At 64.1% G+C, this 46883-nt stretch carries 42 protein-coding genes and 2 pseudogenes; 27 read left to right on the top strand and 17 right to left on the bottom strand.

The genetic code is table 11. The annotated features are described in order from the left end of the window. Nucleotides 1-974 (top strand): MinD/ParA family ATP-binding protein (locus tag ACYQ8K_RS23220; RefSeq protein ID WP_459972676.1); only part of this gene is annotated, 974 nt, incomplete at its 5' end. A gap of 3 nt (nucleotides 975-977) precedes the next feature. Here ACYQ8K_RS23220 and sigI read toward each other — a convergent pair. After that, the gene (gene sigI / locus ACYQ8K_RS23215) at nucleotides 978-1835 is read right to left on the bottom strand and encodes an RNA polymerase sigma factor SigI (protein WP_459972674.1); all 858 of its coding nucleotides are present in this window, start codon (nucleotides 1833-1835) and stop codon (nucleotides 978-980) included. A gap of 112 nt (nucleotides 1836-1947) precedes the next feature. On the opposite strand from sigI, the gene ACYQ8K_RS23210 reads away from it, so the two are divergent. Both ACYQ8K_RS23210 and ACYQ8K_RS23205 read left to right on the top strand, forming a co-directional pair. Then, the gene (locus ACYQ8K_RS23210) at nucleotides 1948-2799 is read left to right on the top strand and encodes an NAD(P)H-binding protein (RefSeq protein ID WP_459972672.1); all 852 of its coding nucleotides are present in this window, start codon (nucleotides 1948-1950) and stop codon (nucleotides 2797-2799) included. A 1-nt stretch (nucleotide 2800) separates the two neighbouring features. Continuing rightward, nucleotides 2801-3250 carry a nitroreductase family deazaflavin-dependent oxidoreductase gene (locus ACYQ8K_RS23205; RefSeq protein WP_459972670.1) on the top strand — a complete coding sequence of 150 codons (450 nt, stop codon included), beginning with the start codon at nucleotides 2801-2803 and terminating at the stop codon, nucleotides 3248-3250. A gap of 372 nt (nucleotides 3251-3622) precedes the next feature. On the opposite strand, the gene ACYQ8K_RS23200 is transcribed toward ACYQ8K_RS23205, so the two are convergent. From ACYQ8K_RS23200 to ACYQ8K_RS23180, 5 genes are all read right to left on the bottom strand, one after another. Beyond that, on the bottom strand, nucleotides 3623-4009 hold the full coding sequence (locus ACYQ8K_RS23200) for a hypothetical protein (RefSeq protein ID WP_459972668.1): 387 nt from the start codon (nucleotides 4007-4009) through the stop codon (nucleotides 3623-3625). Between the two features lie 117 nt (nucleotides 4010-4126). Further along, entirely contained in the window at nucleotides 4127-4684 is a 558-nt protein-coding gene (locus tag ACYQ8K_RS23195; RefSeq protein ID WP_459972667.1) for a hypothetical protein, read from the bottom strand. Between the two features lie 6 nt (nucleotides 4685-4690). After that, entirely contained in the window at nucleotides 4691-5185 is a 495-nt protein-coding gene (locus ACYQ8K_RS23190; protein WP_459972665.1) for a hypothetical protein, read from the bottom strand. A gap of 158 nt (nucleotides 5186-5343) precedes the next feature. Further along, the gene (locus ACYQ8K_RS23185) at nucleotides 5344-7074 is read right to left on the bottom strand and encodes an alpha/beta hydrolase (RefSeq protein WP_459972663.1); all 1731 of its coding nucleotides are present in this window, start codon (nucleotides 7072-7074) and stop codon (nucleotides 5344-5346) included. 39 nt (nucleotides 7075-7113) lie between these two features. Then, the gene (locus tag ACYQ8K_RS23180) at nucleotides 7114-7491 is read right to left on the bottom strand and encodes a hypothetical protein (RefSeq protein ID WP_459972661.1); all 378 of its coding nucleotides are present in this window, start codon (nucleotides 7489-7491) and stop codon (nucleotides 7114-7116) included. A 572-nt stretch (nucleotides 7492-8063) separates the two neighbouring features. On the opposite strand from ACYQ8K_RS23180, the pseudogene ACYQ8K_RS23175 reads away from it, so the two are divergent. After that, nucleotides 8064-9378 (top strand): annotated as a pseudogene (locus ACYQ8K_RS23175) (IS256 family transposase). 41 nt (nucleotides 9379-9419) lie between these two features. Here ACYQ8K_RS23175 and ACYQ8K_RS23170 read toward each other — a convergent pair. After that, complete coding sequence (locus tag ACYQ8K_RS23170; protein ID WP_459972683.1) at nucleotides 9420-10157, bottom strand: class I SAM-dependent methyltransferase; 738 nt, start codon at nucleotides 10155-10157, stop codon at nucleotides 9420-9422. Between the two features lie 673 nt (nucleotides 10158-10830). Between ACYQ8K_RS23170 and ACYQ8K_RS23165 the strand changes: the two genes are divergently transcribed. Beyond that, nucleotides 10831-11910, top strand: coding sequence for an IS110 family RNA-guided transposase (locus ACYQ8K_RS23165; protein ID WP_459972659.1), 1080 nt, complete (start codon nucleotides 10831-10833; stop codon nucleotides 11908-11910). A gap of 114 nt (nucleotides 11911-12024) precedes the next feature. Here ACYQ8K_RS23165 and ACYQ8K_RS23160 read toward each other — a convergent pair whose 3' ends face one another. The 4 genes from ACYQ8K_RS23160 to ACYQ8K_RS23145 all read right to left on the bottom strand — a co-directional run bounded on the left by ACYQ8K_RS23160 (nucleotide 12025) and on the right by ACYQ8K_RS23145 (nucleotide 15308). After that, complete coding sequence (locus tag ACYQ8K_RS23160; RefSeq protein WP_459972657.1) at nucleotides 12025-12423, bottom strand: VOC family protein; 399 nt, start codon at nucleotides 12421-12423, stop codon at nucleotides 12025-12027. 50 nt (nucleotides 12424-12473) lie between these two features. Then, entirely contained in the window at nucleotides 12474-13070 is a 597-nt protein-coding gene (locus tag ACYQ8K_RS23155) for a TetR/AcrR family transcriptional regulator (RefSeq protein ID WP_459972655.1), read from the bottom strand. Beyond that, nucleotides 13067-13876 (bottom strand): enoyl-CoA hydratase/isomerase family protein, encoded by an 810-nt coding sequence (locus ACYQ8K_RS23150; protein ID WP_459972653.1) that lies wholly within the window; start codon nucleotides 13874-13876, stop codon nucleotides 13067-13069. The genes ACYQ8K_RS23155 and ACYQ8K_RS23150 overlap by 4 nt, the downstream gene beginning before the upstream one ends. Nucleotides 13877-13979: 103 nt before the next feature. Next, nucleotides 13980-15308, bottom strand: a complete 1329-nt coding sequence (locus ACYQ8K_RS23145; protein WP_459972651.1) for a sensor histidine kinase — start codon at nucleotides 15306-15308, stop codon at nucleotides 13980-13982. A gap of 225 nt (nucleotides 15309-15533) precedes the next feature. On the opposite strand from ACYQ8K_RS23145, the gene ACYQ8K_RS23140 reads away from it, so the two are divergent. From ACYQ8K_RS23140 to ACYQ8K_RS23100, 9 genes are all read left to right on the top strand, one after another. Then, a complete protein-coding gene (locus ACYQ8K_RS23140; RefSeq protein WP_459972682.1) occupies nucleotides 15534-16175 on the top strand; it encodes a TetR/AcrR family transcriptional regulator in 642 nt (213 codons plus the stop codon). Next, nucleotides 16172-17383 carry an acyl-CoA dehydrogenase family protein gene (locus ACYQ8K_RS23135; protein WP_459972649.1) on the top strand — a complete coding sequence of 404 codons (1212 nt, stop codon included), beginning with the start codon at nucleotides 16172-16174 and terminating at the stop codon, nucleotides 17381-17383. Before ACYQ8K_RS23140 ends, ACYQ8K_RS23135 begins: the two co-directional genes overlap by 4 nt. A gap of 60 nt (nucleotides 17384-17443) precedes the next feature. Further along, nucleotides 17444-17863: a hypothetical protein gene (locus tag ACYQ8K_RS23130; RefSeq protein ID WP_459972647.1), complete on the top strand. Its 420-nt coding sequence runs from the start codon at nucleotides 17444-17446 to the stop codon at nucleotides 17861-17863. A 30-nt stretch (nucleotides 17864-17893) separates the two neighbouring features. Beyond that, nucleotides 17894-19111, top strand: coding sequence for a GNAT family N-acetyltransferase (locus tag ACYQ8K_RS23125; RefSeq protein WP_459972645.1), 1218 nt, complete (start codon nucleotides 17894-17896; stop codon nucleotides 19109-19111). A gap of 320 nt (nucleotides 19112-19431) precedes the next feature. Continuing rightward, on the top strand, nucleotides 19432-19809 hold the full coding sequence (locus ACYQ8K_RS23120) for an SseB family protein (RefSeq protein ID WP_459972644.1): 378 nt from the start codon (nucleotides 19432-19434) through the stop codon (nucleotides 19807-19809). 21 nt (nucleotides 19810-19830) lie between these two features. Continuing rightward, nucleotides 19831-20466, top strand: a complete 636-nt coding sequence (locus ACYQ8K_RS23115) for a hypothetical protein (protein WP_459972642.1) — start codon at nucleotides 19831-19833, stop codon at nucleotides 20464-20466. A gap of 50 nt (nucleotides 20467-20516) precedes the next feature. Next, on the top strand, nucleotides 20517-23507 hold the full coding sequence (locus ACYQ8K_RS23110; RefSeq protein ID WP_459972640.1) for a WXG100 family type VII secretion target: 2991 nt from the start codon (nucleotides 20517-20519) through the stop codon (nucleotides 23505-23507). Then, on the top strand, nucleotides 23504-24037 hold the full coding sequence (locus tag ACYQ8K_RS23105; protein ID WP_459972638.1) for an Imm61 family immunity protein: 534 nt from the start codon (nucleotides 23504-23506) through the stop codon (nucleotides 24035-24037). The genes ACYQ8K_RS23110 and ACYQ8K_RS23105 overlap by 4 nt, the downstream gene beginning before the upstream one ends. 877 nt (nucleotides 24038-24914) lie before the next feature. Next, complete coding sequence (locus tag ACYQ8K_RS23100; protein WP_459972636.1) at nucleotides 24915-28358, top strand: DUF6531 domain-containing protein; 3444 nt, start codon at nucleotides 24915-24917, stop codon at nucleotides 28356-28358. Between the two features lie 619 nt (nucleotides 28359-28977). On the opposite strand, the pseudogene ACYQ8K_RS23095 reads toward ACYQ8K_RS23100, so the two are convergent. After that, nucleotides 28978-30216 (bottom strand): annotated as a pseudogene (locus tag ACYQ8K_RS23095) (MinD/ParA family ATP-binding protein); the annotation flags it as partial. 45 nt (nucleotides 30217-30261) lie between these two features. Continuing rightward, a complete protein-coding gene (gene eccA, locus ACYQ8K_RS23090) occupies nucleotides 30262-32079 on the bottom strand; it encodes a type VII secretion AAA-ATPase EccA (protein WP_459972634.1) in 1818 nt (605 codons plus the stop codon). A gap of 244 nt (nucleotides 32080-32323) precedes the next feature. On the opposite strand from eccA, the gene ACYQ8K_RS23085 reads away from it, so the two are divergent. The 7 genes from ACYQ8K_RS23085 (at nucleotide 32324) to ACYQ8K_RS23055 (ending at nucleotide 37117) form a co-directional block, all read left to right on the top strand. After that, on the top strand, nucleotides 32324-32605 hold the full coding sequence (locus tag ACYQ8K_RS23085; protein ID WP_459972680.1) for a hypothetical protein: 282 nt from the start codon (nucleotides 32324-32326) through the stop codon (nucleotides 32603-32605). Then, on the top strand, nucleotides 32602-32952 hold the full coding sequence (locus tag ACYQ8K_RS23080; protein WP_459972632.1) for a YbaB/EbfC family nucleoid-associated protein: 351 nt from the start codon (nucleotides 32602-32604) through the stop codon (nucleotides 32950-32952). Before ACYQ8K_RS23085 ends, ACYQ8K_RS23080 begins: the two co-directional genes overlap by 4 nt. A 160-nt stretch (nucleotides 32953-33112) precedes the next feature. Further along, nucleotides 33113-33397, top strand: coding sequence for a hypothetical protein (locus ACYQ8K_RS23075; RefSeq protein ID WP_459972631.1), 285 nt, complete (start codon nucleotides 33113-33115; stop codon nucleotides 33395-33397). Nucleotides 33398-33515: 118 nt separating this feature from the next. Continuing rightward, entirely contained in the window at nucleotides 33516-34850 is a 1335-nt protein-coding gene (locus ACYQ8K_RS23070; RefSeq protein WP_459972629.1) for a hypothetical protein, read from the top strand. A 26-nt stretch (nucleotides 34851-34876) separates the two neighbouring features. Then, a complete protein-coding gene (locus ACYQ8K_RS23065; protein ID WP_459972627.1) occupies nucleotides 34877-35164 on the top strand; it encodes a PE family protein in 288 nt (95 codons plus the stop codon). A gap of 61 nt (nucleotides 35165-35225) precedes the next feature. Continuing rightward, the gene (locus ACYQ8K_RS23060; RefSeq protein WP_459972625.1) at nucleotides 35226-36308 is read left to right on the top strand and encodes a PPE domain-containing protein; all 1083 of its coding nucleotides are present in this window, start codon (nucleotides 35226-35228) and stop codon (nucleotides 36306-36308) included. Next, the gene (locus ACYQ8K_RS23055) at nucleotides 36305-37117 is read left to right on the top strand and encodes an ESX secretion-associated protein EspG (RefSeq protein WP_459972624.1); all 813 of its coding nucleotides are present in this window, start codon (nucleotides 36305-36307) and stop codon (nucleotides 37115-37117) included. The genes ACYQ8K_RS23060 and ACYQ8K_RS23055 overlap by 4 nt, the downstream gene beginning before the upstream one ends. Nucleotides 37118-37379: 262 nt before the next feature. Here ACYQ8K_RS23055 and ACYQ8K_RS23050 read toward each other — a convergent pair whose 3' ends face one another. Beyond that, nucleotides 37380-37658 (bottom strand): WhiB family transcriptional regulator, encoded by a 279-nt coding sequence (locus ACYQ8K_RS23050; protein WP_459972678.1) that lies wholly within the window; start codon nucleotides 37656-37658, stop codon nucleotides 37380-37382. Between the two features lie 314 nt (nucleotides 37659-37972). Here ACYQ8K_RS23050 and ACYQ8K_RS23045 point away from each other — a divergent pair, with 314 nt between their 5' ends. From ACYQ8K_RS23045 to ACYQ8K_RS23020, 6 genes are all read left to right on the top strand, one after another. Then, on the top strand, nucleotides 37973-39160 hold the full coding sequence (locus ACYQ8K_RS23045) for an FHA domain-containing protein (protein WP_459972622.1): 1188 nt from the start codon (nucleotides 37973-37975) through the stop codon (nucleotides 39158-39160). Nucleotides 39161-39378: 218 nt separating this feature from the next. Beyond that, nucleotides 39379-39570 carry a hypothetical protein gene (locus tag ACYQ8K_RS23040; protein ID WP_459972620.1) on the top strand — a complete coding sequence of 64 codons (192 nt, stop codon included), beginning with the start codon at nucleotides 39379-39381 and terminating at the stop codon, nucleotides 39568-39570. Between the two features lie 297 nt (nucleotides 39571-39867). Further along, a complete protein-coding gene (locus ACYQ8K_RS23035; protein WP_459972619.1) occupies nucleotides 39868-40248 on the top strand; it encodes a hypothetical protein in 381 nt (126 codons plus the stop codon). Nucleotides 40249-40505: 257 nt separating this feature from the next. Then, nucleotides 40506-42461, top strand: a complete 1956-nt coding sequence (locus tag ACYQ8K_RS23030) for a protein kinase domain-containing protein (RefSeq protein ID WP_459972617.1) — start codon at nucleotides 40506-40508, stop codon at nucleotides 42459-42461. A gap of 61 nt (nucleotides 42462-42522) precedes the next feature. After that, on the top strand, nucleotides 42523-43638 hold the full coding sequence (locus ACYQ8K_RS23025) for a Gfo/Idh/MocA family protein (RefSeq protein ID WP_459972615.1): 1116 nt from the start codon (nucleotides 42523-42525) through the stop codon (nucleotides 43636-43638). Further along, nucleotides 43635-44636 carry a Gfo/Idh/MocA family protein gene (locus ACYQ8K_RS23020; protein ID WP_459972613.1) on the top strand — a complete coding sequence of 334 codons (1002 nt, stop codon included), beginning with the start codon at nucleotides 43635-43637 and terminating at the stop codon, nucleotides 44634-44636. The genes ACYQ8K_RS23025 and ACYQ8K_RS23020 overlap by 4 nt, the downstream gene beginning before the upstream one ends. 262 nt (nucleotides 44637-44898) lie before the next feature. On the opposite strand, the gene ACYQ8K_RS23015 is transcribed toward ACYQ8K_RS23020, so the two are convergent. The 3 genes from ACYQ8K_RS23015 to ACYQ8K_RS23005 all read right to left on the bottom strand — a co-directional run. Further along, nucleotides 44899-45114 (bottom strand): hypothetical protein, encoded by a 216-nt coding sequence (locus ACYQ8K_RS23015; protein WP_459972611.1) that lies wholly within the window; start codon nucleotides 45112-45114, stop codon nucleotides 44899-44901. A gap of 78 nt (nucleotides 45115-45192) precedes the next feature. Further along, nucleotides 45193-45471, bottom strand: coding sequence for a hypothetical protein (locus ACYQ8K_RS23010; protein ID WP_459972609.1), 279 nt, complete (start codon nucleotides 45469-45471; stop codon nucleotides 45193-45195). Nucleotides 45472-45701: 230 nt separating this feature from the next. Then, a partial coding sequence (locus ACYQ8K_RS23005) for a MinD/ParA family ATP-binding protein (protein ID WP_459972608.1) occupies nucleotides 45702-46883 on the bottom strand: 1182 nt, incomplete at its 5' end.

The raw sequence follows: 46883 nt of genomic DNA, 5'->3' as shown, positions 1-46883 counted from the left end.
CCGCCCCTCCCGCGCCGCCGCAGGCGCCCCACACCGGACCCCTCGGCGGTCTGCCCAAGGGCGATGAGTTACCCGACCGCGGCTGGCGCCGCGTCGTACGGCTGCTCACCTTCGGCCTGATCAACCTGGGCCCGTCGCCCGCCCAGCAGCAGGAGGCCCAGTTCGAGGCGGCCATCCGGACCCGCCTGTACGGCAACCGCAAGGTCGGCGTGTTGGGCAAGGGCGGCGTGGGAAAGACGTCGGTGGCCGCCAGCGTGGGCTCGTTGCTCGCCGGGCTGCGCAACCAGGACCACGTCGTGGCGATCGACGCCGATACCGCCTTCGGCCGGCTCAGCAGCCGCATCGATCCGGCCTCGACGGGCTCGTTCTGGGAACTCACCGCCGACAAAAACCTGCGGTCGTTCGACGACGTGGTGGCGCGGCTGGGCCGTAATGCCGCGGGCCTTCACGTGCTCGCCGGCGAACCGGCGTCGGGCCCGCGCCGGGTGCTCGACCCGGCGATCTACCGGGAGGCCGCGCTGCGGCTGGACCGCCATTTCACCATCTCGGTCGTCGACTGTGGCTCGTCGATGGACGCGCCGCTCACCCAGGAAGTCCTGCGCGACCTGGATGCGCTGATCGTGGTGTCCTCGCCCTGGGCCGACGGCGCGTCCGCCGCCGCGCGCACGATGGAGTGGCTGGCTGATCAGGGCTTGGACGCGCTGCTGCAGCACACGATCGTGGTGCTCAACGATTCCGACGGGCATGCCGACAAACGCACCCGGGCATTGCTGGCCCGTGAGTTCACCGATCACGGCCGGCCGGTCATCGAGGTGCCCTACGACCCCCACCTGCGGCCCGGCGGCGTCATCGACGTGAGCCACGAGATGGCCCCGGCCACGCGGCGCAAATTCCTCGAGATCACCGCGACCGTCGCCGGCTACTTCGCGGCGCGTCCCGACGGCGCGAAAGACCATCGGCCCAAGGACAACTGACGACTAGGCCCGCGCCGAGGGGTCGGCGATGGCCTCGATCTTGCACACCCGGGATCCGCGGATCGTCAGCACGATGACGGCGAACAGGCGGCGCTCGCTGAAGGCCAGCAGTACCGGTCCGCCGACCGGACCGCTGACCAGGGTCACGTCCGGCCACAGGTAGCGCAACAGGTTGGTCGCCACCGCATCCGGTCCGTGGTTGATCTGCGGTGGCGGGGCCGGATCCGCGAGGATCGTGCCCACGCCCCACACCGTCGGATCCAGGACGGCGGCCAACGCTTGCAGGTCACCGTTGGCGCACGCGGCGATGAACTTCTCGGTCACCAGCTGGTGTTCGGCGGGGGCGACGTCGGCCAGCTTCGGTTGCGCCGCTTCGAATTTGGATCGTGCGCGCCGTGCCAGCTGACGGCAGGTGCCGACCGGGCGGCCAACAGTCTGCGCGATCGACTCGAAGGGGACGCCGAACACGTCGTGCAGCACGAAGGCGACCCGTTCCCCCGGACTGAGCCTCCGCAAGACTTCGAGCAGCGCGGTGCGGATCTCGTCGTCGAGGGTGATTCGGTCGGCCGGGTCGACGCGGTGCGGCGCGGGTTGGTCTTCGATGTCGCCCGGGCGCTCGTATCTGGCGCGGGCCGAGCGCACCTGGTCGAGGCAGAGGCGGCTCGCCACCACCGTCAGCCACCCGCGGGTGTCCTCGATCTCGCCGATGTCGGCGCGCGAGAGTCGCAGAAAGGCCTCTTGCGCAATGTCTTCCGCCTCGCCGATGTCGCCCAGCATCTGGTAGGCGAGGTTGACCAGATACGGGCGGTGCCGACGCCAGGCCTCGCTGACCTGATCGCTGGCTGACGACGACTGGTTCATGTCTCTTCGACGATTCGCTGAGGCAAAAAGTTACACGTTCTCGCGATGTAACTTTCCCACCTTTTGCCCCGTCGTTTCAGCAGTGCAGGAAGTTCACCGAAGGAGCCCCATCATGACCATCGTCGTCACGGGCGCGACCGGCAACGTCGGGCGTCCACTCGTCACCGAACTGCTCGCCGCGGGAGCCCGCGTTCGGGCCGTCACCCGGCATCCGGCGCCTGCCGGCTTTCCCGCGGAGGTCGAGGTGTTCGGTTCGGCCGCCGACGCGCTGCCCGGCGCCGCCGCGGTGTTCCTGAACTCGCGGGCGCTGGCTGGGCAACTGGAAGACGTGGTGGCGCAATGCGCGCGGGACGGAGTCACCAAACTGGTCGCGCTGTCGGCGATCAATGCCGACGACGACGTCACCCGGCAACCGTCCCGCTTTCGCGGGGACCGCAACAGGGAGGTCGAACGCCTCGCGGTCGACTCCGGTCTGGCCTGGGTGAGCCTGCGGCCCACCGTGTTCGCGACCAATTTCGCCGGGATGTGGTCGGCGCAGATCCGCGCCGGCGACGTGGTCGCCGGGCCCTACCCCGCCGCATCGACGGCGCCCATCGTCGAGGCGGACATCGCGGGCGTCGCGGCCCACGCATTGCTCGCCGATGACCTTGTCGGGCAACGGATCCCACTGACCGGTCCCCGGTCTTTCACCAACTCCGAACTGGTCGAGGTGATCGGCGGCGTCCTGGGGCGGGCACTGCAGTATCGCGAGATCCCCGCCGATGCCGTGCGGCAACGGTTCGTCGAAATCGGATTCGGGCCCGGCTTCGCCGACGCCTACCTCGCCATGCTCGCCCAGACGCTCGACACCCCCGCCCTGGTGACCCACGACGTGGAGAAGATCCTCGGCCGCCCTCCAGTTCCCTTCGCGCACTGGGTTTCCGAACACCGCAGCAGGTTCGACAACGAGAAAGTAGGAATCTGAGATGACCGATCCGCGTCCCCCGCGCTACCTCAAGCCGATGAACAAGTTCATGATGGCTGTCCAGCGGCTCGGCATTCCGACCGGTCCCGCCATGGTGCTCACCGTGCCCGGCCGCAAGTCGGGTCAACCACGCAGCACCCCGATGACGCCGTTCAGCTTCCGGGACGGCCTCTATGTGGTGGCGGGCTATCCGGGCGCCGACTGGGCGGCCAACGCCCGGGCCGCGGGGACCGGCACGCTGCGCCGGGGCCGACGGTCACGCCGCGTCCGGATCGTCGAACTTTCCGCCAGTGAGGCCCGGCCGGTGCTGCGGGCGTTCCCCACCGAGGTTCCGGTCGGGGTGTCGTTTGCGAAGCGGTCGGGGATGGTGCGCGACGGAACGGCTGACGAATTCGAAGCGCTGGCAGGGCGACTCGCCGTCTTCCGCTTCGATCCGGCGGGCTCGGTCTAACGCGACGGAATCGCCGGCTTGCAGATGCAAGCTGCCGCCGTTTAGCCAAACGAATGCCGGGCGAGGTCATTCACCACAAGCAAATCAGATCGTCCGGCCGCCTTAACTCACCGCCTTGTCCGCCTTGTCATGGGCGACTGGAAGCACGTCTACACTGCCGCAGTCATCGCCGCTACCTCCCCCGTCCGCTACGCTGCCACCTCATCCGCCAGTGAACGGGGTTCGTTAACCTTTCGCCGATTCTCGGAGTCCCGGTCGAGGGGCGAGGCAAAGCAGCCCGACCCCTGACGACGACCGGCCGGAAGCTTACGCACTTGCCATAACGCGCCCGCAAGCTACTTGATGAGAACTGTCCCGCAACGGATCAATACCCTACGTATCGTTCCATTCGGTGAGCCGCTGCCGATGTATTTTCCATTGGTGTTGTATCTGGCTTCGGCAGTAGTCTTCGATGCGCTGTCGCTCTGATTGCGGGATGCTTCTTCTCCCCGCATGTGGGTTGTCGTCGTGCCACTCATCGATCATCTCGTGTAGGAGTTGATGGAACCGCTGGCGGAATATCTCTTCATCGTCGTCTTGTAATTCGGGCCCGGAGAAACTGTCGCGTAAATAGGTGGGCTCGGCCTCCACGCTCTGGCGCAAATGGCTTATCTCGCGGACGTTTTCACCGACTGCGCGGGCTATCTCTTCGTCGCTGGGAAGCTTGCCGGTGCGGAGAGCTTCTTGCACGAAGGGGTGGAAGTCGGAGATGTCAGGCATCGTGAGTCCTAACCGCGCGACGTCATCGGCGTTCGCAATCACCCACGCGGCAGCGACCAAGAACTGTGTGGCGGTGAAAGCACAAATTTTTGACCATGGCGGGGCTGAGCTGGTGGCTTAGAACGTGACGTTGCCCGAGGGCTTGAGCGCGAATCCGTGTTGTCCGAGGCTGGTATCCAGACAGGCGACCAGCCCGTCACCACCGACGGCGCAGGTGACGTTCTGATACGAGACTTTCTGTCCGGCGCCGAGCAGCGTGCCATGGTTGTACGAGCCGATTGGGCAGCCACTTAGCTCCTTGTCGATGCGAAATCCCGCTGCACCCCAGTCGCCTACGGTGCCGGCAGCATACGACTGAGTGGGCGTGGGACCTGATGCGACGCCGGGTATTTGGCCTTCACAGTGAATGCCCTGGGAAGAACCCGCTGGTTGCGGATTGACGGTAGCCGTGAAACCGCACTGAATGTTGTAGGGAGTCGAGAACGCCACGAAACGACCCGGTCCTTTGGGGCCGGTGCCGATGTAGTTGTCTGCTGGCGCAGCGACGAAGCTGTCGACGTTGGGGAAACCGGGCGGCAGCGCGTCAGCGTGGGGGCCGCATGCCAGCAAGGTCAGGGCAGCCGCGAAGATTCCAGTGCCCAGGTACCGCGTGGTGCGAACGGTGGCAGTGCTCATCCAGTCCTACGTGGTTGGGGGAGTCTGGTTTATCGCGGTGGGGACAGGTATCCCGTCCTTTCGCAGGCTGCCTGGGAAACATGGCGATGTTCCGATGATCGTCGGGGGCGAGCCGGGTGGATACGCGGCCTTGATTTGCACCACGTAACCGTCGGGGGCGTAGCCAAACCTATTGGGCTTCTCAAAACCTTGACGCTCAAGGACTTGCCAACCCCAGCGTTTCCAGATGCTTTCCACCTGACCGAAAACGGCATTGACGTCCGTACCTAGCGGAAGGTTCAAATCACCCCAGTACGCGTAGTTAACCGGAGCATTTTGGTCTTTTGGCTCGTCTTCGCAGTAGGCGATTCCGGACCCGACACCGCTATAACGAGTTCCATCCACGCTGGCGCCAGAGGGCAGTGCGTCCACCGTCTGCTGAATGTATTTGATTACCGTCTTCTGCGCTTCTTCTTGGGTCGCAGGTATTTTCGGTGAGGGAACGGCGGGTGTCGATTCCATCGGACCTCCTGGGATTACCGTTGCACCAGACGCATCGCGCGACGCAGGTTGTTTCGTGGACGTGGATGACGATCCCGATGAGCACGCAGCACATAGCCCCGCTGTGAGCAGCACAGCCAGCAAGCAAAGCACATTACGAGTTGAGGGCTTCATCAGGATTAGGGCGTGAAAGTGGGCGGGGTGACATCGACTCTTCCTGCGATAATACGGCCCATATTGTCAAGCGCCGGGTTGCCCGGATCCCAATAACTACTGTGGGCCGTAACCGTCGGCAAGCCGAGAGGCCAACCCGGTCCGGGCGCTGCTTCAAATGGGATACCACCAAACTTTGAACTCATTGGGTCGGGGCCCAGTGTCATGCCCGTGACCACACCGATAACATCGTTTTGCGCACGGGTCGCGAATACATGCGCCCCAGGATCGAGGTCGAGGTCGCTGGCATGTCCAGCCAATACGCCGGGGCTGCCCACCGCGACGACGTTGTTGGCGTCGAGGTGGTGACCGCCGAGTGCTGCTGCCCCGAGTTCGGTCGAACCGTAGGAGTGCCCAATGACGGTGTTCAGTGAGGGGCCCCCGGTAAGCGCATCGTTGTGGGAGGCCCGCAATCCGGCTTGGAAATCGTCAAGCGCGGCAGCCCCATTGTGCGCGTAGCTGGTCGACGCGGCATCAATAAGGTTCATTGGCCGGTCATAGCCCATCCACGTGGTTACCGAAACATCGCTGGGATGCAGGCTTTTGTCGGCAGCGAGCGTGGCGGACAACATCCGTTCTGATTTCAGGGCACTGGCATCAAAGCGCGTAAGGTCTTGCCCCGTGCCAGGAATGAAGGTGGCGTTACGTTTTGCCGTATCGGGATTGTTGATGGAGACCGCGGCGCGGCCCTGGTCGTCGATGAAGCCTAGGTACCTCGGCAGCTCGCCAGGCGGCATTTTGCCCGGTGGCGGGCCAAGATTGTCCTTTACCTTCGAGTATCCTTCCCGGGCTCGGTTGGCCGCATCCCACTGCGCTTTCCAGTTTCGATACTCCCTCGACGGCAGGAAGGGCTCTTTCCCGTTAGCCCAGTCTGGATGCTGAGTGCGGAGGCGATCCAGGTCGGCTTGGCTGGCATTTTGTAGCTCGGGGAGATGCAGCCTGTTGTAGTGGTCGCGGTCGGGGAATGGCATGCCCGGATGGTTGCCGATGAAATGGTTGCGGTTGTATTCCGCGTCTTTCTGCTCTTGGGTGAGCGAGTTCCATGCCTGCGTGAACTGGTTCGGATCGTCCGGCAGCGGGGATGCGGGTAGGTCTTGATCGACGAGCACCGTCGGTGGCGCGTTGGGGTTGGTGGTGTCGCTTAGCAGGTGTTTGGCGTCGTTGATCGCTCGGGCGGTCTCTGCGTCGGCAGCGCCGAGCTGACCGGCGAGGCGCTGCAGATTATTGGTTTCGGTGGCAGCTACGTTGGCGCGATGGGCTTGCAGCTGATCGACCTGCGACTGTAGACCGGCAGTATCGTCGGGGTCCATCAGTTTGGCCAGCGTGCGGGCCGCCGCGTAGTCGTAGGTGTCGGTGACTGCCCAATCTTCCGAAACGTTGAAGTGATCACCTTCTAGCCCCTGGGCGTTGGACTTCAGCGATTCGATCATCGGCTGCATCGCCTTGGCGCCGTTCTCGTAGGCGTCAGCCAGTTTGTCGTAAGCCGCAGCGACGGCCCGATCCTGCATGTATTCGCGCTCGGCCCGCTCGTCAACGGCGTCTTTCGTGTGGCCCTGCCAATCGAAGCCGAGAACTTGCTCGTGGACGCGCGCAGCGGATTCCAGCACCTTGTCTCCGGCGGTGCGCAGCGGCGGACCCATGTCACCTAGTGCGGTGGCGTTGGCCTTATACACATTGCTCTTCTGCGGGCGACCCACGTCGTTGTTCCTCGGATCAGATCGCGGGCACCGTGATAATCACCAGACCACGACCACGCGGTTGAGGTCACCCATCCCACCAAATCCGTCGCTGAGCATGCTCGGCAGCGACATCTGCCCGGGCATTATCAAGTCCGCGAGTTGGAACCTCTTGGTGCAGCCCCGGCATATCTGGGCCATGTTTTCGTATCGACCCCCGACTGCCTTCAAGGAAGCCTGCACTCGATCATGGGCGTCGGCCAACGTCGCTGCAGTGGCGAAGCCGGGCAGGCCAGCCATCGCGGCAGTCGCACCCGGCACAGAAATGCCGGTCAGCACACCGTTCTCCGCGCCTATCCGCTCGGCTCCGGCCAGCACGTTCGCCGGGATGATCGCAAATCCACCCATACAGCCCATTTCTCTCGCGATCAGTGCCACCTCAACGGCCTGGCCGCCCCGGGGAATTTTACCGCTCAACCGTGAGCAGTTCTGCCTCAATTAAGTGAACCGCCAACGACAGCTGGAAACACCACTGTGGCGCGCGCCGCCGTGGCGAGAGCAACGACTTAAACGACTACTGCTGGCACTCATTCCGTGAGGACATCCCAACCCATCCGACTACCGTGCCACCCAGTACCCCCAATTAACGATCTTCTCAGCCCTGGAGCGACTTGCGGGGTCCCGGGGCAACCCGAACCTTGTCCGCGTGGATCCGAAGCAGACAATCGGTTGGGGTTCCGCGAAATTTTGATAGACGGTGATCCTTCTGTCGTTACAGCATCAGGACCTCTATCGCCTCAACGGGCACCAAGGTTTCGGCCATTGCGCAAAAGCTCACATAACTGCCAAAGCGCTCCACAACCCACGAAATTTCGAGCAATGATCGAAACCTGTGGATGCGCCTCGGTGGGGTGGGCCTGAAGGTGGGCGCACCTTCCCGAGGATGATCATCACGGAATCAGGCATTCGATCAAGACCGGCGTTGGTGCGCTGGTTGGGAAGGCGCGCCCATGCTCACCGTAGTTCACGCCACCGATGGGACCAACGTTGACGACGTCAGTGGTCGATCTTTGCTTATGAGATTGTCCGCGATGGGGCCCGGCAGATGCTGACGGCATTGAAGGCCGAGGTCGCCGCCTACATCGACGCCCACTGCCACCTGGTGGATGAGGAGGGGCATCGGCTGGTGGTGCGCAACGGTTTTCACGATGAGCGCACCGTGCTCACCGCCGCTGGTGCAGTGGCGGTGCGTGCGCCGCGGGTCAACGACAAACGGACCGACCCCGACTCTGGTGAGCGCAAGCGGTTTTCCTCGGCGATCTTGCCGGCCTGGGCGCGCAAGTCACCGCAGGTCAACGAAGTCTTGCCATTGCTGTATCTGCGCGGGCTGTCCACCGGCGACTTCGCACCCGCCCTTGAGCAGTTCCTCGGCACCGGCTCGGGACTGTCGGCGGCCTCGATCAGCCGGCTGACCGCCCAATGGCAAGACGAAGCCACAGCGTTCGGGGCCCGGGACCTATCGGGCAGCGACTACGTCTATCTGTGGGTCGACGGGATCCACCTCACGGTACGCCTCGACCAGCAGAAACTGTGTTTGCTGGTGATGATCGGGGTGCGTACCGACGGACGCAAAGAAACTGGTCGCGATCACCGGCGGGTACCGCGAATCCACCGAATCGTGGGCCGATCTACTGCGTGATTGCCGCCGCCGCGGTATGAGAGCACCCGTGCTCGCGGTCGGCGACGGCGCACTCGGCTTCTGGTCGGCGCTGCGCGAGGTTTTCCCTGACACCCACGAGCAGCGCTGCTGGGTTCCACAAGCAGGCCAATGTCCTTTCCGCACTGCCCAAATCAGCACACCCAAGCGCGTTGGCCGCGCTCAAGGACATCTACAACGCCGAGGACATTGATGAGGCTCAGGTCGCGGCCAAGGCCTTCGAACTCGACTACGGCGCCAAGTATCCCAAGGCGGTCACCAAGATCACCGATGACCTCGACACCCTGCTGGAGTTCTACAAATACCCTGCGGAGCACTGGATCCACCTGCGCACCACCAACCCCATCGAATCCACCTTTGCCACCGTGCGATTGCGCCAGCGCGTCACCAAGGGCCCGGGATCGCGTGCCGCCGGAATCGCGATGGCCTATAAGCTCATTGAGTCCGCCGAAACTCGCTGGCGCAAAATCAACGCACCACACCTGTTCGTACTGGTTCGCGCCGGCGCCGTCTTCCATAAAGGCAAACTCCTCGAACGCCCCATCGACATCACCCCGCCCGAGCCAACCGACGACGCGGTGGCCGCGGTCGGAATCGATGTCGCCTAAACACCCGAATCCAGCGGTGGAGGGGTTTTTCGTTCGGTCGGTCATCGATCTGGGCCGTGGCGGGGCGTGGCAACGATCAACCAGGATGTGTAGTGCTCGACGACCTGTCCACCGAGCGCACGGCAAGCTGTCGAGGCTTCATCAACCTCTCGGGGTGTCCAATCACTAAACGTGCTAAAGAGGCAATGGATCTGCTTGGCGTCTAACTGGATGCTCCACCTGTAGGCACACACGTCGTCGACCGAGAACAGCCCGGTGTGCGTCAGCTTGTCGGCCATGACCGCAGCATCCTCGGGGTTATCGGCCCGCGCAGTCGGCCGCCGGCTGACAATCCGCTCCACTTCGGCCCGGAACGCCGTGGTGGCAACAGCAGGGTCCCCGAACACATTGCGCCACACCAGTAATCGACCCTCCGGCACCAGGGCGCGATGGACCTTTGGCAAGACCACATCGAGATTCATCCAGTGGATCGACGTCGCCGCCACCACAAGATCGAACGTTGATTCGGCGAACTCGACGTCCTCGGCCCGCGATAGCAGCAAATCAGCGGCCGGATACCTCGCCGTCAAGATGGCTGCCAGATCGCGGCCCGGCTCGACCGCAACGACGTCCATGCCCTCGCCCAGGAGCGGCCCGGTGGCCTCACCTGTCCCTGCCCCCAGATCAAGAGCGCGGCGACCCGGACCGACCAGCCCAGTCGCGCGCACACGGTGCCAAAGCTCCGGAGGATACGGCGGTCTCGACGTTCTGTACAAATCAGCGCGACGGTTGAAATGCATAGGGCCGGACATACATCCAGAGTATGTGGCGCCACGCTGAGCGATCACACGTTTAGTCGGCCCGACGGACTCGTCGCTGCCGATCCCCTCCCAGCCCACCGCAACGAACACCTGATGCCGCACTTTGCCGCTAGCCCATCAAAAGCCGCAATCCACAGGATTTGACAATATCTCCGAAATTTCTGGGCCAGGCCTCGGCGCGGTACTGGGTTGGACGGCGAAATCAAAGAACGGGGAGTATGAGCTGCGACTTCTCAGTCCGTCAACACCGTACCGAATACGGGCTGCCAACAGAAACGACCACGGCCTCCAAACTGGGGATAGCGCTATCATTGGGACCGTCCTAATCGCCGTGCGTTGCGCTTTGAAGTACGCTGCCGCCTCTTCTGGGTGTGCTTTACATGGACGTGCTGGCGTGCGGCGCGAAGGATGGACCGGCGTGACGAACGGCGCCAATACATCTGGGTATGAGGCGATGACGTTGCACGGGTCGAAGCCGTGGCGCTTGGGGCTTGGCTGAATCGTTATCTGCCGTTTCAGCTGGCTTTACCGGAGACATGCCGGCCTCAGGCGCCACGGCAAATATGTTTCGCGCCGGGTGGAAACTTTAACAGTGTCAGCATTAACTGCAGCCGCCACTTATTCGTCGCTATATAGAGTCAGGACAGGCACCATGATTGTCATCGGAATTGACACACATAAGGTTACACACACCCTCGTTGGTGCCGACGCGGTCGGGCGTATCGTCGGCGACCTGACGGTACGGGCTACCACCGATGGGGGCATGAAGGCGCTGGCTTGGGCGCGTACAAATTTCGGTACTGATTTGGTGTGGGGCATCGAAGATTGTCGCAACGTGTCATCGCGGATGGAGCGCGATTTACTCAGCGCGGGTCAGCGTGTGGTGCGGGTACCGCCACAGCTGATGGCTCGCAGCCGCGCCTCAGCCCGCACCAGAGGCAAGTCAGATCCGATAGACGCGCTGGCCGTCGCTAGGGCTGTCTTACGGGAACCGGATCTGCCGGTCGCCGAGCACGACGAGGTCTCCCGTGAATTTAAATTGTTGGTGGACCGCCGGGACGACCTAGTCGGCTACCGCACTGCTGTGATTAATCGACTGTTGTGGCGATTGCATGAACTCGACCCATCGCATGCGCCGAAGGGCACAGCACTTGCCCACTTTAAACAACAGCACGAGCTTAGAGACTGGCTGTCGGTACGTTCAGAGCTGGTTGCCGAACTAGCTCGCGAAGAGCTGACCGATGTCATGGGGTTGACCGAACAGATCAAAGACTTGGAGATCCGCATCGCTGCGCTCGTGCGCGCAAAGGCATCATCGTTGCTCACTATTTTCGGTTGCGCAGAGTTGACTGCGGCGAAAATCGTTGGAGAAGTTGCGGGGGTGTCACGGTTCCGGAGTGAAGCCGCATTCGCCCGTCACGCGGGCGTAGCGCCAATTCCCCATTGGTCAGGGTCGAGGCACGTGAGGTTCCGAACAATTCGCTCAGGCAATCGCCAGTTGAATATGGCCTTATATCGAATTGCAATAACCCAGATCCGACGCAATGGGCCTGGTGCAGCGTACTACAAGCGGCGCCGCGAGTCGGGGGATTCGCATGCCGAAGCCCTGCGCCGGGTCGAACGCCGGATTGCCCGCACCGTGTTTGGACGTCTACGCGCCGACCGTGTTGCCCAAGCCGCGTCGTCCGACTGCTCACCGTCATCTTGTAATCGATGGCTAGCGCTTTCCTGAGAACCTTCCGCCGCTACGCCGGGCCCTTCCCTCGGTGGCCAGGCACTACACAGCCGAGTACTACCAAAGTGACTGGGGATGCCGCTGTCCGTGAGCCGCATCATGGCCGTTCATCTAATCACGGTCGTGGTGGCACACGGCTTCGAGTTTGATGCCGAATTCGTCATACCAGAACGTAGCGTAATAATGCCCGGGATATTGCGGGAAATGGCGCGGCGGATGAATCACCGTACCGCCGATTCGAACGACATGATCGTGCACGGCGCGCACCGACGACCGGTGCCGCACAATGAATGCCAGGTGTTGCAGCCCCGCTTGCTGCGCGGAGTACTCGTGCGGCTCGAGCGCCGGATAAAAGAACAGGAACGTGCCCGGCTTGCCCTGGGCGGGCCGATAAGAAAACTCGTCGTCGGCATGAAAGAACGGCTCAAAACCGACAAGGGGCATCAGCGCGTCGTAGTACCGTTTTGCGGCTGACAGATCGGGGACGTTGATGCCGAGGTGGCCGAGCATCAGTCAACCTTCGTCGAGACGCGCGTTACGGTCCGTCAACGCCTGGCGGCTCATGAAATCGCCTGATTATCAGGGCGTTTCGTCGCCGCACAGAGGGTTTCGGCGACCACGTGGCCGGTGTCTTCCAGCGGACGGGTACACCGTTGCACGCGGGCGAGCATGATCGCCCCCTCCAGGCTGGCCACCGCGAACGTCGCCAAGCGGTGGGATTGGGCGACCGACACGCCGGCGCCGATCAGCTCGACAGCCACCCGTGATTCCCAGGAGTCGAACACGGCCTGGCTCGCTTCACGCAAGGCTTCGTTGCTGCTGGCGATCTCACACGCCACCGTGCCGATCGGGCACCCGTCGGCGAAGTCGGTTTCTTCCAGGGCGCGCGCAGCCCAGTCGAACCATGTGACCGCGGCCCGACCGACGTCGACAGACTCGGAGAACACCCTGTCCAGCAGTTGTTGGTAGCGCTCGGCGGTCTGGGAGATCGCCTGCACGGCCAGGTCTTGCTTGCCGCCGGGGAAGAAGTGATACAGCGAACCCAGCGGGGCCCCGCTTTCGGCGACGATCTGCTTGAGGCCGGTGCCCGAGTACCCCTGGCGCCGAAACAGGCCGATCGCCGCGGTCAGGAATCGATCACGGGTCGGCGTGGTCATGAGGACCGCGCGGGCGCCGTACCGCCGGCCGCGGAACCCAGCGGGAGACCATCCACGATTCGCTGGGCACGTTGGCGATCAATGGAATAGGCGCTCAGCGCCTCACGCTCGAGTTGATCGTCCAGTGGGCGCCCGAGCACGTCCAGCACCGTCTCCTTGGCCGACCGAACCGCGGATTGTTCGTGCCCGGCAATGCGACCGGCAAGGGCGTAGGCGGCACTCATCAACTCATCGTGCGCGACAACTCGGGTGACGAGATTGACCTGCAACGCACGTTGCGCGTCGATCGGTTCACCGCTGAGCTCCAGATCCAGCGCGACCGCCAGGCCGCAGGCATCGACAAGTCGGGAGATTCCGCCGTCACCGTGATGAAAGCCCAAGCCCACCAAGGGCGCGCCGAACATCGCCCGGTCGGAGGCGATGCGGATGTCGCAGGCCAGCGCCAGCTCTAATCCCGCACCCAGCGCCCAGCCGTTGACGGCCGCGATGACCGGCTTGGCGATGCGGAGACCGCGCGTGATCCCGCCGAAGCCAACGCCTTTGGCGTTGCGCCGCACCACGGCCGCGTCGGCATCGCGCCACCGGGTGAACCAGGTATTGCGGTCGGCGCCGGCGCAAAACGCATCACCGGCCCCCGTCAGGACCGCGACGTCGACATCGTCGTCGTCGCGGAACTCGGTCCAGATTTCGCGCAGCCGGTGATCCATCTCGGGATCGATCGCGTTGCGCGCGCTCGGGCGGTCCAGGGTGATCGTCAGCACCCGGCCCCGCGTCTCACATCGGACGTGCTCGGCGCCGTCGTACATGAAGCCTCCGCTCTACGCGACCCACCCCAGATTATATAGAGCGCTCTACTAAAGCAAGACCCCGACTTTCGGGCCCACCGCGACATGACAATGCGACCGGCAGCTACGCCGGGCCGCGCCCATCGCCGGCCAGCCTCAGCAGCAGCCGGGTGCCACCGAGCGGGCTGGTCTGCAATGCCGCTGTGCCTCCGTGCAATTCGGCTTGCTGGGCAACCAGCGCCAGGCCCAGCCCCGACCCGGACCGGGATGCCGTCGAACCGCGGGCGAAGCGTTCGAAGACGGTGGCGCGTTCCGACTCCGGGACGCCGTCGCCGTCGTCGTCGATCGCGATCTCCACGCCCTCACCGGAGCTGCCGACGGTCAGCAGGATCTTGCCGGCGTTGCCGTGCTTGACGGCGTTGGCGATGGCGTTGTCGATCACCAGCCGCAGACCCGTGGGCAGCCCGATCATCAGCACCGTCGGCGAGGGCACCAGCGACACCTCGACGTCGGGGTAGACGCGCAGCGCGTCGTGAGCGGCGCGATCCAACAGCTCGGTGATATCGAACGGGACGAAGTCGTCAACGGTGGTCAGCTCGCCCTGAGCGAGCCGCTCCAGCGCGGTCAGCGTCGCCTCGATGCGGCTCTGGGTGCGGATGACGTCACCGATGACCTCGTGGCGCTGCTCGGGCGGCAAGTCCAGCGTGGACAGCACCTCCAGGTTGGTACGCATCGCGGTCAACGGCGTGCGCAGCTCGTGGGAGGCGACCGCGGCGAAGTCGCGCGCCGATTCCAGCGCGGCCTTGGTGCGCTGCTGCTCCTTGCCGATGCGGGCCAGCATGCCCTCGACCGCTTCGGCGATCTCCACGGCCTCCCGCACGCCGCGCACCTGGACCTCATCGGGACTGGACTGCGCATTGATCGCCCGGGCCTGCTGCGCCAACAACAGGAACGGATTGACCATGATCAGCGAGATCACCCAGCCCACGACGACGGTGCCGCCGATCACGCTGGCGCAGATCAATAGCACCCGAAGGTGCAGTTCATTGATCCGATGCTGGGCTTCGGCCAGCGGTGCGGCCAGGGCTATCGAGGCGGGGCCCGCGGCGAAGGTGCGGACGCGGTACTGCACCCCGTTGATGGTCGTGTTCGCGTAGCCGTCGGGAAGCTGGGGCAACACGATGCTGCTGGGCACCGACACGGTCACCCCGCCGATGCGCGCGGTGCGCACCAGATTGCCGTCCGGCGCGGGCCGGTCCGGACTCGTGTGCTCCGCGTTATTGAGCAGGCTGCTGATGTCGCCCAGGCTGCTGACCGAATCGAGTCGCCGATCCAGCTGGTTGTACTGATCGTTGGTTACGCCCACCCACACCCAGGTGCCCAGCAGGACGACCAGGGTCATCACCGATATGGCGGCGACGATGACGATGGTGCGCAGCGACAGCACCCGCATCGGCAGCTGTACACGCGGTAGGACGCGAATGTCGGTCTCCTTCAGACGATCGCCGGTCCCTATCAACCAACCTGAGTACAACCCTCACAGCGGTACCGGTCCGGCGCGCTCAAGCGCGGTGGCGTTTCGCAAGAATTTAACGCTAGCCGCCTCGCCACCTCGTCCCTCACGTGCCAAAACCGGGCCGATTTTGGCCTGACCTCGGTGAGTGAGTACTCTCTCACCATGCTCGCCTCGGCACGCGACCGGCTGCTGTCGGCAGCCCTGCGGCTCTTCGCCGCCAAGGGCTACGCGGCGACATCCGTGGCCGACATTCAGCGGGAGTCCGGGCTGGCGCCCGGCTCCGGAGCGCTCTACAAGCACTTCGGCTCCAAGCGCGAGCTTCTCGAGGCGGCCGTCGCACACCGGATTGACAGCATCGTCGCCGCGCGAGAGCAATACGACGCGGGGCAACCGGGCAGCGTTGAGCGGGCGGTGCGCATCGCCGGCCAGCTGATCTGGAGCAATCTCAAGCAGAGCGAGGATCTGCTCAAGGTGATGCTGCGCGAACCCGACGAGCTCGGCGATCTCGACGAGAAGACGTGGCAGGTGATCACCGACAACGCCTACCAGCGCTTCGCCGACGAACTGGCCGCGTCGAATCGGTCCGGCCGCACCAGCATTCCCGATCCCGAAGCGGCCGCGGCCGTCGCGATCGGTTCGCTGTCCTACGCGGCGACGCTGCAGGCGCTGACCGGTCGCCTGCCCGGCAACACCGACGAAGAACGCTACTTCGAGGCGTGGGTCAACCAGACCGTCAGCGTCCTCGATCAATACGCGAATCCCCGAAATCCGTTGAACAACAATGATTCAGGAGCAGAGCTGTGACCTTTTCACTGCAACTGTCCGACGACGTGATCGAAGTTCGCGACTGGGTGCACCAGTTCGCGGCCGACGTGGTCCGCCCCGCCGCCGCGGAATGGGACGAACGAGAAGAAACGCCGTGGCCGGTGATCCAGGAGGCCGCGAAGGTGGGGCTCTACTCCCCCGACCTGTTCGCACAGCAGGCGGCCGAGCCCACCGGGCTGGGCATGCTGACGGTGTTCGAGGAGCTGTTCTGGGGTGACGCGGGTATCGCGCTGTCCATCATGGGCACCGGGCTGGCCGCGGCGGCGCTGGCCGGCAACGGCACCCCCGAGCAGCTGGGCCGCTGGCTGCCCGAAATGTTCGGCACCGCCGACGAACCCAAGCTCGGTGCGTTCTGCTCGTCCGAACCCGACGCGGGCTCCGACGTCGGCGCCATCCGCACCCGGGCCCGCTACGACGAGGCGACGAATGAATGGGTGCTCAACGGCACCAAGACCTGGGCCACCAACGGCGGTATCGCCAACGTGCACATCGTGGTGGCGTCGGTCTACCCCGAACTCGGCACCCGCGGCCAGGCGACCTTCATCATCCCGGCGGGCGTCAAAGGCCTGGCGCAGGGGCAGAAATTCAAGAAGCACGGAATCCGCGCCTCGCACACCGCCGAGGTGGTGCTCGACGACGTCCGCCTGCCCGAGGACCACATCCTCGGTGGCCGGGAGAAATTCGAAGCGCGGATCGCCCGCGTCAAATCTGGTGCCTCCGCGCGCGGGCAGGCCGCCATGAAGACCTTCGAGCGCACCCGACCGACGGTCGGCGCCATGGCGGTGGGCGTGGCCCGGGCCGCCTACGAGTATGCCCTCGACTATGCCTGCCAGCGTGAGCAATTCGGCCGCAAGATCGGTGAATTCCAGGCGGTGGCATTCAAGCTGGCCGATATGAAATGCCGGATCGACGCGGCCCGCCTGCTGGTGTGGCGGGCCGGATGGATGGCGCGCAACAACCAATCCTTCGACTCGGCCGAGGGATCGATGGCCAAGCTGGTGGCCAGCGAGACCGCGGTCTACGTCACCGACGAGGCCATTCAGATCTTGGGCGGCAACGGATACACGCGCGACTACCCGGTGGAGCGGATGCACCGCGATGCGAAGATCTTCACCATCTTCGAGGGCACCAGCGAGATTCAGCGCCTGGTTGTCTCCCGGGCGCTGACGGGCCTGCCCATCCGTTAGCCGGCCACAAATCGGTTGCGTCTGATAGCTTCTGCGGCACACCAACCGTAAGGGGCTGACGTGAAGCGTGCGGTCATCGCGGCACTCGGAGTCGTCGTCGTCGGCTGCTGGGTCGGGGCGCCCGCGGCGATCGCGGACAACCCCGTTTGCACGGCGTCGGTATGTGCCTTCTTGTCGCCGTCGCGCAACATCAGTTGCGAGGTCGACTACCAGCGCGATCCCGGCATCCCCGACCAGGCCTATTGCCAGACCAACGAGCCCCCCGCATCCGTGCGCCTGGCCACGACCGGTGCGGTCACGAATTGCACGGGTGTTTCGTGTCTCGGCAACGCGGGGATCGGCACGCCGGTCCTGCCCTACGGCCAGACCGCCGCGCTCGGGCCATTCGGCTGTGCGTCCAAGGCCGACGGCGTCACGTGCACCGTGACCTCGGGCCGTGGGTTCACGATTTCCAATGCGGGCATCACACCCATCGGGTGAGGCCGTGCGCGGGCGCGACATGATGGCGGGATGACCATCGAGATCCGGGTTCTCGACACCGAGGATGACCTCGTCGCCGCGGCGAGATTGTTTCGCACCGCGATGGTGGGCCTGCCGCCCATCTCGAACCTGCCGCCCGGCCAGATCACCAAGCTGCTCGACCCAGGCCGCACCATCGGCGCATTCATCGACGGAGAACTTGCCGGCACCGCGGACGCCGTAACGAACACCATGACCCTCCCCGGCGGAGCCGCCGTGGCCCACGCCGCCGTGACTCACATCGGGGTGCTGCCGTCGCACACCCGAAGGGGAGTCGCCACCGAGCTGATCCGGCACCAGCTGCACGACATCGCCGAGCGCGGTGAGGCGGTCGCGTCGTTGCGGGCATCGGAGGCCACCATCTATGAGCGATACGGCTACGGGGTAGCGAGTTGCTTTCAGAGCGTGGAGATTACGAGCGCGCGGGCGGCGTTTCGCCCCGAGGTCGGGTTGGGAGGCCCGGTGCGGTTGCTCGATGCCGCCGAGGTCTGGGAGACCTTGCCCCGCGTCTATGACACCCATCGTCCGTCCCGTCCCGGAACCATCGACCGCCCGCGCACATGGTGGGAGAGCGCACGGCGCCGCACCGAATCCTCGCCGGGGGCTTGGTATGTCGCTGTTCACGGCGAACCGGGCGCCGAGTCGGGGTTCGCCCGCTACCGGCCCGTCGACACCGAGAATTGGTTCGTCAGCGACCAGCGCAGCGTCGTGGTCGAGGATTTCTTCGCGCCGACCCCCGAGGCCTATCTCGGGCTGCTGCGATACCTGCTCGGCCTGGATCTCGTTCACCGGGTGAGGTTCTGGATGCTGCCCCTCGACGACACGCTGCCCTGGCTATTCGTCGATCGCCGGGCGGCAAAGGTCACCGCGGTGCACGACGAAACGTGGTTGCGGGTCATCGATGCCCGCCATGCGCTGGCGGCGCGCTCCTACGTCGGAGACGGGGCGGTCACGATCGCGGTGAATGACCCAGTGCTGCCGAATAATTCGGTGAGCTTCACGATCACCGGCGACGGCGCCGAACCGACGACCCGTCGCGCCGACGTCCACGTCGGTATCGGGGGCCTGGCTGCCGCGCTGCTCGGCGGCACGCGTTGGCGCAGTCTCGCCGCTGCCGGGCTGGCCCGGGCCGACGATCCGGTCGCCCTGGACGTGGCCGACCAATTGTTCGCGGTGCCCGAGGCGCCGCACGCCGGGACGTTCTTCTAATCGGAGTGCCACGCGCATCCGCGCTTTAAGGAAAGTGGCCGAATCATTTAACGACCCAATGGGCATCTGTTCTGCAATCGCCGAGCGGAATCAGCGGGCCTCTCCCCGTACGGCGCTTTTACGTTGAACGGCGGATCATCTCAGCCGATCTGGCGGATGATTCCACGGTAGAGCTTCGCGAAATGGCGTTTTGGTACCGCCAAGGCCTAGCCGGAGTCCGATTCAATTCCCCCTGATAAGTGGTGCAGGCACCGTGATCTGGCTGTTAGGCTTTATGCCGGCGCGCCCATAAGGGGTTCCGGCTTAGCTTTGGGGCAGAAGTGGCTGATTTCGACACTGAACGCGCGGCGTTTTTCGCTGGCTTCGGCGATGGGACCGCGTTGATCGCAGGATTGCGATCGGCGGAGTTGGTGGTGCCGCTTGACGTCGACGGCAACATATTCACCTGGGTATGGGGCGATCTGCCGTGGCTGGCCGTATTCACCGATGTGGGGCGGTGCGCCACGTTTGCTGAGGCTGCGGGCCGCGACCTGGATGCCATAGAGATTTGTGCGCTACGGGGCGCCGTCGTGCTGGACGAGTTGCTCGATAAGGCGCCAACGGCCACGGGCCTGGTTGGTAGTCGATGCCGCCAGCGCGGATGTGATGGTCTTTCCGCCGGTGCAGTGTTTGACGCCGCATCGATATGTCGATGTTGACTCAGGTGAGGTGGTGGTGTCGTGAACGATGTTGACATCAAGGTGCAACCGGAAGTTCTGCGGCAGGCTGCTAAGGGCATCAATGACTTGATCTCGCAGCTGTCCGGTGGTGCGCTGGGCAGCTACACCGGGCAGCTGGGTCGGGGATTTGACGACATGGCGTTGACCGGTGAGCAGATGAGTCATGGCGATGCCAAGGCGGGGCTGGACAACTTCGTGCAGCGCTGGGAGTGGGGTACCCGAGCTTTGGTAAATAAAGCCAGCTACATCGGCCACGGATTGCACCTAGGCGCAGGCAGGTTCGAGAAGCAGGATCAATACTTCGCCAACGCCGGGAAGGGCATGCTCAACGACCTGGCGGGAGATCCCTCCCTGCAACAGCACTCGGTCAAAGATGCCCAAGGCAACATCGTGGTGGCTGGTACCGACGACATGTCGTTGGGTCAGGTGTTCGACCACAACGTCAACCAGTTGGCCCACCCGGACTGGTCGGCTCAGTCGTTTCACGATGCGCTCCCGCAGCTGCAGCAGAGCTGGGGTGTCGTCAAGGACAACGCGCTACAAGCCGCCGAGGACGGGGTGATCGTGTCGAATCCCGAACTCGCTCCGGTGCTCACTGCAGGCTCGCAGCTTCCTTCGCCAGGGCCGCTCGGGTGACCGGGAGCACGGCCGTCTGGATGTCGGTAACGCCCAGCCAGGGATAGTCGGTGGGCAAGCACTGGTACGACTTGGACAATCTGGTCCAAGACGTTGAGGATGGCTTCCATAACGCCGAGCGTGGGGCCGGCAAGGTTATCGATGCGGTGGCTCACGGAGCCGGGGCGGGGTTGGACGCCGTCGGACTCCGTAGCGTGGGCGACGCGGTGCGGCACTGGGGTGACTCCGTCGCCGATCAGTTGGGCGCGACTCCGGACGAGAAATCGCTCGGACAGACCCACGATCCTCGAGAGTTAGTGCACGGCGATCCCGGTGCCATGCGCGACCGGGCCGGCAAACTCGAAGCGTTCGCCAAAGATTTCGAAAACGCAGGAGAGGGCCTACGCGGCATATCGGTCGGGAATTTCTCCGGTCGGATGGCCAACGAGTACCACCAAGCTGTCGAAACCGAGTATCCAAAGTGGTTGAAGGCTTCCGATGCCTCGACTAAGGCGGCGGCGGCGCTGCACAACCTGGCCGACGCGGTGGAGTGGGCGCAAAGCCAAGCCGCTGAGGCGATCCGGCTGTGGGACGAGGCCGAGCAAAAACACAACGACTGGCAACAAAAGCACGACGATTACGTCAGCGGCGCCTCAGACACCGATCCTGGCCAAGACCCCGGTCCGGCATTGCGCGAACAAGCGAATGACGTACTCAAAGGTGCTCGGGCGCATCGCAATTCGGCAGCCGCCAGCGCGGCATCGTCGCTCAACGATGCCGCCGGGGAGGCACCGCCGCTGCCGTCGGCCAGTGAACGTTTGCTCGACGACGTCCAAGATGCGGCAGACACCGCCGGCATGTTCGACTCACACATGGTGGTGGGATTGGCCGAAGCCGGCACCGGCCTGGTCAAGCTGGCGCGCACGGTCAACCCGACTGATCCTTACAACCTGGCGCACCCAGCGCAGTACGGGGCCAACGCTGCGGCGGTGGGCGCTGGTCTGGTGAAGATGGCGGCCCATCCCGACGAGCTGGTCAAGGGTTTCATCGGGACGGGTTGGAAGGACGATCCCGGCCAAGCCACCGGTACGTTCATCGCTAACATCGCCCCCTTTGGACCCAAAGGCGCTGGGTTGGCGAAGTCGGTGCTCTCCGATGCCCTCAAGGGCATGCGCGGGGGAGCTCGCGGCGGAATGGAAGGGGCCGTTCGGGACGTGGCCACGCACACGCGTGTTCCCGGCTCCCCGCACGTGTCCGAACCGCCGCGGGCCGTACCCACGGAACACGCTGCCGAGCCCCGTCCCGCGGCCAATGTCCACGACGCACCGGCTCCGGCCGAGCGTCCGGCGCCCGTCGAGCACACCGCACCGCCCGCTGAGCATGCGCCCCCGGCCGAGCACCCCCCGCCACCAAACGAGCACGCCTCGCCTCGAGCCGAGCACGGTCCTGCGCCCGCCGAACACGGGCCGCCGCCGGCCGAGCACACTGCGCCACCACGGCCGGATGCCAGGCCGGAGCCGCCCGCCCAACACGGCCCGCTGGAGATGCAGACACCCGGGCACGGGATCGCCGGTGAGCATCCGCCCACACTCGATCGAGGTCCGGCACCGGAACCGGTGTCAGAGCCTGTGCGCGCACCCGAGAACGCCCAACCGCCGGCCAGCACGGAACCGGCCGGTCCCCATGGGGGCAACGAGGGTGGGCCGGGGCCGTCCGGTCCCCCCTCAGAGGCAGTGAAACCGCTTGAGGCGCAGCCTGATCCGCATCCGTCGACGCCGGTGGAGTCGGCATCGGCGCACACCCCGACCGAAGTCGAGGGCCGTCCGCATGTGGCCGATGAGAGAGGCGCGGGCCTCAGTCGGAGCGAAGACCTCAGCCATCAGACTCCCGGCCACGAACACACACCTGACGGTGAACGGGCCCCGGCCCGTACAGAGCCGGCTGCCGCGTCGCCGACGCAGCCGCATCCCGGCCGTGTCGAACCAGCCGAGAGCCCGCGCCCAACCGAGCGCGGCCATACCGAACATCCGCGGCCGGCCGACGCGTCGCCGCCCAAGCCTCGCGAACCAGCTGTCCGCGACGGATCGCCGCTACGGGAAACAGCACCTCGCGAGGGTGCCCTACCCGCGGAGAAACCGACAGGCGCGCGCCCAAGCGGGGATTCCCGTACACCCACCCCAGCGGCACGCGCCAGCGAGGCCGCCGCCCGGGACGCATCGGGCGGGGCGGGGGCCGGGGAGCACCACCCGGTCGAACGTGGTCATCGTCCCAGCCACCGGGGAGATCCGCTTGACAGACCTGTCATTGATGGGCACCCGGATGATCCACGGGAGCCTGGAGCAATTGGCACTCATCCGGCGGCGTCTGGCGGTCAGCGTTTTCCCGAAGGCCACTGTCCGGGTCGAGACCACATGCATTCACTCGATAAATCCGGACCCGGATGGCGCAGATTAGCTGATGCGCCGCTGGATCCGCATTATGGTGACCCCCTCCCGGCGTGGGACCCCGGCCACGATCCGTTCGACCCGAACCGGATTGATCCGCAAGTAGAGCAGTTGATGAACGACTCTGACGCGCCCTTCGGTCGCGATCCGCAAGGTAATGCTTATACTGAACAGCAGTATGCAGAGCGCTTCCACAAGTTAGGACCGCACGGCGAACATTGGGTAAATTATCCTAAGAATGACGGCGCGGTACCCGGCAGTAAGATCTTGTATGATGACCCGCATAGGTTCGTTGCAGACTTTGGTGAGCAATTTGACCGTATAGGTCCGTCGACTGGTACATATCTGGGCGTGATGGAGGATGGTCGAGCGGCCAGCTTTGAGCAACGTTCGCTCCATTTCGAGTCACTTTATGGTCCGTACAATTCATATGCCTTCGACCCGACGCTGATACCAGAGGAGTGGACAATGGAAGTCTCTGAAGTCGCCCCGGGGCTGGGACAGCCCGGCGGCGGCCTACAGCTGCGGTTCTTTAACTCTGAAGGTGAGGCTGTGCCCACGGAGATACTTACGGATCCGGACCTGCAAATTTTGCGGTCGTTAGAGGAACCGAGATGAGCCGAATGGTTGTAGTTTCCGAGGATTTGGAAGAGTGGGCAAGTGCTGCGGAATATTCGTTGACCCACGCTTCCGAAATTGGGGAACCAGCAATCTTTTGGAACAGCGGTGGAGAAATTCGGAAGTTCATAGCTCTCGATATCGAGGGCTGGTTCGTGGTTTCCACCTCTGAGCGTATGGGCAATGACCAATTCAACCTTGCAGCGCCGTCGATGGAAACCGTTGAACGGTATCTTTACGCATATTTCGGCCAGACGATGCGAGAAGCTCGACACCTTCCTCGCTTACGTCAGCCTTCCAAGATAGGAGAAATCCCGGACGGCTTCACCATTCGACAAATGGAGTTCGGCGGAAGGCTGCGCCGCTCATTGGTCGGCCCAATGGGCACGATCGTGGCCGTTGGAAGTGGTGATGCTGTATTGGGTACGATGATGTTGGTTCGTCTGGCGAGATCGCTAAGCGTCACCGTCGAGGCGATCAAAGAATCATTTCTGAGTGAGGACGGTACTCCGCTGTTCGTCACCGCTTAATTGCGCAGTTGAGGCCCCTCGCCGACGACAATACGTGCGGCTGCCCAGGCGATTAAGCCGCGACACCGGCTGGCCAGCGCGCCCGCTTGACTCAGAAATACGATGCGGCGTACCGCGCGTTGGGGCTGGCATTAACGACGGCGATCAGCGGCGTACCAGGGCTGGCGACTCGCGCCGCTGAGCGACTACGACGTACAGATCTCTTCGTACGCTATGGTCGACAAGGCTAGGGAGGCATGGGAGGCCATGGACCCGAGTGAGCGAAATCCACAGCTCATGCAACTGGATTATCAATCGACCCGGAGGGTCCCGCAGATGATGCGTGATCAATTTCGGATTTTGATGAAGGGCGAGTTGGCGCGGAATCTCAACGAATTTTGCGAACGGCTGGGATTGGTTCGGCGTGGTCGCCTGAGTGATGACTGGGATCAGGAGTTCGGGCGACTGGAGCTAAGGTCTCGGGAGCAGGGCTGGGTCAATCTATGGTCAATCTATGGCTGTGGCGTTACGACGACGAAGACTCGAACATTAAGCCTACGTACGAGAAGGACCCGCTGCCCGGCGTCGAGGCGGAGCGGTTACGTCACAAAGTTCTCGACGCTGCTGCAGCTGTTGGTATGACAATCACGGCTGATTCGGGGTTAAAGCCCCCGAAACCTCCTCGCTCCGAGGGGTAACACAGGTAAGTATTGCCGATACGTTCCTTGCCAATAAGAAGATGGCTACCACCGGCTCGGAGGTAACTCATGAGAACTTCCGCACGTATTTCGGTCTGGCAGTGTGGCGACGCTAAGCAGGCCGCAAGCACCGCGCGGTTTCCAGCTACTAGCCGCGGGTCCTTGCGCCGGCTCAGTTGGCTTCCACCGAGGTATTTGCCGTGACGGATCCGGGCCCTTCGAGTGTTCACCGATCCGGTGATACCACCGGTGGCGACTACACGCGGCCGGCGCACTCATCCAATGCCGATATCGCAGAGCAAGCTAAGGACCCCGCCGCTTCGCAGGAGTCGGTAGACCGCAGTATGTGTGGCCGGCACGTCGACATGGCGACCGGTGAATATGTCTTGCCTGCAACGGATGTCGCGCTGCCCGGAGTGCTGCCGTTGAGGTTGACCCGCACCCACCGCTCTGGCTTCCGCCACGGTATGTGGTTCGGCGCGTCGTGGGCATGCACGTTCGACACCCGCGTCGTGATCGCCGATGATTCCGTCATCACGATCGGCGCCGACGGTGCGATCTTGGCGTTTGACCACCCCGTTGACGAGGAACCCAGTGTCGCGCGAGTGGGGCGATCATGGCGGCTACGGAGCACGCCGAGTGGCGGTTACCGGCTCAGCTCGCCGACTGGAGCGCTGGTCTACCACTTCGAGCCCAAACCTCACCTAGGTGGCGTCGACCTCGCTTCGGGAATGCTATTCATCTCGGCGATCACCGACACGCATCGCAACCGAATCTTGTTTACCTACAACAACTCCGGTATGCCTTCGGCGGTCGAGCACTCGGGCGGATACCGAATCGGAGTTGACTGCGACCAACGCCGAATCCGTCGTTACACCATCGCCGCTGCCACCTCAAGTACGGTGCTGCGGCAATTCGGCTACGCCGATGAGAATTTGATCTCCGTCACCGACGCGGCCGGTGCTACGAGGAGATTCAGCTACGACAGTGCCCAGCGGATGGTCGCGCTGACCGACGCCAATGGTCTGGTCTCTACCAACGCTTATGATGCGGCGGGGCGGGTGATCACTCAAAAGCTCGATGATGAGTCTTTAAGCGGGACTTTTACCTATCGGCAAGATCGCGACAACACCGGTAGCATCAGCAGCTACACCGATGCCACTGGTGCCACAACGGTATACGGGTTCGATGCCGATCTGAGGCCGCGCGCGATGGCGGATCCAATGGGGCGCGTCATCCGCGCCGACTTCAACGCCCGTCGCGACCCGCTGAACGTGACCGATGCCGCCGGCGGAATGATTCGCTTTGTCTACACCCCGGACGGCGACCTGGCCGAGGTGACCGACCCGCTGGGTGCGAAGACCCAGATCGCGTACAGCGCCATCGAGGAACAGCGACTCCCGGCTCGATTGGTGGGACCGGACCAAGCGGAAACCCTCTACGAGTACGACGGGCAGGCAAACCAGATCGCGACGCGCGATGCCGCCGGCGAGGTCTGGCGATGGGAGTACCACCCCACAGGCGCAGTTGCTGCGACTATCGACCCGATGGGCAGGCGGGTCGACATCCATTGCAATCCCGCCGGGCTACCGATCGTGCTGACCGACGCCCTGGGTAAACACAACCAGATCGGCTATGACGATTTCGGGCGAGTCACCGCGATCATCGACGCGACAGGCTCGGCAACCACTTTCAACTACGACGGCGAAGGCCGCTTGGTATCTCGAACCGGCCCGGACGGAGCGGCTCAATCGTGGGCGTACGACGGTCAGGGCAATCGGATTGCCCACACCGATGCGGCGGGAGCGACCACTCGCTGGGAGTACGGGACCGCGGGCTTGATGACCGCGCGCATCGACGCTACCGGCGCGCACACTCGCTACGACTATGACCGTGCGGGACGGCTGGCGTCGGTAACGAATCCGGCCGGAGCAATGTGGACGTACTGCTACGGCGCCGACGGACAACTGGTTTCAGAGACCGACTTCAACGGCGCGACAACTACTTACGGCTACGACCGCGCCGGACGACTTGCATCACGCGCTAACGGTGAAGGTCAAACCGTTAGCTACAGCTACGACCTAGCGGGGCGGTTGACCTCCGAGTCAAGCGGTGTCATGACAGAGCAATCCGACCGTAGCGCCGAGCTGTTCAGCGGGGAACGCATTGGCTACCGCTACGATCGCGCAGGGCGGACTGCCGGTATATCGATGCCCTGGGCGACAGTCGCCTTCACTCGGGATCCAATCGGGCGCGTCATCAAAGAGGACATCGACGGGCGCGCTGTGCTCAGCACGTTCGACGTCGCCGGTGATCTCACCACGTTGACGAGCCCCTCCGGTGTGGACACCGTTTTCGGCTACGACGCCAGCGGCGCGGTCGAGGCATTGTCGGTTGCGGGTCGGCGCTGCGATATCACCACAGACGCCAATGGGCGCCTGACGCGTTACCAGTATGGAAGCACCGCAATCGATTCAACCTATGACTCGGCGGGACGGTTGACGTGCCGTTCGGTGATCGCCGGAGTTCGGGATCTGTCACTACTCGACCTGAGCGGCCACCGCGCCGAGGAGAAACTAGTCGCCGCTGCCGATTACGCCTACGATGCCAGCGGCTCTTTGGTCGTTGTTGCGGGACCAGCCGACCCGGCGGTCGCCGTGCTGGGAATTCCGGTTCGCCACACGGTCGACCCGTCTGGCCGGGCTATGACTCGTACCGCCTTCGACGGAACTACCGAAACCACCTTCTTCGATGCCGCCGACAACGTGACTACCGCAATCAATGCCGACGCCCACGACACCCTGCCATGGCGTTACGAAGGTATGCGTCTTATTGACGATGGACACTTCCGCTGTCGCTACGACGCCGCAGGCCGGCTGATCCACACGAGCCGTGTGCGGGAAGACGGTGAACCGGAAACCTGGGATTACCAATGGGATGCCTGGGATCGGCTACGCACTGTCACAACCGCCGACGGACAAATCTATCGGTACACCTATGACCCGGCGGGTCGGCGAATCGCGAAAACCGGGCCTGACCAAACTATCCGGTTCAGTTGGTCCGGCCTGCATCTGATCGAGCAGGTCACGACCACCGGCGACGATAAAGCACCTACCGAGGTGGTCACCTGGTCTTACCTGCCGGGTTTGGCGACGCCGCAGAACCAAATTCGCAGCGTCGGCTTACATTCCGACGGGCCCGATGAGCCCGGGCCGTCTCAAACACTTCGTCCGGGCGAGCTCAACCTCGGCGCAGGTCCCAAATCGCAGCGCCGAGCTCAAAACGACACGAACACCCAGGCCTATGCGATCGTCCGCGACCACGCAGGCATCCCTGTTGCCCTGATCGATATCGCCACCGGGCAAATCGCCGGAGAGATTACAAGTATGACCAGACTCGGCCTCGTTCAATGGACCGGGAGCGGAACGCCCTGGCGCTACCCTGGGCAGTATCACGACGCCGAGACCGGCTTGCATTACACGCTAGATCGTTACTACGACCCTGCCCACGGTCGCTTCTTGACCCCCGCCGCTTTAGACCTAGGCTCTGAGGTCAATTCCTATCGCTCGAGCCGCCCAAGTCCGAGCCGTGGCACACCGTTATTCGAAGCCCCGTCGCGCCTCAACCAATATGGTCTGCGGTGAGTTGCTCGGAGACGGCAATCAAATCGTGGTCAGTCCGGACCATCGCGTGCCCGTTTGGTGGTTTCGCGCAATTTGGCGCTGGAGCACGTCTAGCTGCCACGGGGCCGCATGGTGCATTCGTCGGTGCGTTGCCGTGCGGCAGCTCGGCCTTCATCAGCGAGTCTGAGCGCTCGAAAACTGTTCAGCTACAACGGGATTAGCGCGATGCATATTCACCCGATTGCTCTTGGGGTCGCGTTCGTCGGCGTTCTTGCGCCCCTGGCGTCACCCTCAGGCAACCGCGCTGTTGAGCGGAGCTTCGCCCGGTGTGGGCTCCTTGTCGCCTGTATCGGCGGGTTTTTCGTGCCCGCACCGCTGAATTGGACGTCGGGCTTGATGTTTTCTTTGATCACCGCTTGTGCGATCCTGCGAAATTCGTACAGGCGCAACCTTATCCTGTTTCGTGACAGGAAACGTTCGGATGACGACATGGACAACTGATCTCGCGGTGTCATCCGAGAGGAGACGTGTGGTGGTTGACGCCGCCAACGATACGGATCGCAACACTTACGTGACGGATTTCTACACACCAACCAGGTGCTGAAGCTTACGACGCATTAGCGACGACAGTCCGCGAGCGTTAAGCCGGCCCGACGCGTTCGCTCCGTTTGCTCGCGAAACCGTCGGCCATCGTCGCGGCCAACTCCAGGAAGGTTTGGCGGGCTTTCCGCGACATCAGGTCGAGGATGACTTCCGAGCCCTGTGCCAGATGGTCGTCAAACGGAATGACGTGGAAGGCGCGAACGCGCGTGAGGAAATGCTTCGCCAGGATGTCGACGTCGAGCGACATCGTGCCGGGACGGGCCGCGCTGACCACCACCGTCGCCGTCGGTACCAGGTGCGGATACCCGTGGTGTTCAAGCCAATCCAGGGTCGCCAGTGCGCTACGCGCGGAGTCGATCGCCGGTGATGCAACGAGAATGATCGCGTCGGCCTCGTCTAAAACGCCCTTCATGACGGAATGCACCATCCCGGTACCGCAGTCAGTGAGGATGATGTTGTAGAAGCGTTGCAGCAGCCGGATCACGCCTCGATAGTCGGCTTCGGAAAACGCCTCCGAGGTAGCCGGATCCCGCTCGGAGGCAAGGATTTCCAATCGGCTCGAACTCTGCGACGTATGGCGCCGAATATCCGAGTAGCGATAGATGTTCTCGTCCAACAACAGGTCCCGGACGGTGGACCGGCTTTGGTCTGGACCCCGTTGCGCGAGCGTGCCGAAGTCGGGATTCGCGTCGACGGCGATCACGCGGTCACCGCGGGTGGCTGCGAAGGTCGCGCCCAGCCCGACGGTCGTCGTGGTCTTTCCGACGCCGCCTTTCTGAGACAGCACCGCAATGCTGTAGTCGCCGCGCACCGGCTGATTCACACGCATGATGAGCGCGCCGCGCCTCGTCTCCTTCTCCGACTCACCCGGATTGAGCCCCGTCATCCGGTGCACCGCTTTCCGCCATCCGGCTTGCGGCAGAGGTTTCGCGCGGCGCACCAACCCGAGTTCGTTGTACGACGGCATTTGGGCCGGGCCACCGCCCGAGTGCCGCGGATCAGCATTAGTGAACGGAGTCGCAACCGGCGGTTGGGCGGGAGGTGGCGGAGGCGGCGGCACAGGCGGCATCGCGGGCCCTCCGCCGTGCTGCTGCCCGTAGACCATGTGCGGAGTCCATGGCTGGGGAGGTGGCGGGGGCGGCGCGGGCGATTGCGCGCCGTGCGTGAATTCCGGTGCCTCGCTGGGATTCGGCTGGTGCTCGTAAGGGGCCGTCGGCGGAAGACGCAGCGGGGCGGTATCCGCCTCCATCGCAGACGGCTCAGAGCGCGCGTCGGGGCGGCCGTGGACGAACTCGGTCACTTCTCGCTCCGATGTCCCACGTCAGCTTCGGCTCAGCATGCCGAGCACGTTCTTGAGGGCCGCGGTCATATCGCCGGCCTCGATTCGCATCAGCTCGGTTTCATCGAGATTCTCGAGTCCGGAGCCATGATCCTCGCTGAGCCGATATTCGCGCTCCTCCTCGGCAGCTTCAATGACGTTGCGGACGAACCGCCCGTTACCCGCGAGGTCAATGCGGCGGCGAACCTGACCGCTGTGATCCAATGACTCGCTCTCACACAGGGTCCGACAAGTGGCAACCAATTCGTCGTACGCCGCTTCGGTCAACTCAGAATCTCGCGACTTCGCAATCAGCCGACCGATATCCCCTAATTCCAGTGGGCTGTAGGAAGGGAATCGGATTCGCTTGCTGAACCGGGATGACAAGCCCTCATTCGCGGCGAGAAAGCGATCGATCTCGGCGTCGTATCCGGCGATGATCACGACTAACCGCTCTCGATCGTTCTCCATGCGCGCGAGCAGGGTGTCTACCGCTTCCCGGCCGAACGCATCTCCACCGGACAGCCCGGTTTGTATCAGCGTGTAGGCCTCATCGATGAAAAGCACGCCGTCCATCGCGGTATCGATCAGCGCGGATGTTTTGATTGCCGTGCTTCCCAAATGCTCGCCGACAAAATCTTGGCGCTTGGCCTCGACCACCGCGGGCGTCTTGAGAAGCCCTAGGCCGCAATAGGTTTGCGCCACTACGCGAGCGATCGTGGTCTTACCCGTCCCCGGTGGACCAGTGAAGGCAAGGTGAAGGCTGCGCGCCGCGGCGTTCAAACCTTTGTCGCCGCGGACCTTGGCCAATTTGGCGGCCGAGCGCAGCTTGGCCACCTGAAGTTTGACCTCGGCCAACCCGACTTGACGTTCCAGTTCGGCTTCGGCGGCACGTAGGTACTCATTGCCGCGTTCACTGACGTTATCGGCGGCGAAATCGTCGGGGCTCTTCGCGGTGCTGGGATCCCACTTGTTCGTGCGACTGTCGATGGCTTCTTTGTTGGTGATGATCAGCCGGTACTTCGGGTCGTGCAGGGCGGCGGCATTTGCTTCGAATCCCGGCTCTTCGCTGTAGATCCGCTCGAAGATCGTGCGGGCCTCGGGTTCCTTGCCCATCTCACGCAGCGTCAACCCTTTACAGAACTCGGCGGCCCGCCGCGCGGCCGGGATCGGGCCCTCTATCGCCTGTTCGAGGCGCCGGATTCCTTCGCCGAAAAGTCCCATCTGCGCGCATGCCGAACCGACCATGAGGTTCGCGCCCGCGGCGATGTACTCATCCTCGAAGGACGCCGAGTTGGCCAACGCGACCAAGACGTCCGGCCAACGCTGCGTCGTGAAGTGCAGCACGCCGCGTACGTACGCGCAGATTTCCGCAGATTCGGCATCGCCGCCGGGCATCGACCGCCGCATCACGTCCAGCTCGTCCAGCACTGCCTCGGCCTCGTCGAAATCCTTGCCCTGGATCATGCTCGCTGCGTACGCCAGGTGAACCTCGGTCAACGAGCTAAGCGTGTAATCCAAATAGAGGCCAGTCTGAAAACGTGCGCTCAACGCGCGTCTGGCTAACCCGAGCCGACGCTGCTCACGGGACAGGTTCGACTTTGCCGTGCGGTACAGGTGGTAGATGACCTCGGGACTGGTGTCCCCTGCTGCGGCGCGACCCAGCCAAGCGTCACTCATCTCCGGGTCGTACTCGGTGGCTCGTTTGAATGCCAACGCCGCGTAATGGGCATCGCGGTCCGTCTCGAGTCCGTCGATCGGAATTCCGAGTGACAGCACGCCGGCGTCGAAGACTCGCTGGGCGTCCCTAATGCCACTCATCCGTTGATAGTCCTCACTATTGGTGCCCCACCTGCGGCGCTTTACGGCTGAATCGTCTCACAGATCCTCAGCAGCGCTAATCGAAGTGTACTAAGTTGGGGGGGCCCGGCACGATGCGAATTTTCGCCGGCACGGTGGGTTGCATCGGGGCGAGTTCAGCGAGGTGTGCATGGCACAGAAGCCACAAAATCGGCCGCAACAAGCACCGCAAAAGCCCGTCGTTTCCCGGCGCGGCACCATATCGGTGTTGACCAACGAGCGGGGTCTGCCCACCGCGCTCAAGATCAACCCGAGGGAGCTGCGCAGACGGCCCCAGGATCTGGCCGACGAGATCCTCGCGCTGTGCCAGCTCTCGGCCACACGAGCTCAGGTGGCGTTCCGCCGAGGGTTAGCGGAGCAGGGGTACAACGCTACGGTGATCCGAGAAATCGGCCTGCCGACCGACGAGGATCTGGCTCGAGCCGAAGAGCTGGTGTACGGCGGCGATGACGACGAACCGCCGGCTACCTTTATGAGGTCGGTATGACCAGCCTGGCGCACTCATTGATCGAACGGGTTATCAAACAGCGTGATCTTTTGCAGTCGATGACCGAGGAAACCAAGTCCATCTCCGCGCGGGTGACCAGCAAGGACCGTTCCGTAAGCGCAGAGGTCAACGGCTTGGGCAGCCTGACTGGGTTGTGGCTGGGTCCCCCGGCCACTCGCTTGGACGCCGACGTTCTGGCCAAGTTGATCATTGACACCGCACAAGAGGCAGCCCGCCTGGCCATGGAGAGGTACGCCTTCCTGCTCAAAGAATTCACCTCCCGGATGGAGGAGTTTCAAAAAGCTCCACTGACGCGGTGGGATGGCACGGTCATCCAGCCCGAGTAGTCGGCGGCGGCACTGGTCAGATGCCTTCAGCTCATTCCGCCGCCGGTCGGCGGAATGGGAGTGGCCGCCCTAGAATTTGTGCGTATACCCCACTCAACGACGGGTTATATTTAGCGATATCAACTTCAGCCGCCGAGCGGCGCGAGTAAAAGGACAGAACATGGCGGACTTTTCACTGGATCCCGCGTTCACGACAGCGCTCACGGGCAGCTTCCAGGGCGCCAGCGCGGGCATCACCAGCGCGTACTCGGCGGCCACCCCGGCGCTCGTTTCCGGATTCTGCATGCCCCTGGGACCGCTGGCGGTAGGGAACATGATTCCGCAAGTCGTGCAGACGATGACGACTAACTGCGGCAGCGGACTGCTGAACGCCGCGACGCACGGCATGCTGGGAGCGGCGACCACGGCAGCTCAGAGCACCTTCATCGCCCGCGACAGCGTTTAGCGCCCTCTCTAGGACGTGCACGATGGTCAGCGAAGGATCGCCTGGTCCGGCGATGCCGCCCGGTCAGCCGGGCGCGGGGGAATTGATAGCTCCAGCCGCAGCAGTCCCCGGGCATGGAGTGCCAGGAGCGCCGAACTTCGACCACGGCCCGATCTCCGATGCGCTGGAGGGGCAACTGCAGGACTGGTTGAACCGGCCGGTCCAAGACATTCTGAACCAATTTCACATGGGCCAGCTGCCCAATGTCAGCCCGCAGGACTTCTTTCCATCCGGAGGTGGGCAGCCCGCTGAGCTCACCGGGGCCTCGGGCCTTGGCGGGGGCGGGAACAACTTGATCGGCGGGATGCTCAAGCCGGCCACCGACTTGCTTGGCACCGTCGGTAACGGCATTTTCCAGGGGATCAACCCGTCACAGTTCGCCAGTAGCATCGGGCAGGCATTCCAGCAGGCCGCCGGCGGCCTCCAGTCGGCAATGGGTTCGATGATGCAGGGCACCGGCGGTGGCGGCGGCTGGGCCGGCAATACCGCGGGCCAGATGGCCGCGCACACCGGTCAGACCCTGGCCCACGGGGCTGCGACCGCAGGACAGACCGCCGGGCTGGCCGGCCACTACACCACCGCGGCGGCGGACTCCTCGCAGGGGTACGCGCGGCTGATCGAGGCCATCCAGCAAGGCCAGGACGAGCTGTCCGCCCTGGCGGGTGGCTTGCCGTGGACCGGGGCCAACATGGTCGAGTCGGCCAACCGGACGGCCGCTCGTGCGACAGCGATCGTGACAGAACTGGAGAGCACCCTGACCGCCGAGGCGGGTGCCACCGCCGCGACCGGTGCTCCGGTCGAGGCCGCCAGCCAACTTCCTCAGATGGCCAGCGGCCTGATGAGCTCCATGATGTCGGTGGGCAGCGGCTTGATCTCGCCGGCGATGTCGGTCGGCATGCTGCCGATGTCGGTCGGCATGCAGGGCATGCAGGCCGGACTCCAGGCAGGCACCTCGCTGATCTCGTCGGTGGGCAAGGGCGCCGGCGGGGCCGGCGCGGGTGCCGCCGCCAATATGGCTGGGAACAGCGCGCGCTTGGTGAGCGCGGCGACGCACGCGGTGGGTGGCGGCGGCGCCGGTGGTGGCGCGCTGGGTGCCACCACGCCCGCACGCGCGGTACCGGCCTCGCCGATGATCCAGCGCGAAAGCGCCGCAGCGGTGACGTCGACTTCGATCGCACGGCCCGCAGTCGGCACGGCCGGGACGGGCGGTGCGGGAATGGGCGGCGCCGGAATGATGGGCGGTGGTCAGCATGCAGGCAAGGCCGGGGCGGGGAGCGGTAACCACACCACGGCGTCGTTTTTGCACACCACCGATCAAGGCGGCGAGATCGTCGGGGACCTCGGAAGCGCCAGCCCGCCGGTGATCGGGGAAGCCGACCCCAATACGGACCCGGACGTCAAGCTGCAGATCTAGAGAGCAATCACAGTAAGGAGGCCACAATGGCCGATAACAGAGGTGTGTCTTTCGAGCCCGCCGGCGTCAACGACGTCAGCAAGCAACTCGATGAACTCGCGGACCGGATTCAGCACGTCATGGACACCGAAAAGCCCCACCTGTCCGCAGTCGCGTCGGGCCATGATGAGGTGTCACAGCGGGTTGCCCAGACGGCCAACCAAGTGCACGACGCATTCACGAAGGTGGCAGACCAAGGAGCCAACGAACTCCATGAAGCGGCGGCTGCGCTGCGGTCGCACTCCGGGCGGATCGAAAACGCAGACCTAGCCTGACGCATTCAGATTGGTGGGGTATGCCGCATTGGCTGAATGAGACTGTGAAGGGGGGCCTTACGTGGGATTTACCAATGTTGTGTGGGAATCACGCAGCACAGAACAGCTGGCGCGCGATCTCACGACCGGACCTGGCCCCGCCTCGATCGGCGAAGCGGGCGCCGCATGGATCCGAGTAGCCAGCGAGTTCGCCAAGATTTCTGCAGATTACGACAAACTGCTTGAGCGCCTTCAGCATTCGTGGGAAAGCGAAGCCTCCTCGGCCGTAGCCCGCAGGCTGCAGGACTTTGGTAGATGGCTGCAGGCAACCAGCCTCGGCGCGGCCGCGAACGGACGCCGGATCGAAGAGGCCGCCGTCGCCAATACCAGCGCCATCCTGTCGATGCCGACCGTTTCCGAGGCGGTAGAGGCCAGAGCCGCGCAGGAGATGGCGTCCGCACTGTCGGCGTACAACGGCGCGATCCTCACGGGCTCATTTGCCCAGCTGGACGAGGCTGCCACGGCCAACCAGGCGGACGCCGCCGCGGTGATGAACCGCTACGAAGACGCTGTAGCCGAAATGGCCCAGCCGTGGGAGCAGGTGCCGCCGCCACAGGTCACTAACGGCGACGCCTTGAAGGCCGAGAAGAATACCAAGTCCGGCGGCAAAGGCCACGGCGGCGGTGGCGGTGGTGGCGCGGCGCGGCAATTGACGCCGGCAACCGCGAACCTCGTCAAGACTAGCGATGAGCCCAAACAGCTGAAGAAGACGGGCTTTACCAGCAGTACTGGCGGTGGCAGCGGCGCTGGGATGGGACGCGGCGGTGGCTACGGTCCGATGGGCGCCATGGGACGTGGTCAGAGCGAGGGGCGTGAGCACGAGTCGATCCGCCCGGCCGCTTCGTTGGAAGGCGCTGGGGAGCCAGGCGCAGGTCTGTCGGAGGCGGGTCAGTCCTGGCTGCCGGCAGCTCAGCAGAACGACTCGCCGTTCACGGTTTCGAATGTGAGCTGGGGACCCAACACCGCAATCTTCGACGACCTTGCGGCACCCGAACCGGCTGCGCCAGAGGGATTCGCGGACGAGCCGCAACGGACACTGCAGCAAGTGTCCGATCGCTGGGTCTCACCGCCGGTCATCGGCGACGACCACGAGGCAACCCTGTGACCACAGCGCTCGCTCCGCAGTACGTCGTCACCGAAGATGAATTGCAGGTGATCGGTGCTCGGGTCGGAATAGAGGAATTTCCGGTAGTGCTCGGCGTGCGCCGCCGATACGGCACCGTTGATGCTCTCACCGAAGCGTTCGATCGCGCGACCGCTGGCCTTGTCGGCCGGGGGCTCATCGTCGACGGTGCCGTCTCGTCCGGCCTGGTACCCCTGCTGCAGGCATTGCGCAGGCCGGATCGGGAGTTGGCGACGCGATTCGTTACTCCCGAGGGCATCGCCCGAATATCGGTTGTGCGCCGGGGCAACTCGGCGGTGTTGGCGCGACGCGTGAACGACGAAATCTTGCTGCGGATGCTCGCCGGCAGCCCCGACCTCGCGACGGCATCCCGGGCGTTGGTCGGCGAGATCCCGCGCGCCGAGGCGGCCCAGATCTCGCCAGTGGGTGCGCCGCTGGAGACCATCGGCCACAAGTTGTTGGGGACGCACGATTCAGCGCAGCTAGCTGACCGGATCCGGACGTTGGGAGCGGACCCCCGCACGGCGATGGTGCTCGGTTCAGCGCTCGCCTCGCGCGTCGCCTTCGCCGAGACCGTCTACTATGCGCTGGACAGCGACCAGGATCGCCTGACTCGGCGTCCGGCGGCCGTTGGGGTGTTCTACACCAAGCGAGGCCGAATCGTCGGCGCGCCCAGTGCATCGCCCACCGGACAGCTTTGGAGCACTCTGAAGCCTGGCTCGGATCACGCGTTGATTCAAGCGATCAGGCAACTTGTCGAGTTGTCACACGAAGCGTGGGAAGCCGACTAGATCGCACCGTCCCCATTCCCAGAGCCCCTGGGACCGTTGGCGTTCGACGGAGGACCACAGGCGCCCGGATGGTCGCCGCGGCGACCGGAAGCATATGACTGGGGAAGAAGCGACTGTTAACCGAAGGGTTACTGGACTCGCTGGTTGAGAGTCAGCGGGGATCCGCCCACGGGCCGCCCATGGCCGGCTGGCATCAATGTAGGGGATGGCAACGCTCGCGCATCGAGATCGACCACCTGATGTGCACTGACCTTGCGACGAATCATGTTCTGGGGCGCGGTGCCTGACCGCCGTGTTCGGCAAGCGACTGCAATCGGCGCAGTGCGAAGGCACGCGCACGCCCAGACTCGGGAACCACCACGCCGGCCCATAATCCCTCGATGGCCGGCGTCTGGCATGCATCGCGTGCACACTCCCACCGCCGCGGACACACCCGACAGAGCGCCACGGCGCCCGGGTCGGGATCGGTGGTAGCCCAGCGATCGGGATCTCTGGTGCATGCCGGAATCGACTCGCGGGTGGGGTCTTCGGGCGGCGCCATAGCTACAGTCATCGCTTTCCCTCCGTTTTCGATGCGAGCGATCGCTTCGATGCGATGACTATAGCTGTGCATTGCGGCATAGTGCAACATTTAATACGTGCCTATAGCGATTTAGTTGTGGCAGCTGTGGCCCGCGGCCTGGGCGGCTCTGCTCTGCGGTGACGCGACGCAGCCTCGGGAAATGGACGCATACGCGGTAGAGCTGCGACGCAGGCGCGAGACCGTCATCCCCCGACCTGGAAACATGGTGAGGCACCTTGCTAAGGCGCCGCAGAAAAGGTGTAGCATCCTGGTGGAGCTGTTCGGGGAAGGTTGTGGCGAGCAGCGCAAGTCGTAGCCGAGGAGAGTCAGTAGTGGCAGCCGAACACGCCGGGTCAACGACGCTGACCGTCCACGTTGAAGGGCAATCCTGCACCCTGTGCCCCGCCGACGGCGTAGCCGTTATCGGTCGGGACAGCGGGGCAGCGGTGCGGCTCGCCGACGATCGAATTTCGCGCTGGCACGTTCGCCTCGAGCCACGGGCGGAGGGCTGGCAGGCCATCGACACGAGCACCAACGGCCTTTATGTCGATGGAATACGTCGCAGCTCGGTGCTCATCAGCGGCGCCACCACCGTGCACCTCGGGGATCCCGCCGGGATCCCAGTCGTGCTCACGCCCAGCGATGCGGCCGAAGCCATGCAAGTCGTCGCGGTCGACCAACTGGCCGACCCCGACGCCGAACAGTGGTGGGAGGGCGACGTTGATCCCGGCATCATGCGGGCCGGGCGGGCAGTCGCGGCACGCAGGAACGAGTTGGAGATCACGCAGCGCAGCCTGGCCCGAGACAAGATCATCAACGCCGGAACCCTCAGCGCGTTGGAAAAGGGACGCAGCTGGCCCCGCCGCAGCACCCTGGCCCGGCTCGAAAAGGCGTTGGACTGGGCCCCCGGCACGATCGCGCGCCTTCGCAGTGGCGATCCGGGCGGACCCGGCGCCGTTGCCGGCCCGTCTTCCGTGCTCGTCAGCCGCTCCGCGGGCCCGCGCGAGGAGGCGACCGAGGTGCTCACTGACACCGTGCACGCACCTCTGATGGCAGAGGCCGTCGAGTTCGCCATGCACAACATCAACGCGCGGGTGACCGACCTGCCCGATCCTGCCGATGCCGCCTTCACGCCAAAGGCCACCAGCATCCTGGTTGACCTGCACAAACTGGAAACCCTCGCCGCCACCGCCGCGCGCACCGCCAAGGGCAGCCCATCGGTCGTGTTAGCCCTGAGCACAGTGCGCCGCACTTACAACGATCTGATGATGCGCGCGGCGCGCTCGCCATCGGCGACGTTGGGTCAGCGGCTCTATGAGGCCCGCCACCGCGCGGAACTCAGCCTGGAAGAGGCCGCGAACGCTGCAGGGCTACTCCCCGCGGTCTTAGGCGATGTCGAAGCCGAACGCCCCGTCCCCGCCGACGCGGCCGGGGCCATCGAGAATCTCGTCGCCCAGCTAGCCACGAGCCCGACCAACTAAACGGCACCGCCGCCGTGTCGATCCTGCAGGGTCTCGGTGATTCCTGAGAAACACCGCCATCGCTGCCAACGAGACGCGGCGGTACTAACCGGGCAAGGCGTGGCGTCGCGCTGGCCGCCCCGCAGGCCGGCCGCGCCTATGCCAGGCGCGCCCGGTCCGCGAACAGCGTGTCCCCCAACCCATGGCGATATAGCGGTATCAACGAGAACCGAGGAAACATGACTGACCCACAGGACCATCAGCGACGCGACATCGCCTTTGCATGTCCAAGCCAGACCGCTTCTGCAAAGAGGGTTTTCACGACAAATATCGGCGGTGCGCTAGGGATCCTGCTGGTTGCCATCGGCATGGTGGTCGTTGGGATCAACGCCATGACCCGCCTCGATAACTGCGGCCACCACGCGATGTAGCAAGACGAGTTGTGCCCGAATACCAGCAGCCGCACCGGAAGTCATTGGATCAACGACTAGCAACATCAGAAGTCGCGGAATCACCGCCTCGCGGTGGGCATGACGTCCGGCAGCATAGTGTTTTTGGCCACCAGTGCCTGGTCGTCGGCGTTCGGCGACTTCCACCAAGGCGCATCAGCGCAGACATTTTGGCAGCGCGCCACAGCCGACGCCCCCCGCGATACGAGACCGTGAACACACCAAGGGCGAGGCCCTGCGGGCATGCGAGCAGGACACCTCGACGAGCGAGGAGTGGTGATGAACTACAGCTGGTACCAGGCCTATACTCCGCGCCCAACGACCAAGCGCGCCATCCGCATAACGAGGCCTTCAGCCGGAAGGGTTGTCAAGGCATTCCTGATCGTCATGGCGATCGTGTACTTCGCTTCTGTCCTCTATACGTGGGCCTGGATCGAAGATTCCGGCATGGGTCTTAAGCCCGGCGAATCTATCGTGGGCATTCTGTTTGCGATCGCCGTCGTCAACATCTTCTGGACACCCCTGACCATGACGGTCACTGGTTGGATCCTTATCCCAGTGGCCCTCATTCTGGCGGTCCTTGGCGCCTCAATACGGCGGGTGCCGGTGCCCACGCGCCCCGCGCGACGCCGAGCCGGCGGCGCCGGGCAAGGGCACTAAGCGTCAGCACGCCAGCTGGGAAGGCTCGCGCGAGAGCTTCTGGAAAACGGCGCAATTGATTGCGATGCGGAGATCAACGCGATGGCCGACTACTCGGCTGCACATCTGAACTCAAGGACACCGGTCGCAGACCATAAGGAGCTCAACGGCTTACACGAACCGTGCGCGGCGCCGCCGACATCGCCGCGGCGCTCGCGCTTGACGTCTAAACTCGGTTTGAGAGTTTTCTCCGCACGATCGCCAGGAGGTCCCCGTTGGTGGACGAGCCTCCGCTGGGCGCCACCACCCAGGAGTGGCGGCGCACGCCTTCAGAGTTCGGCCCCTATCAATTGAAACGGCTGTTGGGTCGCGGTGGGTTCGGCGAGGTGTATGAGGCCTTCGATACGGATAAGAACCGAACCGTCGCGCTGAAACTTCTGCCGCCGTCGTATTCGGCTGACCCGAGTTTCCGCAAACGGCTATTCCGAGAGGCCAGCACCGCCGGCAGGCTCAACGAACCGCATATCGTCCCTATCCACAACTACGGCGAGATTGAAGGACTGCTCTTTATCGATATGCGGCTGATCCCAGGCCCGGATTTGCGGTCCGTATTGAACGAGCACGGGCCGTTGAAACCCGCGCGGGCAGTCTCGATCGTCGGCCAGATCGCATCGGCGCTTGACGCCGCCCACGCCGAACGGATAATCCACCGCGACGTCAAACCCGCCAACATCCTGCTGACGCCCGACGACTTCGCCTGCCTCGTCGACTTCGGCCTGGCCAATGCGGCCACCGACGCCAAACTCACCAGCGCCGGCACCACCATCGGCACCTTCGCCTACATGGCCCCGGAACGCTTCACTGACGAAGAAGCCGACCACCGTTCCGACATCTACGCCCTGGCTTGCGTGCTCTACGAATGCCTAACCGGCGCCTCCCCCTACCAAAGCAGCGACCGGGCCGCGCTGATTGCCGCCCACCTGACCACGCCAGTCCCTCGACCCAGCCAAAATCCAGGTGTCCCAGCCGGTTTCGACGAGGTCATCGCTCGGGGGATGGCCAAAAAACCTGGCGACCGCTACTCAAAGGCCGGTGAGCTGGCCGCCGGCGCCCGCCGCGTGCTCGCCAGCGCGCCCCGCGACGCCTCCATCATGGGCGCCACGGCCGCGGAGATACAAGCAACCGCTACCACCACAGCGAATCCGCCGACCCATCGCCAGCGCAGGATCGTCCTACTTGCCACCGCTGCAGTCGTCATCCTGGCGGCAACAGCGGTGCCCCTCTGGCTCAGCAACCACACCAGCAATCCTGCGGCCACCATCCCTCCGAAAAATCCAGCGGTGCCGGCCTCGATCGCGCGCATCGCGGCCACCATTCCGGTCGGCAAACGCCCCGAGGCGGTAGCCGTGGACCCCAAGGGCCACACCGCATATACCGCGAACTACGAGGACGGCACTGTATCGGTGATCGACACCGTCAAACGCACCAACATTGCCACCTTGCAGGTCGGCAATGGCCCGGTCTCGATGGCGGTCGACCCCGCTAGCCACACCGCCTGCACTGCCAACAACCGCGACGACACCGTCTCACTGATCGATACCACCAGCGGCGCCGTCACCGCCGCGGTCAAAGTGGGCACCAACCCCTGGGGAGTCGGGATCGACCCCGTCGCCCACGCGGCCTATGTAGCCAACATGTGGGACTACAGCGTCTCAGTGATCAACCTCGACAGCCACACCGTTACCGCCACCATCCCCGTCGGCAAAAACCCATACGGCGTCGCCGTAGACCCCGCAGCCCACACCGCCTACATCGCTAACAGCAGCGATGGCACCTTATCGGCGATCGATACCCGCAACCACAACGTCACGGCCACCATCCCCGTCGGCAACGACCCACGCGGCGTCGCGGTCGACCCTGTCACCCATACGCTCTACGTCACCAACGAAGCCGAGGGCACCGCGTCCGTGATCAACCCCGAAACCCAACAGGTCATCGACAAAATCCACATCGGGAACAGCCCCTACGGCGTTGCCGTAGACCCAAATATCCATACCTTCTATACCGCGAACCACGACAACGCTGTATCGGCGATCGACACGAAAACGTTCACCGTCAGCGCTATAAGAATCGGTAAAAACACCTTCGCGGTAGACGTCGATCCCACCACACACATCGTCTACACCGCCAACCACGACAACACGGTGTCAGTGATCGAGCCGGGACAACCGTGATACCCCAGCCGAGTTCTATACGATTCACGGCACCCATAAACCCACACGAAAGAGATCAGCGGTGAGTCAGCCCCCACGCAGCGCGATCATCGGCGCCGGCATGGTCGGCTCGGTACACGCACACGCCGTCCACCGAGCTGGCGGCCAGCTCGCCGCAGTCTGCGCCAGTACACCGAAAAGCAGCGAGGACTCCGCCAGGCGGCTCGGGGCCGAGCGCGCGGCCACGGCGGAAGAAATCTACGCCGCCGACGACATCGACGTGGTGCACATCTGCACACCCAACAATGCCCACCTCGAGCAAACCATCGCCGCGCTAGCGGCAGGCAAACACGTCATTTGCGAAAAGCCCTTGGCGACAACGGTTGCCGATGCTGCAGCACTCGTCGCAGCCGCCGAAAAGGCACGCACGGTCGCAGCCGTGTCTTTCATCTACCGCTTCTACCCAATGGTGCGCGAAGCACGCTACCGCATCGCGGACGCCACGGTGTGGCTGATGCACGGCGGCTACCTGCAAGACCATATGGCCGAAGCCGACCCGACCGGCTGGCGATCCGACCCCAGCCAAAGCGGTATCTCAATGACTTTCGCCGACATCGGTTCCCACTGGTGCGACCTGGCCGAATTCGTCACCGGCCACCGCATCAACAGCGTTCTCGCCACAGAAGCTGCCGCACCACGCCGAGGTCTGCGCCAAGACGATGGCGCAGTGGTGACCTTTCGCACCGACCGCGGTGCCATCGGAAGCCTAGTCGTCAGCCAGGCCTCGCCCGGCCGCAAAAACGAGCTGTCGTTCTCCTTCGACGGCCGCCAAATCGCGGTCCAGTTCAACCAAGAACGGCCCGACGAGCTCCTTGTCGGCACACTTGCCGCCAAGACGCTCCTGGTGCGCGATGGGGAAGCACTCGATCCGCGCAGCGCGCGCTACTCGTTGCTGCCCCCCGGCCATCCACAGGGATATCAGGACTGCTTCAACTTGTTCGTCGCCGACGTCTACGAGGCCATCCGCACCGGCACCCCACCTGAAGGGTTACCGCTGTTCTCAGATGGCTTGCGCGCAGCCACGATTCACGCCGCAGTGGCCTCCTCGGTCATGAGCCGAGCCTGGACGGATGTGGCTGATCACCAACGGCCAATGGCCGCCGCGGAACCCGATCCGGCGTCAGGATCCCGACGATGAACATCGCACCGGTGCGGCTTGCCCTGATCGGCCTGGGCAACATGGGCAGCGCACACCTGGAGTTCTTCACCCGTCTGCAACCCCGCGCACAGATCAGCGCGCTGGCCGACAGCCACGTTCCTTTCGCCGAACGCGCCGCCGCCCAGGTGCCGGCCGCTACCATTTTCTACGACCCAGTGGAATGTGTGAACAAGGCCGACGTCGACGCTGTCGTGGTGGCCACCGCCGACGATACCCACCATGAAATCGTGCAAGCGTGCATCACACGCCGCCTGCCCGTGCTTTGCGAAAAACCCCTCACCACAACAGCGCACCAGTCGCGGCAGGTGGTAGACGCTGAACGCAATGCCGGCCGTCAGCTCGTGCAAGTCGGCTATATGCGTCGCTTCGACGCCGACTACCAACACCTGCACCGCACCCTGCATTCTGGAATCATCGGTAGACCCGTACTGATCGCCCAACGCCACCGAAATCCATTGGCAGTCATTAAATTCAACGAAACAGAACTGATCACAAGCTCCGCGTCCCACGACATCGACGTCTTCCGCTGGCTCACTGGCGAAGACATCCGAGAAGTATCCGCCACAAGCACCACCAGCCAGGACGGATCCACCGTGATTGTCATTCTCACTGTGGTCTCGCGCTCTGGCATCCTCGGCGTCATGGAGCTTGGCCGCGGACCGGGGCTGAAGTATGACATCGGCTGCGACGTCGTCGGCACAAATGGAACCGCTGCCCTTCCCTCGCTCACCGACGGTCCTGCCGCCGATAGTGTTGCGACGCAAGCGAAACCGGACGCCTGGATGCAACGCTTCCACAGCGCCTACCGAGCACAGGACGCCGCATGGCTGGCCTCGTTGGCCTCCGATACCCACACGGGACCATCCGCCTACGACGGATACGCCACGAACACTGTCATCGACGCCGCGTTGGCCGCATTGGCCAGCGGCCAACCGCAGCCCGTAGGCCAAGAAGTCGCCGGTACTTCTGGGCCCTAGCCGCGCTCCAGCTATTGGCTAGGCCAATATAGGCTTCTCCGCGAGTCGTGTTGGAGCACAACGGTGCTCAGCACAAGCCGATTTACTCCGCGCGCCATCGACGTCCGGCGATAACGTGTCAAGCCCCGCCATTCCCTGACACAATGCGTCGTCACACCGCGTTAGCGTGAACGCGCCGCCTACGGAGCGATAGACACGACCCCCAAAATGCTTGTGGCTCAGACAACATTCGTTGTCTGAGCCACAAGACGGTTTCAGTGGGTTAACCCAGCCCTTGGTTGTCGGCAGCCGTGATTCCTTCGGCGCCTTCGAGCGAGTGCTGAATGGCGCGCTTGTGCTGATCGGCCGCCTCTTGAACAGCGGACCGGAAGTGCGCCATCTGCGTCCGGGTTTCCGCACCCGACTGGCCCTCCATCAGGGGGCCCAACCGGTGCTCCAGGTCGTCCAGCTCCTGGTTGATGTTGTCAATTTTCGTCATCGCATCGAGCAAGTCGTGGTGCTGTGCGGCAGTCTGAGTGCCGACTGCAATTTGGTACGACATTTGAGCTAGCCCTTCCTAGTGTTGGTCTGCGCCGTGGATCCGGGCGACGGCGTCTTGGGCGGCATGAATCAGCTGGTTGCCGCTGCGGGTGACGTCTTCCATGTTCTGCTGGAAGCTAGCGTGCGCGCTCTGGTGATGATCGTGCACATTACCCGAAAAACTGCTGCTCAGCGCGTGTGTTTGCTGGTCGATGTCTTGCATCTGCGAGACGATGCGGTGAATGAGTTCTTGCCCGTCGCTTAACGCTTGGTCAGCTTCTTGAACGGAAACACTTACCCCACTGCTTTGGTCCATTTCTTTCTCCTTATCGATTGGACCGGGCGCTTCGGGAGTTCCAGCGGATGGCATTCCCGATGGTTCTTCCTGAAATCAAAGGCTAGCAGAACCGCAGGGGGTCTTCTCGCGTTAATTTCCGAGCATTCCCCGGCGCCCACAGGCGGCTCTCTGCACGCACGAAGGCACTGATCAAGGCGGTTTCGCGGGTATCAGCAGCCGCAACGTTCTGCACGCCCACGATTCGAGGCCTACCTCTGCTCGCGCGACGGCACCAGCCGCCCGAAGTTTTCCGATACGGCACCGGCCAGATCGAGATAAGCCTGGAACGTCGCCGGTTTCAACAGTCCGAAGTCGATATCGGCACCTTCGGCCAAGTGCGGGTCGAATGGGATGAAGTGGATCGAGCGGCAGCGCGCCGCGAAATGATCGTGCAGCTTGTCCAGCTTCAATGCCGCCGACCCCGGTCGTGACGCGCTCAGTACGACGTGTGCCTCGCGGACCAAGCCCGCGTGACCATGCTGCATCAACCAGTCCAAAGTCGCCGAAGCGCTGCGGGCGGCGTCGATGGCTGGCGAGCTGACCAGAACGATCGTGTGCGCCAGATCCAGCACTCCGGCCATGGCCGAATGCATGATGCCCGTCCCGCAGTCAGTGAGGATGATGTTGTAGTAGTGCCGCAAGATGTCGACCGTGCGCCGGTAATCAGCTTCGCCGAACACCTCGGATATCGCTGGATCCTGCTCGCTGGCCAGCACCTCGAGGCGGCTGCTCGCCATCCGGGTGTGATTGCGAACATCGGAGTAGCGATTGATATGCGGGTCTGAAAGTAAGTCGCGCACCGTCGATCTCGTCGAGGCATCGCGAACACGTTCGGCGAGCGTGCCGCGGTCCGGATTGGCGTCAACGGCGATCACCCGATCGTGGCGGACCATCGCCAGCGTAGACCCCAAACCCATTGTGGTTGTGGTCTTTCCGACGCCGCCTTTGATCGACAACACCGCAATCCTGAAATCGCCCGCGATGGGCTGGCGGATCTGGGCCAGCAGATTCTCCTGTCGGCGCTCCTTGCGAGATCCGCCAGGGTTGACGTGCCCAGCGGTCGCTTTGTGTACCGCCCGCCGCCAGCCGGACTGCGGCGCATGCAGGTTTCGGTTGGTGATCTCGGCCTCGTCCAACGACGTCGGCACCCGAAACGCCTGCGGCGTTTGATAGCCCGGCGGTGGCGCGGCGGCGTGCGGCGGAGGCGCCCACCCAGGCGGCGGGGCCTGGGAGTCAGGCGTCGGTTCGCCACGGTATTCAGGTGGCGGTTGGGCAGCGTGCCGAGGCGGCACCCAGCCGGGCCGAACTGCAGGCGGCGGGAGGGCACGGTCTGCAGGCGGAGTCTGCCACCACCCCGGCGGCAGGGGTGGCGCGCCGGGCGGGGGCGGAGG

This window comes from Mycobacterium sp. MUNTM1 (assembly GCF_054660795.1).
Note: the sequence above shows the minus strand (reverse complement) of the source record. Positions and strands in the feature narration are given on the sequence as shown.

Excerpts from the sequence above, each read along its gene's own strand:
- ACYQ8K_RS23065 (WP_459972627.1), top strand. The coding sequence starts at position 34,877 with ATGGCCGATAACAGAGGTGTGTCTTTCGAGCCCGCCGGCGTCAACGAC.
- ACYQ8K_RS23170 (WP_459972683.1), bottom strand. The coding sequence starts at position 10,157 with ATGCATTTCAACCGTCGCGCTGATTTGTACAGAACGTCGAGACCGCCG.
- ACYQ8K_RS23150 (WP_459972653.1), bottom strand. The coding sequence starts at position 13,876 with ATGTACGACGGCGCCGAGCACGTCCGATGTGAGACGCGGGGCCGGGTG.
- ACYQ8K_RS23105 (WP_459972638.1), top strand. The coding sequence starts at position 23,504 with ATGAGCCGAATGGTTGTAGTTTCCGAGGATTTGGAAGAGTGGGCAAGT.
- eccA (WP_459972634.1), bottom strand. The coding sequence starts at position 32,079 with ATGAGTGGCATTAGGGACGCCCAGCGAGTCTTCGACGCCGGCGTGCTG.
- ACYQ8K_RS23195 (WP_459972667.1), bottom strand. The coding sequence starts at position 4,684 with ATGAGCACTGCCACCGTTCGCACCACGCGGTACCTGGGCACTGGAATC.
- ACYQ8K_RS23145 (WP_459972651.1), bottom strand. The coding sequence starts at position 15,308 with ATGCGGGTGCTGTCGCTGCGCACCATCGTCATCGTCGCCGCCATATCG.
- sigI (WP_459972674.1), bottom strand. The coding sequence starts at position 1,835 with ATGAACCAGTCGTCGTCAGCCAGCGATCAGGTCAGCGAGGCCTGGCGT.
- ACYQ8K_RS23205 (WP_459972670.1), top strand. The coding sequence starts at position 2,801 with ATGACCGATCCGCGTCCCCCGCGCTACCTCAAGCCGATGAACAAGTTC.
- ACYQ8K_RS23015 (WP_459972611.1), bottom strand. The coding sequence starts at position 45,114 with ATGACGAAAATTGACAACATCAACCAGGAGCTGGACGACCTGGAGCAC.
- ACYQ8K_RS23040 (WP_459972620.1), top strand. The coding sequence starts at position 39,379 with ATGACTGACCCACAGGACCATCAGCGACGCGACATCGCCTTTGCATGT.
- ACYQ8K_RS23050 (WP_459972678.1), bottom strand. The coding sequence starts at position 37,658 with ATGGCGCCGCCCGAAGACCCCACCCGCGAGTCGATTCCGGCATGCACC.
- ACYQ8K_RS23165 (WP_459972659.1), top strand. The coding sequence starts at position 10,831 with ATGATTGTCATCGGAATTGACACACATAAGGTTACACACACCCTCGTT.
- ACYQ8K_RS23075 (WP_459972631.1), top strand. The coding sequence starts at position 33,113 with ATGGCGGACTTTTCACTGGATCCCGCGTTCACGACAGCGCTCACGGGC.
- ACYQ8K_RS23140 (WP_459972682.1), top strand. The coding sequence starts at position 15,534 with ATGCTCGCCTCGGCACGCGACCGGCTGCTGTCGGCAGCCCTGCGGCTC.
- ACYQ8K_RS23010 (WP_459972609.1), bottom strand. The coding sequence starts at position 45,471 with ATGGACCAAAGCAGTGGGGTAAGTGTTTCCGTTCAAGAAGCTGACCAA.
- ACYQ8K_RS23035 (WP_459972619.1), top strand. The coding sequence starts at position 39,868 with ATGAACTACAGCTGGTACCAGGCCTATACTCCGCGCCCAACGACCAAG.
- ACYQ8K_RS23200 (WP_459972668.1), bottom strand. The coding sequence starts at position 4,009 with ATGCCTGACATCTCCGACTTCCACCCCTTCGTGCAAGAAGCTCTCCGC.
- ACYQ8K_RS23160 (WP_459972657.1), bottom strand. The coding sequence starts at position 12,423 with ATGCTCGGCCACCTCGGCATCAACGTCCCCGATCTGTCAGCCGCAAAA.
- ACYQ8K_RS23080 (WP_459972632.1), top strand. The coding sequence starts at position 32,602 with ATGACCAGCCTGGCGCACTCATTGATCGAACGGGTTATCAAACAGCGT.
- ACYQ8K_RS23155 (WP_459972655.1), bottom strand. The coding sequence starts at position 13,070 with ATGACCACGCCGACCCGTGATCGATTCCTGACCGCGGCGATCGGCCTG.
- ACYQ8K_RS23020 (WP_459972613.1), top strand. The coding sequence starts at position 43,635 with ATGAACATCGCACCGGTGCGGCTTGCCCTGATCGGCCTGGGCAACATG.
- ACYQ8K_RS23210 (WP_459972672.1), top strand. The coding sequence starts at position 1,948 with ATGACCATCGTCGTCACGGGCGCGACCGGCAACGTCGGGCGTCCACTC.
- ACYQ8K_RS23190 (WP_459972665.1), bottom strand. The coding sequence starts at position 5,185 with ATGGAATCGACACCCGCCGTTCCCTCACCGAAAATACCTGCGACCCAA.
- ACYQ8K_RS23125 (WP_459972645.1), top strand. The coding sequence starts at position 17,894 with ATGACCATCGAGATCCGGGTTCTCGACACCGAGGATGACCTCGTCGCC.